Here is a 57,432-nt window from a genome sequence, read left to right on the forward strand (position 1 = left end):
CTCGATCGCGTACTTGCCGACGAGCGCGGCATACGATGCCGTGCCGCACGCCGTGATGATGACACGGGTGATGCCCGTGAACAGCTCGTCCAGGCCGTCCAGCTCCGGGATGATGACCTGGCCGTCCTGGATGCGTCCGAGGATCGTCTTGGCGACGGCCTCGGGCTGCTCGGCGACCTCCTTGGCCATGAACGACGACCAGCCGCCCTTCTCGGCGGCGGCGGCGTCCCAGGACACGTCGAACGGTTCGGCCTCGACGGGCGTGCCTGCGAAGTCCGTCACGGTCACCGCGGAAGGGGTGATCGACACGATCTGGTCCTGACCGATCGCGAGCGCCTTGCGGGTGTGCTCGACGAAGGCCGCCACGTCGGAGCCGAGGAAGTTCTCGCCCTCGCCGAGACCGATGACCAGCGGCGAGTTGCGGCGAGCGCCGACCACGAGGCCGGGCTGGTCCTGGTGCATGGCGAGCAGCGTGAACGCGCCCTCGAGCCGGTTCACGACGCTGCGGAACGCGAGCTGCAGGTCGCCGCCGTTGCCCGCGTACTCGCGACCCAGCAGAGCCGCGGCGACCTCGGTGTCGGTCTCGCTGCGGAAGCTCACGCCGTCGGCGAGCAGTTCGTCGCGCAGCACCGAGAAGTTCTCGATGATGCCGTTGTGGATGACCGCGAGCTTGTCATCGTCGGCGAGATGCGGGTGCGCGTTGACGTCGGTCGGACCGCCGTGCGTCGCCCAGCGGGTGTGGCCGATGCCGGTGGTGCCGTCCGCGAGCGGGCTCTCAGCGAGGGAGTCGCGCAGCATGCCGAGCTTGCCGGCCTTCTTGCGCATGCCGAGTTCGCCGTTCGCATCGATGACGGCGATGCCGGCGGAGTCGTAGCCGCGGTACTCGAGCCGGGCGAGGCCGGCGAGAAGGATGTCCTGGCTGGGCCGTGGGCCCACGTATCCGACGATTCCACACATGCTCACAAGGGTAAGCGGGGATTTTTGCGAGGGTTCCGAACAATATCGGATGCCCCGGAGACTCGCCTGTGCGTCAGAGCTTGCGCAGCAGCACGCTCTCCACGGCGTGATCGGCGCCCTTGTTCAGCACGAGCCTCGCCCGGTGCTTGGTCGGCATGACGTTCTCGACGAGGTTGGGCATGTTGATGTCGTTCCAGTAGCCCATCGCGGTCTGCACCGCCTCCGCATCCGTGAGGTGGGCGAAGACGTTGAAGTAGGACGACGGGTTGCTGAACGCCCCCTGCCGAAGAGCCAGGAACCGTTCGACGTACCAGCTCGCGATGTGCGACGTGTCGGCATCGACGAAGATCGAGAAGTCGAACAGGTCGCTGACGGCCACGTCGTTGGGCGCCGGCGGCGGCTGCAGCACGTTCAGGCCCTCGACGATGACGACGTCGGGGCGACGGACCACGACGTGCGCATCGGGGACGATGTCGTATCGCATGTGCGAGTAGAACGGCGCCCGCACCTCGGCGGCACCGGACTTCACCTCGGTGAGGAACGAGATCAGCGCGCGCCGGTCATACGACTCCGGGAACCCCTTGCGCTCCATGAGTCCGCGGCGTTCGAGCTCGGCATTCGGGTACAGGAACCCGTCCGTCGTCACCAGCTCCACGCGCGGGGTGCCTGGCCACCGGCTCATCAGCTCGCGCAGCAGACGCGCGATCGTGGACTTCCCGACGGCGACGGAGCCCGCGACGCCGACGACGAACGGGGTCGTGGTGTCCTCCTCCTGGAGGAACGCGCTCGTGGCCGCGCCGAGCCGCTTCGTGGACGTGGCGTAGAGGCTCAGGAGGCGGCTGAGCGGCAGGTACACCTCGCGCACCTCGGTGAGGTCGAGCCGGTCGCCGATGCCGCGGATCTCGACGACCTCGGTCTCGCTCAGCGGCTGATCGAGATCCGCCGCGAGGCGCGCCCACTCCGCGCGATCGATCTCCCGGTACGGCGACAGCGGGAGCGTGGGGTCGGCGGTGGTCACGGCATCCATCGTATCCGCGCCGTCGCAGACCTCGCTCCGCGCGTGTTCTGCGCCACTTCTCTGATTCTGCGCCGGATGATTTCTGTCGCAGTCTCACGCATGTGCAGCAAACCCCCACGGGGGCATCAGCGGATGAAGAGCGTCGCACCCGTCCCGAGGGCATCGGCGGACGGCCCGGCGGCGATCCGGTAGCCCCCCGGTTGCACACGGAGAGCACCCTGGTGCAGCCAGTCGTCGACGGCGCCGTCCACTCGGGCATCCGGATCCCACACGCCGAAGCGAGCGAGCTGGAACGAGATCTCCACGTCGCGCGTCTCCCCCGCCGCCAGCCGCACCCGCCGGTAGCCGAGCAGCAGACGTCGGGCCGGCCGGAGCGGCAGCCCTTCCGGTGCGAGCCCGTAGACCTGCACGAGTTCCTCCGCCGCCCGATCGCCCCGGTTCGTCACGCGAACGGTCGCGGTCACCTCGCCCGATTCGCCGAAGGCGGGATGCCGGTGCGACGGCGCGGGAGCCGCCGCGTCCGAGACGGCCACCGACACGCCCTCGTAGGCGACGTCCGCGTAGGTCAGACCGTGTCCGAACGCGAACGCGTAGGGCGCCGGCTGATGCCGGTACGTCGCCTGCTGGCGCTGCGTGTCGTAGTCGAACAGGTCGCCCGCCTGCGCCGGGTCGGCCGGCCAGGACTGCGCCAGGCGACCGGTGGGTTCGCGGTCGCCGCTGAGGACATCCGCGATGCCGTGCCCGAGCTCCTGCCCCGCGTGGCTCGACCAGACGACGGTCGCAGCGTCCGCCGCATCGCCCAGCACGTACGGATAGCTCGACACGATCGTGAGGACCGTCGGCGTGCCGGTCTCATGGGCGGTGCGCCAGATCCCGGTGGCGGCCTCCGGGAGGTACAGGTGCGGCCGGTCCTCGGTCTCGCGCCCGGCGAGGTGCGGATCGTTGCCGACGACCACGACCGCGAGATCGGCGGACGCTGCTGCCTCAGCCACCGCCTGCATGCCCGAGCGCACGGTCCGCACTGCGAACCGCTCGGCGCGATCGAGCGTCACGCCCTCGGCCAGCACGATGCCGACCTCGCGCGAGATGCGCACCCACCGGCCGGAGCCGAGGTGCAGCAGCGACCAGGTCCCGTCCGGGTGCACGTGCTTGCGGAAGCTCTCCTGCACGATCCAGCCGCCGACCCGGTCCGCGTCGGCGCGCATCGGCCAGGCGCCGCCGGTCAGCAGCCGCCCCGAGGCGTGCGACCGGAGGGTCAGGATGCCGTCGCCCCAGTCCATCAGATCCCACAGCGCGTCGGCGGTGGCGGACGGCGCGACCGCCGCGATATGCGCACCTGCCTCGTCGGAGCGCACATAGGCGCCGTTGCTCGTGGACCGCAGCGCGACGGTGTCGGCGCCGGTCTCGACGCGCACCTCGGCATCCGGGTAGCGCTCGGCGAGCCCATGGGCCACGCCGACCGCGTACGGCGGCGTCCCGGAGTACCAGTCCGTCAGGACGAGGTCGGCGAGCTGTCCGACCACGGCGATCGACCGGGGAGCCGTCAGCGGCAGCACGCCGTCGTCGTTGCGCAGCACGACGACACCGGCGCCGGCCGCCTCGCGGGCCAGGTCACGCGCAGCGGGTGCGTCGATCGCGTCCATGCCGATTCCGGCATACGGGTCCGCGTCGCCGTCGAACTCTCCGGTGCGCACTCGCATCTCGAGCAGTCGGAGCGCAGCGCGATCGATGTCCGCTTCATCGAGCAGACCGGCCTCGAGCGCGGCGCGCAGATTCGTCAGGGTCGGCGTCGCGTCGGCGTCGTTGTCGGTGAACGAGTCCATGCCGCCGCGCACCAGAGCGGCGGCGGCGTGCGCCATGTCCGGCTGCGCACCCTGGACGGACACGACGAACGTGGGCGCCCCGGCATCCGACACGATCGCCAGCGACCCTGGGGCCCAGCTGCGCGCTTCATCGGTCAGCTCGGGCTGGGTGTGCGCGGGCGAGCCGTTGACCTGGTTGTACGCGAGCATGATGCTGCCGGCGGCCTCGGCCTCGATCGGCCCGCGGAAGGCGGGCAGCTCCTCCTCGTGCAGCGTCCGCAGCGACATGTTCGACGACGTCGCCGAGCGATCGGTCTCGTTGCTGTAGGCGAGGAAGTGCTTGAGCGCCGGAACCGTCTTCCAGACGCGCTCGTGGCGTCCGCGCAGGCCGCGCGCATACGCCGTGCCGAACGCCGCCGTCAGATGCGGGTCCTCGGAGTACCCCTCCTCGTTGCGCCCCCAGGCCGGGTGACGGAGGGTGTTGACGACGGGCGCCCACACGTTCAGGCTCACGAGCGGGTTCTCGGCGCGCTTCGCGCGCACCTCGGTCGACGCGACATCGCCGACGCGCTCGATCAGGTCGATGTCCCAGGTCGCCGCCAGCCCGACCGGCTGCGGGAAGACGGTCGCGGTGCCGAGCCAGGCGGCGCCGTGCAGCGCCTCGCACCCGGTGCGGTACTCGGGCACCCCCAGTCGTTCGATGGCCGGAGCCGCCTGATGCAGCATCGCGAGTCGTTCGTCGAACGTCAGCCGGGACAGCAGGTCGGCGGCGCGGTCGGCGACCTGCGCGGTCGTGTCGCGGAACAGCATCAGCGGGTCTCCTCGATCGTGATCTGGAGTTCGCCGGCGCCGGCGGTCGTCGCCGACGCCTCGCCGGATGACAAGGACCAGGATGCCGCGGCATCCGTGCTGGAGGCGATGATGCGGTCGCCCTCGCGGCGAACGCGGAACGTCGTCGCGGCCGTGCCGTCGTGACCCGGCACGGTGGTGATCCCGTCGTACCCGTCCGGGAGCGCGAAGCAGCGCAGCGTGACGCCGTCCGCCCACGCATAGTCCGGGCGGTCATCCGTGCCGCCCCAGGGCAGTACCGTGCCGGGGCGCACGCGCAACGGCACCGACAGGTAGTCGTGGGTCTCCTGCACCCAGCGCCGGCCGTCCAGCTCCGAGCCGTCCAGCAGCGACGTCCAGGCACCGGCAGGCAGGTAGTACTCGCTGTGACCGTCGGCGTCGAACACCGGCGCGACGAGCAGCGCGTCACCGAGCATGTACTGGGTGTCGGCGTCGAAGCCGCTGCGGTCGTCGGGGAACTCGAGCACCATCGGCCGCATCATCGGGATGCCGTACGCCGCCGCCTGCTCGGCCGCACCCGCCAGGTACGGCATGAGCCGCATCTTCAGCTTCGTGAACAGGCGCGTGACCTCCACCGCCTCCTCGTCGAACTGCCACGGCACACGGAACGAGCTGGAGCCGTGCAGGCGCGAGTGCGAGGACAGCAGGCCGAAGGCGAGCCAGCGCTTGAAGAGTCCTGCGTCCGGCGTGCCCTCGAACCCGCCGATGTCGTGGCTCCAGTATCCGAACCCGCTCATCGAGAGCGAGAGACCGCCGCGCAGCGACTCCGCCATCGACAGGAAGGTCGAGTCGCTGTCGCCGCCCCAGTGCACCGGGAACTGCTGGGTGCCGGCGGTCGCCGAGCGAGCGAACAGCACGGCCTCGCCTTTGCCGCGGCGCCTCTCGAGCGCGCGGAACACGACCTCGTTGTACAGCCGCGGGTAGTGGTTGTGCATGCGCACGGGGTCGGATCCGTCGGACCAGACGACGCCCTCAGCGGGGATCCGCTCGCCGAAGTCGGTCTTGAACGTGTCGACGCCCTGATCCATCAGGCGCTCGATGTGTCCGACGTACCAGTCGGCGGCCTCCGGGTTCGTGAAGTCCACGATGCCCATGCCGGCCTGCCAGAGGTCCCACTGCCAGACGCCGCCGTCTGCGCGCTTGAGGAGGTACCCCTTCTCGGCCGCCTCGGCGAACAGCGCAGAGCGCTGCGCGATGTAGGGGTTGATCCACGCCGAGATCTTCAGCCCTCGCTCGTGCAGGCGCGCGAGCTGCCCCTCGGGGTCGGGGAACATCCGCGGGTCCCATTCGAAGTCGGTCCACTGGAACTCGCGCATCCAGAAGCAGTCGTAGTGGAACACGCTCAGCGGCAGGTCGCGCTCGGCGAATCCGTCGATGAAGCCGTTCACCGTGGCCTCGTCGTACTCGGCCGTGAACGACGTCGTCAGCCAGAGGCCGAACGACCATGCGGGCACGCGTGCGGGACGCCCCGTGAACGCGGTGTACCTGGCCAGGACGTCCTTCGGCGTGGGCCCGGCGAACAGGTAGTAGTCCAGGGTCTCCCCGGGCACCGAGAACTGCACGCGCGAGTTGACCTCGCTGCCGACCTCGAACGACACCCGGTCGGGGCTGTCGACGAGCACGCCGTAGCCGCGGCTCGTGATGTAGAACGGCACGGACTTGTAGGACTGCTCGCTCGACGTGCCGCCGTCGGCGTTCCACGAGTCGACGACCTGACCGTTCTTCGCGAAGGCGCCGAAGCGCTCGCCGAACCCGAACACGCGCTCGCCCGGCTCGATCGAGAGCTGCTGGTGCACCCACGTGTGGCCGGCCCGCGTCGCGGGTCCGCCGTCCGCGCGGAACGAATCGTCAGCCGTGAAGTGCCCGATCGAGCGGGGCAGCGAACGAGTGAGCACGCGTCCGTCCTGTTCGAAGCGCACATCCCACGCCCCGTCGCGGGACACGACGACGCGCAGATCGCCGGTCTCGAGCACGCCCTGCGCGTCGTCGAGCGACACCGTCGGCACGAAGCCCGCTTCGGGGAACGTCTCGAAGTCGGGCCCGGCGTGGACGCGTCCGGCGTGCCGCTGCACGCGGACCTTCACCACACCGGATGCCGGGGACGAGAAGGTGACCGTCAGCATCGGCCGGTTCAGCGTGTCGCCGCGGTGGCGGATCACGGTCGTCGGAGCGTAGACCGTCATGGTCCCGGCATCCGCATCGATGCGGATGTCGTCGACCTCGGCCGCGTACAGGGGGGCCAGCCCCGGTCGGGTGAGCCAGTAGCCATCGGTGAACTTCACCAGGTGCGCCTTTCTGTCAGTGCTCGCACTTCGCCGGGCGCGATGCCGACGGAGCCGTTCGTCTCTTCTCCGGTGAGCAGGTCGATGCGCGACCCTTCCACCGTGATGTCCAGGGGTGTGTCCGCGTGGTTCAGCAGGAACAGGACGTCCCCGCGGCGGACCGCCTCGAGGCCCTCGGGGAGGACGCCGGCGGAAGCGCCGAATGCGTCGGTGACACCGGCCGCGGCGAGGACATCGCCGATCAGGGCCGACAGCGTCGCGTCGTCGACCACCGCTCCCAGGTACCAGGCCGTTCCGTCGCCGACGTCGTGCCTGGCGAGGGCGGGGACGCCGGCGAGATCTCCGATGGTGTGGCGAGCGAGGACGTCGGCGCCTTCCGAGCGCAGCCGCTCGGCGAGGATGCGCGCCGAGGGCTCGGGAAGGGTGCGACCGGCATCCCACCGCTCGTCGGCGGCCAGCGGGCTGCCCGCGTCCGGAACACCGCCCCACTCCTCGCCGCTCACGCCGACGAGCGCGCGCAGCAGCACGGGCGATCGTCCGGTGAGCACCTGCGCGTTCGCGTCGGCGACCCCGCTGAAAGGGCCGACCACGACATGCGCCCCGGCCTCGACGGCCCGGTGCAGGGCGGCCGCCGTGTGCGGCTCGACGATGTAGGAGTGCGGCACGAGGATGGTCCGGTAGCCGGAGAAGTCGGATGCCGCGGGCACGACGTCGGCGGCGACGCCGCGACGCCACAGCTCGCGGTACCAGCGCGTGATCTCGGCCATCGTGTTCAGCCGCGCGGTCGGCCTGGCCGGCTCCTCCCCCGCCCACCACGACGACCAGTCGAACAGGATCGCCACATCGGCGTCGATCCGCGCGCCCGCGACCGGCGACAGCTTCTTCAGATCGTCGCCCTGGCGGCGCACCCCGCGGAAGACGTCCGAGTCGGCTCCGGCATGCGGAAGCATGGCCGAGTGGAAGCGCTCGGCACCGGCTCTGGCCTGTCGCCACTGGAAGTAGCAGACCGCGTCCGCGCCGCGTGCGACGGCCTGCAGCGAATCGCGCCGCGCGCGCAGCGGTGACTTCGGCAGATTGTGCTCGCGCCACGACGTCGCGCTGATCGCCTGCTCCATGAGCACCCACGACCGCCCGTCGCCGAGCGAGCGCATGAGGTCCTGCACGAGCGCGATGTCGGCGGGGGCGTGCGGTGAAGCAGGGTCGGGATATTGGTCGTCCGAGATGACGTCGATGTCGCCGGCCCAGGCCCAGTAGTCGGTGAGCGCGTGGAAGCCCATGAAGTTCGTCGTGATGGGCTGGGAGGCTCCCGCGTCGCGGATGACGTCCCGCAGTTCGCGGTAGCACTCGAGCAGTTGGTCGGAGCTGTACCGGCGGAAGTCCAGCGACTGGGTCGGGTTCACCAGGTACGGCATGCGCCGCGGCGGCAGGATCTCATCGAAGTCGGCGTAGTGCTGCGACCAGAAGGCCGTGCCCCACGCCTCGTTGAGCGTCTCGATCGTGCCGTAGCGTCGGCGCAGCCAGAGCCGGAACTCCCGCGCCGCCTCGTCGCCGTGGTCGATCTGGCCGTACTCGTTGCCGACGTGCCACATCCGCACAGCGGGGTGGTCGGCGTACCGCTCGGCGAGGTCTCGGGTGATGGCTGCGGCGTGCTGACGGTAGACGCGGGATGCCGGCGAGAACTGATTGCGCGAACCGGGGATCAGGCGGACGCCGTCGCGATCGACAGGGAGGGTCTCCGGGTGACGGATGCCGAGCCATGGTGGCGGCGAGGCCACCGGGGAGGCCAGGTCGACGGCGATGCCGCCGGCGTGCAGCAGGTCGAGCACCTCGTCCAGCCACGCCCACTCGCGGGCACCGGGCGTCGGCTCGATCGTCGCCCAGCTGAACACGCCGACCGTGACGAGGTTGACTCCGGCCTGCTGCATGAGCTCGACGTCCTCGCGCCACACGTCGGGAGCCCACTGCTCGGGGTTGTAGTCACCTCCGAACGCGAGCCCGCGCTCGGTGATGAGCGCGTCGAAGGCGCGGCGTGGTGCGGTCGTCGTTGACATGGATTTCCGGTTCTGGATCGAGTTGTCGAAGCGTTTCAACAACGAGACCATATACTAGCCACGTGCCGATGTCCATCGAGGCCGCAGACGCCCTCGCCCCTTCCCCCCACGACCGCCACGTCGAGGCCGCAGACGCCCTCACCCCTTCCGACCACGACCGCCACGTCGAGGCCGCAGACGCCCTCACCCCTTCCGATCACACCCGCCTCCCCGCCGCTCTCCACGTCCTCCGCCATCACCGGCCCGCCGAGCGCTGGACGGCAGCCTTCCCGGTCGGAGACGGCATCCGCGGGGCCATGTGCGAGGGCCGCATCGGCGGCGAGCGCCTGCACCTCAACGACATCACGGCGTGGTCAGGCATCCCGATCGCCGACCCGCTGTCCGGCGTCGAGGATCGCAGCCCGGCTGTTCAGGACGCGGCGCGCGCCGCGATCGCCCGCGGCGACGGCGACGAGGCCGAACGCCTGGTGCAGCAGCAGCAGACCCCGTGGTCGCAGGCCTACATGCCGCTCGGCCTGGTCGACATCGATCTGGTCGACGTGACGGGCGACGGCGCCACGCTTCGCCGCACCCTGGACCTGCGCACGGCGATCGCCGCGCACGAGTACGCCTCGGAGGCCGGCCTGGTCAGGCACGAGACCTGGGCGGATGCCGAAGCCGGCGCCATCGTGCACCGCATCGTCGCCGAGCAGCCGGTCAGCGTACGGGTCTCGGCCGACAGCCTGCTCCGCCCGCACCGGGTCGAGCACACCGACGGCGTCCTGGGCGTCGAGTGGCATCTCCCGATCGACGTCGCCCCTGGCCACGCGCACGCAGACGACCCCATCCGCTACGACGAGGCCATCGGCCGCACGGCGGCGATCTCGATCCGCTCATCGGTCGAGGCGACGGCGGCCGACGGCATCCTCACCACGGCCCCTGCGCGCGAGCACCTGCTGCTGATCGGAACCGCGACCGCCCCCGGCCTCCCCGACGCCCCAGCGGACACCCGCGACGCGATCGCCGGAGCCGCTGTCAGCACGGCATCCGACGCCGCAGCCCTGCGGGACGAGCACGTCCGCGCGCACCGGGAGCGGTACGCACGGTGCGCGCTCGAGCTGCCCTCGGCAGCAGATGCCGGTGACCTGCCGCTGGACGAGCGGATCGCCCTGGCGCAGGAGCGCCCGGACGAAGGGCTCGCGGCCCTCGCGTTCCACTACGGCCGCTATCTGCTGCTCTCGTCATCGCGACGCGCGTCGATCCCGCTGACGCTGCAGGGCATCTGGAACGCGGAGCTGCCCGCTCCGTGGTCCAGCGCCTACACGTCGAACATCAACCTCGAGATGGCCTACTGGCCGGCCGCCGTGACGGGTCTACCGGAATGCCTAGACCCGCTGCGCGCGTTCGTCGCCCGCGTGGCGGCGACCACCGGTCGCACCGTCGCGCGCGAGCTGCACGGCGCCGACGGCTGGGTGATGCACCACAACTCGGATGCCTGGGGGCACGCCGCCCCTGTCGGCGGCGGCTCGGGCGACCCGTCATGGGCGTTCTGGCCGATGGGCGGTGTCTGGCTCAGCCTGCAGCTGTGGGACGCGTTCGCGTTCGATGACGATGTCGCGCGCCTGCGCTCGGAGATCTGGCCCGTGCTGGAGGGCTCGGCGCGCTTCGCCCTGAGTTGGATCCGCAGCGACGGCGAGCGCGCCTGGACGAGCCCGTCCACCTCGCCAGAGAACCGCTTCCTCGATGAGGCTGGCGAACCGAGAGCACTCGGCGAGTCCACGACGATGGATGTCACCCTCCTGCGCGCACTGTCCGCCGCGTGCGCTGGCGCCGCCGCGGTCCTCGACATCGCCCCCGACTGGCTCGACGAGCTCCGCCGCGTGACCGCGCTGCTGCCCGCGCCGCGCATCCTGCCGGACGGGCGCCTTTCGGAATGGGATCGCGACGTCGCGGATGCCGAGCCGCTGCATCGGCACCTGTCGCATCTGGTCGGACTGTACCCGCTCGACGCGATCACTCCAGACGGCACCCCCGCATTGGCATCCGCCGCCGCGAAGGCCATCCTGGCGCGCGGACCGGAATCCACCGGCTGGGCCCTCGCGTGGCGGATCTCGATGTGGGCCCGCCTGGGCGACGGTGCGCGCGTGCACGACCAGCTCCGGCTGTCGCTGCGCCCCGCCCAGGACGCCCACGGTCAGCGCGGCGGCGTCTACGAGAATCTGTTCAGTGCGCACCCGCCGTTCCAGATCGACGGCAATCTCGGGCTGACCGCCGGTGTCGCCGAGGCGCTCGTGCAGTCGCACGGCACCGACCGTGCGCAGACCCGTATCCGCGTGCTCCCCGCCCTGCCGCCCGCGTGGGCCGACGGCGCCATCGATGGGCTGCGCGCCCGCGGCGGCGTGCGCGTCGACCTCGTCTGGCGGGCCGGCGCCATCGCCCGGGTACGATTGCGCTCTGACACCGCCCGTGCGGTCGTGATCTCGGGCCCCGGGCTCGACGAGACGATGCTCGGGCTACAGCCGGGAGAAGACATGGTCATCGAGCCGAAGGAGTCGAGATGGTGACGATCGCCGAGGTCGCACGCGCCGCCGGCGTGTCGATCTCCACCGTGTCCTATGTCATGAGCGGGAAGCGGACGATCTCGCAGGACACGCGGGACCGCGTCGAGCAGGCCATCGCCGATCTCAAGTACAGCCCGCACGCGAGCGCGCGATCCCTGGCATCCCGTTCGACCAACGTCATCGGGCTGCAGGCTCCGCTGCGCACCGGCGTCGATGTGCATGTGGTGATGGAGATCGTCGCCGGCGTCGTGCGCGAAGCGCGCGCCAACCAGTACGACATCCTGCTGCTGACGAGCGACGATGCCGCCGGTCTCAGCCGGGCGGCCCGTGCCTCCATGGTCGACGCCCTGCTCGTGATGGACATCGAATCCGACGACCCCCGCATCACGACGCTCGAAGAGCTGCCGACGCCGGCCGTGCTGATCGGGCTCCCCGCCGGAGCAGACGGAATCGCCTGCGTGGACTTCGACTTCGAGGCGGCGGGCCGGCTGGCCGCCTCCCGCCTCGCCGAACTCGGCCACACGCACGTCGCGCTCATCGGCGCCCCGGAGGAGGTCATGGCACGGCACACGTCGTACGCCGATCGCCTGGGCCGCGGCTTCCTCGCGGCCGCCGACGAGCTCGGACTGGATGCAGAGGTGCACGCCTGCCCGAGCAGCCAGGAATCCGTCGCCGCCGTCGATGCGATCCTTGCCGCACGCCCGGATGTCACCGGCATCCTGTTCCACAACGAAGGAGCGCTGCCGTACGTCGCGGGCCGCCTCAGCTCCGGAGACGACGGTCGAGAGCTCGACGTGATCGCGCTCTGTCCGGCGAACGTCGCGCGGACAGTGCCGACGCTCACCGACAGCATCGACGTGCCCGCAGAGGAACTCGGCGTCAGCGCGACCCGCGCCCTCCTGCGGCTTCTCGAGGGCCAGGACCTGCCGCCGGTGCAGCTGCTCGCTCCCCGTCTCGAGTCCGCTTCGGATGCCGTCGCATCCGCGACCGCATCATGAAGATCGACCCGGAGAGCCGGTCTCTCCAGGGGATGTCGTCATTCCTCGGGTTCGTCGCGCTGAACGTGATGTATATCGCCACCTGCATCCCGATCCTGACGATCCCGGCGGCGACGAGCGCGCTGTACGAGGTGACGATCCGGTACTCGGACGACGAGAGCGGACGCCCGGTGAAGGACTTCTTCCCCGCGTTCGGGCGCAACGCCGGGCGCGCCACACTGCTCGGCCTGTGCCTCGCGGTGCCGATGCTCCTGCTCGCAGCGAGCGCGGTGTTCTGGGCATCCCATCCGAGCCTGCTGGCAGGGGCCGCGACCATCGTGGCGACCATCGCCGCGATCTACCTGTTCGCCTCTTTCCTGTTCGCGATGGCGCTCACCGCCGCGTTCACCACGCCGTTCCGTCAGGCGCTCAAGAACGCGCTGCTGCTGCCCGCCGCTGAGCCGGTGCGCACGTTCGGCATCCTGCTCATCCCGATCGCTCTGGTGTGCATCACGATCGTGTTCCCGATGTTCGGCGTCGTCCTGGTCACCATCGGCTTCTCGATCGGCGCCTACGCGTCGGCGTTCCTGTTCCGCAGCGTCTTCGCCCGCCGCGGCTGATACCCGAGGCCCGCCGCTCGGGGCCCGCCGCTTCGAGAGCGGCCTCGGATGGCCGCCTCCGCGTTCCCGAGGCGACCGGATGCGTCTTCTGCGCGCGACACCCCGCCGCGCCACCCGCAAGGCGACGCGAGCGTCCGCCTGCGCCGCCCGATGCGACCGAATGCGACCGTTCCCCGCGCCTCCCGCACCCCGCGTGCACGCGAAGGGGCCCGGCGCGCGTGCGCCGGGCCCCTTCTCCTTCGGGCGGAATGCCTACTCCGCGAACTCCTCCGCGACCGCTTCGCGCGCCGCGTTCTGCTCCTCGGCACGGTCGAGGTCGACCTTCAGGACGTCCTCGTAGCCGAGTCCCTTCGCGGTCTCCTGCAGTTCGGACCAGAGCTTGTCGAAGTCCGCCTCGCTCTCGGCGAACGTCGCCTGCCAGGAGTACTGCACCACGAGAGCCTTCACCTGGTTGCGCAGCGCCTCGGTCTGCGAGTCGTCCGCGGGAGCGGTGTAGCTCGCGCCGGGGGCGACCAGGAGCTGGTCGTTCGACTTCAGGAACTCCATGGTGCTCGTCGCGTCGTCCATGTGCGAGGACCAGTCGGCCCGGAGGTCGTTCTGCGTGAGCTCCTGGTAGTGCGGCCAGAACTGGTAGTTGTACTGCAGCCCGGTGTTCTCGTCGATGTCGTTCGGGAGCACGGCGCTGACGTTCAGCGTCGACGTGCCGTCGATGTAGCTGCCGCCGCCCCACTCCTCGGGGACCGTCGCGTCGCCGGTGAGGAAGACCTCCTGGCCGAACTCGGTCAGCTTCGGCTGTCCGTCGTCGCCCATCTCCCACGTGAGCCCCTCAGGGCCTGCCGCACCCTGCGTCTGGCTGTTGTTGGTGTAGGTGCCCTCGGTGGAGTACAGCCAGTCGATGAAGGCCGCGATGCGCTCGGGGTCCTCCGCCTTCGAGCCGATCGAGAAGACCTGCTTGCCGCCGTACGCCTCCGCACCGTACGAGAAGATGGTCTGGTCCTCGATCGGGACGAGCATGAACCCGGTGCCGGCGTTCATGTTGTCCTCGGTGTTGTACGCGGACTGCCCGAGCCACGGCCACCACGAGTAAAGCACCTGACCGTTCTGGAACTTCGACCAGAGCGTGTCGTAGTTCTGGGTCGTCGACTCGGGGTCGACCAGACCCATGCGGTACGCCTCGTTGTAGAACTTCAGCACACGCAGGTACTCGCCGTCATCGTCGAGGATGCCCTGGTAGTCCGAACCGTCGGCCTTGGCCAGAGCGAAGCCGAGCTCGTCGTAGCCGTAGTAGGTGATCGGCTGCTTGGCGTTGTTCATCATGTTGCCGTCCCAGTCCTTGAACAGGGAGAGCGCATAGACCTTCTTGCCGTTCGGCGCGGTGGGCTGCAGATCCTGCATGTCCTTCAGCACGGGCAGCAGATCCTCGAGGGTGTCGACCTCCGGGTAGCCGAGCTGGGAGTACAGGTCCCAGCGCAGGTAGGCGCCGAACGTCGGCTCCAGTCCCTCGCTGGGTTCGGTCGGCAGGATGCTGGAGACGGAGGTCGGGAAGGCGAACGTGCCGTCCTTGCCGTCGTTGAGCTTGTCGACCGCCTTGTCGAACCGCTCGAGGTTGCCCATCGCCGGGTAGTACTTCGACGCGTCGAGCACGAGGCCACCCTCGACGAGTTCGTCGAGCTTCTGCCCCTTGTCCGTGACGATGAGATCGCCCAGGTCGCCGGCCGAGACGCGCGTGTTGTAGAGCGTGTCGCCACCGCCGGCGACGTTGGGGGCGATGATGTTCAGCTTCATGTTGAACTTCTCGTGGACCAGTTCGCCGAACCAGCCCTCCTGCATGCCCATGTAGTTGGCGAGACCGTCGAACACGTCGATCGTGATCTCCTCGTCCCACTTCTCCGGGAACGAGTCGACCTGGGACTCGTCGGTATCGGCAGGCTCGCCGCTGCACGCGGCCAGCGAACCGACCGCGAGGAGTGCGACCACTCCGAGCGCGGCTTTCCTCTTCAGCTTCATTGCTTTCCTTTCTGTGGTGCGTGGTACCGGGACCGTCAGCCCTTGACGGCGCCCAGCATGATGCCCTTCACGAAGAAGCGCTGGAACAGGGGGTAGATGAAGATGATCGGCAGGACGACGATCACCGACACGGTCATGCGGATCGAGGTCGGCGTCTGAGAGGTCGCTGCCGACACGATTCCGGACAGGTCGCCGCCGGCGTTCTGCGCCGCCTGGGCGAGGCTCGATGCCTGGTTGATGAACATGTAGAGCAGGTACTGCAGCGTGTACAGGCTCTGATCCGTGATGTAGATCAGGGTGTCCTGGAAGCTGTTCCACTGCGCCACCGCCGAGAAGATCGCGACCGTCGCGAGGATCGGCGTCATATTGGGCAGGTACACCTTGAAGAAGATCTGGACGATGTTCGCGCCATCCAGCTCGGCCGCCTCCTGCAGCGATTCGGGCATCGACTCGACGAAGGTCTTCACGAGGATGATGAAGAACGGCTGCACGATGAACGGCAGGACGTAAACCCAGAAGTTGTTGGTCAGGCCGAGGTTCTTCATGATGATGAAGACCGGGATGAGGCCGGCGCTGAAGTACATCGTGATGATGATGAACCGGTACCAGAACTGCCGCGCCCACATCTTCTTCTGCGTGAACATGAAGCCGAGGAAGGCCGAGGCGAGAACCGTGAAGACCGTGCCGATCACGGTGCGCGCGATGCTGACGACGGCCGCGAGCGGCAGGCCGTTGAGCTTGAACACTTCCTTGTAGTTGTCGAAGTGCACGTCGATCGGCCACAGCCGGACGTCGCCGAGCGCGGAGACGTCGTTCGCGCTGATCGAGTTGATGATGAGGTAGTAGAACGGGTAGGCGCACAGCACGACGAGAAGCGCGAACACCGTGTAGTTGACGATCGCGAACATCACGTCGCCGCCGTGTCGTTCGGTATCGGGCTTGCGTCTCTTCGGCCCGGTCGGGCGGACGGGGCGCGTGGGGGGTGCGGTCAGAGCGGTCATGGCGCGCCTCTCAGACGATCGATTCGCCGCGCACGCGCTTGGCGATGGCGTTGACGGTGAACAGGAGGATGACCGAGACGATGCTCTTCAGCATCCCGATCGCAGTCGCCATCGACAGGCTGTTGCCCGTCATGCCGATGTTGTAGACGTACAGGTCGAGCACCTGGATCCACTCCTTGTTGAAGGCGTTCTGGAACACGTAGTACTGCTCCATGCCGTTGTTCAGGAGGTTCGCGATGGACAGCAGCAGGAGCACGAGGTAGGTGGGCATCAACTGCGGGATCGTGATGTACCACATCTTCTGGAAGCGACCGGCGCCGTCGATCTCAGCCGATTCGTACAGCGACTGGTCGATGCCGGCGATCGCGGCGAGGTAGATGATCGCTCCCCAGCCGAGCCCCTTCCAGATGCTCCACAGCGTCATGGTGAGCCAGACGTTCTGATCGGTGTCGAGGAACTTGATGGGCGCTGTGATGATGCCCCAGTCGCCCAGGACGTTGTTCACGAGTCCTGAACTGGAGAACAACGAGAACGCGATCATGTAGACGAGCACCCAGGAGATGAAGTTGGGGAGCGTGGTCAGCGTCTGGACGGCGTTGCGGAACCACGGCGCGCGGATCTCGTTGAGGAAGATCGCGAAGCCGAGCGGCAGCACGCTGGTGGCGATGCCGAGGAAGCTGATCGCCAGCGTGTTCATCATGACCTGAGAGATCTGCGCCACCTGCGTCGGCGAGCTCACGAGCATCTGGAACCACTGCAGACCGACGAACTCGCTGCCGGACAGGCCCAGAGCGGGCTTGTAGTCGTACAGCGAGTAGATCCATCCGTACAGCGGGAAGTACGAGAACAGGAACGCCAGCACGATGAACGGCAGGATCACGAGGAACATGCCGTACGACTTGCGTCCGCCGGCCGGACGCTGTGCATCTCGGCGCCGGCGCCGTCTGCGCGACGGATTCTCGACATCGTCGAGTTGCGTGACCATGGTCTCGGTCAGGGTCGTGGTCGTCATCGTGCCATGCCTTGCGCGTCGGGGGCGTCATCGCCCGCAGGTTTGTCGAATCGCTTCGATTGAATTAACCACGTCGATTGCTGTTCGTCAATCCTCGCGGCGTCACACCCGGGTAACGATCGGAGAGCGCTCCCACGCGTGGACAGCATCGAAACGCTTCGACATCAAGATAGGCGCTTCCGGGAGCCAGCGCAACCTCGCGTCTCGCGTTTCGCGAAACACCGAGTCCACCCGCTACCGTGATGCCGTGGCTTTGACTGATCTCTCCCTCGACGAGCTCGAGACCTACCGTCCTGATGTCGCCGAACCCGCGGATTTCGACGCGTTCTGGCAGCGCACGCTGACCGAGGCGCGCACCGCGGCGACGCCGATCGCGCTGACGCCGGCTGACACACCGGTGACCCAGCTGATCGTCGAGGATCTCACGTTCAGCGGCTTCGGCGGCGACCCGATCCGCGCGTGGGTCACCCGCCCGCTGACCGACGAACCTCTGCCCGCGGTCGTCGAGTACATCGGCTATGGCGGTGGCCGCGGCATCCCGGGCGAACGGCTGCAATGGGCATCGGCCGGCTACGTGCACGTGCTCATGGACACCCGCGGTCAGGGGGCGAACTGGGGCACCGGCGGCGACACCCCGGATCCGCACGGATCCGGATCCGCCTCGACCGGCTACATGACGCGCGGGATCGAAGAGCCCGACACGTACTACTACCGGCGGCTCTTCACGGATGCCGTCCGCGCGGTCGACACCGCACGCGAGCTCCCCTTCGTGCGCGCCGACCGGGTCAGCGTGACGGGCGGCAGCCAGGGCGGCGGGATCTCGATCGCAGCGGCGGCTCTGCATCCCGAGGTCTTCGCCGCCATGCCGGACGTGCCTTTCCTGTGCCACTTCCGCAGGTCGGTCGAGCGCACCCCCGACCACCCGTACGCCGAGATCGAACGCTATCTCGCCGTGCACCGCAGCCGGGTCGACCAGGTCTTCGAGACGCTGTCGTACTTCGACGGAGTGAACTTCGCACGCCGCATCCACCAACCGGCCCTGTTCTCCGCCGCGCTCATGGACGGCATCGTGCTTCCCTCCAGCGTCTATGCCGCGTACAACCATCTGGCCTCATCGGATGCCGAGATCGAGGCGTACCCGTTCAACGGTCACGAGGGCGGACAACTCGCGCAGTGGGTGCGCCAGGCGAACTGGCTCGCAGAGCGCATGTGATCACGTCGCCGTCGACCCTGCGCCGGTACGCTTTCCCCGTGCGCCTGGGAGTCATAGACATCGGTTCGAACACCGTCCATCTGCTCGCCGCCGACGTCCGCCCCGGGGGCCGGCCGCTGGCGACGACGAGCGATCGGACCGTCCTGCGCCTCATGCGCTATCTCACTCCGGACGGATCGATCTCGGAGGACGGCGTTCAGGCGCTCGTCGCCGCGGTGACGCGCGCACGGACGGTCGCCGCTTCCGAGAACGTCGGCGCCCTGCTCGCCACCGCCACCAGCGCGGTCCGAGAGGCGACGAACGGCGCCGATGTGATCGCGCGCATCGAGGCGGCGCTCGGCCAGCCGCTGCAGGTGCTCGACGGCGAGACCGAAGCGGAGCTGACGTTCCTCGCGGTCCGTCGCTGGTTCGGCTGGTCGGCAGGTCACCTGCTGCTACTGGACATCGGCGGCGGGTCGCTCGAGATCGCGGCCGGGTCGAACGAGATCCCGGATGCCGCGGCATCCGTCCCGCTCGGAGCGGGGCGTACGACCGTGGAGTTCCTGCCGGAGGATCCTCCCGGCGAGCAGGCCGTCGAGCGCCTGCGCGCCCACTCCGTCTCGGTGCTGTCGCACGTGACGCCGACCTTCGACGCGCTCCCCCGGCCGGACCACGTGGTCGGGTCGTCGAAGGCGATCCGGTCACTCGCCCGCCTGGTCGGCTATCCGGTACCGGGCTGGTCCGGCATCGACCGAATGCTGCTGCCCCGCGAGGAGCTCGGATCGTGGATCCCGCGGCTCGCGCGCCTGCCCGCGTCCGCACGGCAGGAGCTGCCGGGCATCACGCCGGATCGCACGTTCCAGATCGTCGCGGCAGCCGTCGCGCTGCACACCGCGATGCGCATGCTGAACGTGAAGGAGCTCGAGGTGTCGCCGTGGGCGCTGCGCGAAGGCGTGCTGCTGCGCTACATCGAGTCGATGAGCTGGAGCGGCGCCGGCATCTGAGCCGGCGCCGCTCTGCTGCTCAGAGCGCCAGGCGCTCCTTGACGACGTCGGCGAGCTGCTGCGCGTAGCCCTGCGCCGACTCGGCATCCGCGGCTTCGACCATGACGCGGACGAGCGGCTCCGTGCCGGACTTGCGGAGCAGGACGCGGCCGGTGTCGCCGAGCGCCTGCTCGACGGTGCGGACGGCTTCCTGTACGCCGTGGTCGTCCGCGACGCGGTCCTTGTCGACGCCGGGGACGTTGGTGAGCACCTGCGGGTACACCGTCATGACGCTCGCGAGCTCCGCGAGCGTCTTCTTCTGATGCGCCATCTCCGCGACCAGATGCAGGCCGGTGAGCAGGCCGTCGCCGGTGGTGGCGAACTCGCTCATGATGACGTGACCGGACTGCTCGCCACCGAGGGCGTAGCCGTTCGCATTCATGTCCTCGAGGACGTAGCGGTCACCCACCGCGGTCTGACGGACGGTGATGCCGTGCTCGCGCATGGCGACATGAAGCCCGAGGTTGCTCATGACGGTCGCGACGAGCGTGTCGTCCGTGAGGTGCCCGCGCTCCTTCATCGCGATCGCGAGGATCGCCATGATCTGGTCGCCGTCGATCGCCTTGCCGTCGGCATCGACCGCGAGGCAGCGGTCCGCGTCGCCGTCGTGGGCGATGCCCACATCGGCGCCGAGGCGGATGACCGCTTCGGCCAGCTGATCGAGATGCGTCGATCCCACACCGTCGTTGATGTTCATGCCATCGGGGTCGGCACCGATGACGGTGACCTCTGCCCCGGCATCCCGGAAGGTCTCCGGTGAGACGCCGGAGGCGGCGCCGTTCGCGCAATCGAGCACGACGTGCAGGCCGTCCAATTGATTCGGCAGCGAGCCGAGCAGGTGCACGACGTAACGGTCCTCAGCATCCGAGAAGCGCTGGATGCGGCCGACGGATGCACCGGTGGGCAGCAGCTTCTCGCCGGACATCGCGGCCTCGATGCGCTGCTCGACGACGTCGGGCAGCTTCACGCCGCCGCGGGCGAAGATCTTGATGCCGTTGTCGGGCGCCGGGTTGTGCGACGCCGAGACCATGACACCGAAGTCGGCGTCGCGGTCGGCGACGAGGAACGCCAGAGCCGGGGTCGGGATCACTCCGGCGTCGAGGACATCGACACCGGAGGAAGCGAGGCCGGCCGAAACGGCTGCGGCCAGGAACTCACCGGAGACGCGCGGATCGCGGGCGACGACGGCTGTGAGCCGCTTGCCCTGCGCCTTGCGCGCCTCGGCAGTACGGCCCTGGCCCAGGACGACTGCAGTCGCCTGGGCCAGGGAGAGCGCCAGGTCGGCGGTGAGGATGCCGTTGGCAAGACCTCGCACGCCGTCCGTGCCGAACAGTGCCATGAAGGACTGTCGGGCTTAACGCTTCGAGTACTGAGGCGCCTTGCGGGCCTTCTTGAGACCAGCCTTCTTGCGCTCCTTGACGCGAGCGTCACGGGAGAGGAAGCCGGCCTTCTTCAGGGTGGCGCGGTTGTTCTCGAGGTCGATGCCGTTCAGCGCACGGGCGATGCCGAGGCGCAGCGCACCGGCCTGGCCCGAGGGGCCACCGCCGGAGATGCGGGCGATCACGTCGTAGGAACCGGCGAGGTTCAGCACCGTGAACGGGTCGTTGATCAGCTGCTGGTGCAGCTTGTTCGGGAAGTAGTCCTCGATCGTGCGGCCGTTGACCGTGATCGTGCCCGAGCCGGGGACGAGACGCACGCGGGCGATGGCCTGCTTGCGACGGCCGACAGCGGCGCCGGGGACGCTCAGCACGGGACGGGGAGCCGTCTCCGCTGCTGCTTCGGTCTCAGGCGTAGCGGTCGAGAAGTTCTGGGGGAATTCGGTGGAGTCCTGGATGTCAGCCACGAGTATGTCCTTAGTCGTTACGGCGCTTACTGGGCGACCTGGTCGAGGGTGTACGTCTGGGGCTGCTGAGCGGCGTGCGGGTGCTCGGAACCCACGTAGACCTTGAGCTTGCCCAGCTGCTGGCGGCCGAGGCTGTTCTTCGGGAGCATGCCCCGGACGGCCTTCTCGACGGCGCGGACGGGGTTCTTCTCCATCAGCTCTTCGTAGGAGACCTTCTTCAGGCCGCCCGGGTAGCCGGAGTGACGGTAGGCCATCTTCTTCTGAAGCTTCTGACCGGTGAGCGCGATCTTGTCGGCGTTCACGATGATGACGAAGTCACCCGAGTCGAGGTGGTTGGCGAAGGTCGGCTTGTGCTTGCCGCGCAGGAGCGCTGCGGCGTGCGAGGCGAGGCGACCGAGAACGACGTCAGTGGCGTCGATGACGACCCAGTCACGCTGGATCTGCCCGGCCTTCGGGGTGTAAGTGCGCGTCACGATAGTGCTGCTTTCTTGTTCGAACGGAGGAGTTCGTGAATCCCACTCCGGGGTGGTTCTCACCGAAATCGGTGGGAACACGCCAGTGGAGGGCTCACGTTCGCGGTGCCGCAGTATGGCACCAAAGGGTTAGCTTACGGCATCCGGGCCGGAATCCCCAAACCGCGCGCGCCTACTCGAGGCGTGCGGTGATGAGGATGGGGCGGTGATCGCTCGCACGCTGCGGCAGCGTGCGGATGCTGTCGATGTCGAAGCCCTCGGACGTGGCGAAGTCGTAGTGCCCCTTGAACACGCGGTAGCGCGTGTAGGTGCGCTCATCCGACAGGGTGAGCGTGTACCCGTGGTCGCGGACCGTCTGGCCGAGGTTCTCCTTGAAGACGGGATAGTTGTAGTCGCCGACCATGAGGATGGGAACGCCGGGCCCGAGCTTCTCGAGCTCGGTCAGGGCGTTGCGGATCTGATTGCGACGGAGCGAGTTGAGAGCCGTGAGCGGGGCGGCGTGGAACGATGCCACGATCATCTCGCGCCCATCGTCGATGTCGTACAGTCTCACGCCGAGGACCCGCTCGTGCGCCGGACGCAGCACCCGGTCGTGCAGGGACTTCTTCAGCTCGATCGCGCGGATCGAGTGCAGACGGAACGTGTTCTCGCGGTAGAAGACGGCGAGCCCCAGGCGATTGCCCTGCGTCGCCTGAGCGAGCACGAGGTCTCCGACGCGCTCCGGCAGCGCCGCCACGTCGCACTCCTGCAGGCACAGCACATCGGCGCCGTGCTCGTCGACGAGTGCATCGAGCTCACCGGCCGCCCGGTGCTTGCGCAGGTTGTAGGAGATGACCTTCATCGTCTCTCACGCTAGACCCTGCGGCTGTGCCTCAGGTAGCGAGCCGTCCCTGTCCCGTCGCGCCCTGGTCTGCTCGGCGCGGGTCGCGAGCAGATCATCCGCCGGATATCCGACCTCGGTGAGCGTGAGGCCGCGGGCGGCGAGCACCTTGAACTCGCTCGTGCGCGCCAGCCCGTCGCGCAGCGTCACGAGGTCCTCGGCATCCAGACGCCCCTCCCCCACGGCGGCGCACGCACCGACGAGCGCGCGCACCATGCTGTGGCAGAAGGCGTCCGCCTTGACCTCCGCCACGAGGACGCCGTCGTCGTCCCGATGCCACCGGTAGTCCAGCAGCGTGCGGATCGTCGTCGCCTCCTCGCGCGCCTTGCAGTACGCGGCGAAGTCGTGCAGCCCGATGAGGGTCTGCGCCGCGGCATCCATCGCGCCAGCATCCAGACGGGACCGGATGCTGGTGGTGTCATGCCTGCGCATCGGATCGAAGCCGGAGATCTGGTCGGCGATCCGATAGCGATAGCGGCGCCAGACGGCGGAGAATCGGGCGTCGAAGCCCTCGGGTGCGAGCGAAGACCTGGTCACCGTGGCGTCGGGGTAGGCGCCGAGAACGCCGTGCATGCGACCGGCGATGGATCCGGCCGGGTCGTGTGCGGCCCGGCCGTGGCGCGCTTCGATGCGCGCCCACTGCTGCTCGTCCAGGTCGACGTGCGCGACCTGGCCGCTCGCGTGCACCCCGGCATCCGTGCGCCCGGCGACGACGAACTGCACGTCGGAACCGACGATGCGCGCGAGCGCCGCTTCGAGTGTCCCCTGGACGGTGCGCAGCCCCGGCTGCTTCGCCCAGCCCCGGAAGTGGGTGCCGTCGTAGGCGATGTCGAGGCGGATTCTCACGCGCCCAGCCTAGCCCGGGGCCCGGTCCGCACCGGGTCCCGGAGCGTCCGCTGCTATCGCCGCAGTACCCGCTGAGCCAACCAGTTGCCGAACAGCTGGCCGACCTGCACGATGACGATGATGATCGCGACCGTGACCCAGGTGGCCTCCTGGTTGAACTGCTGGTACCCGTAGATGATCGCGAAATTGCCGAGGCCTCCTCCGCCGATGTACCCGGCCATCGCCGACATGTCCACCACAGCGATGAACATGAACGTGTAGCCGAGGATCAGCGGCGCGAGCGCCTCGGGGATCACGAGCCCGAACAGGATCACGAACCGCTTGGCCCCGATCGCCAGTGCCGCTTCGACGACGCCGGGGTCGACCGCGACGAGGTTCTGCTCCACGACGCGGCCGATCACGACCGCGGCCATGATCGTCATCGGGACGATCGCCGCCTCTGTGCCCAGCGTGGTGCCGGCGACGAGCTTGGTGAGGGGCCCGACGGCGGTGAGGAAGATGATGAACGGAATCGGACGGATGACGTTGATCACGAAGTTGAGAACCGTGAAGACCGCGCGGTTGGCGAACAGGTTCCCCGGCCTCGTCGCGTACAGCAGCGCGCCGATGAGGAGTCCGGCCGCACCGCCGATCAGCATCGTCACGACGACCATGTAGACCGTCTCCTGGATCGACTGCAGGAGCACAGGAGTCAGGCTCGTCCAGTCGGTCGCCGTGCGGATGCCGATCATGAGGCGGCCTCGGTTCCCGTCACGGGCGCGCCGGGCAGCAGTTCCGCCCGAGTCAGGTGGGCGAGTTCGGATGCTGCAGCGGCCACCGCCACGGCATCCCCCTGCAGGCGGTAGGTGAGCGTGCCCAGCTGGTGCCCCTGAATATCGGTGACGCCGCCGAAGACGACGGTGTGCCGCACCCCGTGCTTCTCGAAGACGGCGGCGATGTCCTCGCTCGTGAACTCGTTGACGTCGACGCTGATGAGGCGTCCGCCACCGGCGCTCAGCGCGGCGAGCGTGTCGCCGGACGGCACCCCCTGCGTGACGGCGGCCACGAATCGCTCGGTGAGTGCCGCTCTCGGATGCGCGAACACCCGGTAGGTGTCACCGCTGTCGACGACCCTGCCGCCGTCCATCACGATGACCTGGTCGCACAGCTCGTGCACGACGGAGATCTGGTGCGTGATGACGACGATCGTGATCCCGAGGCGGCGATTGATCTCCTTGAGCAGCGCGAGCACCTCGCCCGTCGTCTGCGGATCCAGCGCGCTCGTCGCCTCATCCGCCAGCAGGAGCTCCGGATTCGCGGCGATCGCCCTGGCGATGCCGACTCGCTGCTTCTGCCCCCCGGACAGGGCGCGCGGGTACCGGTCGGCCTTGTCGCCGATGCCGACGAAATCCAGCAGTTCGGTCACCCGTGGGCCGATGTCCGCCTTCTTCCATCCGGCGACCTTGAGCGGATACGCCACGTTGCCGCGAACGGTGCGCGAGGTGAAGAGATTGAACTGCTGGAAGATCATCCCGATCCTTCCCCGCAGCGAACGCAGCTCGCTAGACGAGGCGGTTCCGACATCGGTGCCCAGCACGGTCACCGCGCCGGAGGATGGTTTCTCCAGCCCGTTGATCAACCGGACGAGCGTGGATTTGCCTGCACCGGAGTACCCGATGACGCCGACGATGGATCCGGGCTGGATCTCGAGGTCGACGTCATCGAGCGCGGCGACGTCCGCCCCCTTGCGCGTTCCGGGGAACGCCTTGGAGACGTGATCGAACGTGATGATGCTCATCGGATGCTGCTGCTCTTCCGCTCTTCCCGCTCGAAGACGCCGGTCGGCGACGTCACTCCTGGGTCGCCCGCAGCTGGTCCTCGAGCGAGGTCAGTTCGGCCTGCAGGTCCTCGGCGGTCCAGTCGGCCTTGAACTGCAGGTTGCCCTGGTTCAGCTCGGTCACGGCTTCTTCGACCTCGGTGCTGTGGTACGCCTCCACGAGCTTCGCCCAGCGGGGGTCGTCCGCCTGGTCCGCGCGGACGACGAAGGCGTTGATGTAGGGCGCGAGCTCCGGGTCGTCCAGGTCTTCCTTGAAGATGATCAGGTCGTCGCCCAGGCCGCCCTTCTGCGCCTGGGTGTTGTTCACGACGGCGGCCTGCGCGCTGCCGTCCTTGAGGGCGGCGACCGTCTGGTTCGTGTCGACGGGAAGCACCTCGACGGTGCCGGAGACGATGTCCTCGGGTCCGGAGAGGCTGTTGCCGCCGTCCTTCAGCTCGAGCAGGCCGGCCTTCTGCAGGTTCAGCAGGGCACGAGCGAGGTTGGTCGGGTTGTTCGGCACGGCGACCTTCGCGCCGTCTGGGAGGTCTTCGGTGCTGGCGTACTCCTCGGAGTAGAGCGCCAGCGGATAGAGAGCGGTCGCACCGACCGGCACGAGCGTTCCCTCGTTGTTGACGTTGAACTCGGACAGGAAGATCAGATGCTGGAAGAGGTTGACGTCCAGTTCGCCATCCTGCACGCCCTGGTTGAGCTGCACGCCGTCGTTGATGGTGCGCACCTCGAGGGTGATCCCCTCATCCGCCAGCTTGTCCTTGAGGATCGTCCAGTGCACCTCGGTGCCGTCGTCCGCACCGATCACGATCGTGCTGCTGTCCGCTCCCTCGCCGCCGGCGGAATCGGATGAGCCGGCGCACGCCGACATCGACAGCGTCAGCACGCCGGCTGCCAGGATGCCGAGGGCGGACAGGAATTTGCTCTTCGCACGGGAATCAATCACGAGAGCGAGTGAACCACGCATCGATTCCGAAGCCGATTCGTGAGGTAATGACGCGTAACGCGGTCGACGGCGTGCCCGAGCGACGACATACGGTGAACGGGTGAGCCACAGCATCCTCGAGACCGAGGCGGTCGAGTTCGTCCGCGACCTGATCCGCATCGAGAGCGTCAACACCGCAGTCGCGGAGACGATCGGCGACGGTGAGACGCGGGCCGCGCGCTACGTCCAGGAGCGCCTGCACGAGGTCGGCATCTCGACCGAGTTCGTCGAGCCCGTACCCGGCCGGGGCAGCCTCGTGGCGCGCATCGCCGGAACCGATCCCGATGCGGCGGCCCTCGTCGTCCACGCGCACCTCGATGTGGTGCCCGTGGACTCGGCGGAGTGGGTCCATCCGCCGTTCGGCGCGGTCATCGAGGACGGCCTTCTCTACGGCCGCGGCGCGGTCGACATGAAGAACTTCGCCGGGGTGATCCTGGCGGTCGCGCGCCACCTCGCCCGCTCCGGCACCCGTCCGCGACGGGATCTGATCTTCGCGTTCCTCGCCGACGAGGAGAGCGGCGGCGTGTGGGGCGCCGGCTGGCTCGTCGACAACCGGCCGGACCTCTTCCACGGTGCGAGCGAGGCGGTCAGCGAGGTCGGCGGATTCTCGGTACCGCTCGCAGGCGACGGCCGCGCCTATCTGCTGGCGACGGCGGAGAAGGGCGTCGGCGGCGTGCGCCTCACCGCCCGGGGCGAGGCAGGGCATGCGTCGCGACCGCAGCCGGACGATGCCGTCGTCCGTCTCGCGGGCGCGGTCGCCCGTATCGGGACGCACCGATTCCCCGTCGTGCGCACCCCGGCGCTGCAGCGGTTCCTCGATGTGTTCGGTGCGGCCGCCGACGTGACGTTCGATGACGACGAGCTGGATGCGCAGCTCGAGCAGCTGGGGTTCGTCGGGAAGCTCGCCACGGCGTCCGCGAGGAACACGGCCGCGCCCACGGTTCTGCGCGCCGGATCCAAGAGCAACGTCATCCCGGGCTGTGCCGAGGCGACCGTGGATGTGCGTGCGCTTCCGGACGGCGAGGCCGACCTCCTCGCCGAGCTGCGCCGGCTGGCCGGGGACGGCGTCGACGTCGAACCGCTGGCGTCGATGGCACCGATCTCCGCTCCGATCGAGGGGCCCCTCATCGCCGCGATCACGGCCGCGATCGGCGCGGAGGACGATGGCGGCGTCGTGGTGCCGTACCTCCTGCCTGCGTCGACCGACAACAAGCACTTCGCCCGTCTCGGCATCCACGGGTACGGCTTCGTCCCGTTGCGCGTTCCGGACGGCTTCGACGTGTACGGGCAGTTCCATTCCGCAGAAGAATGCGTGCCGGTCGACAGCCTGCGCTTCAGCGCGCGGACGACCGCGCGGATCCTGGCGACGGCCTGATCAGGGTCGCCCCAGCATCCGATCGGAGTTGTCCGCGACCCACTCGACGAGCGGGAGCATGCGCTCCATCAGGTCTCTGCCGAGCGGCGTGAGGCTGTAGTCGACGTGGGGCGGCACGGTGGGCAGCGATTCGCGATGCACGAGGCCGTCGTCCGCGAGGGTCCGAAGCGTCGAGGCGAGCATCTTCTCGCTGATGCCCGTGATCGTGCGCTTCAGCTCGCCCCACCGCAGCGTGCCCTCCGAGAGAGCGGACAGCACGAGGACGCCCCATTTGCTCATCACGTGGTCGAGGACCACCCGCGTGCTGCAGCCTTCTTCGAAAACACCCGGCGTGGAGGCCTTGATCTGCGCAAAACTCACCGTCATGTGGGTACCTTACCTCAAAGTGGGTACCCGCTCGCCGGAATGTACGTCAAGGCCGTGCGCGTTGTCACGGAGGTCACCACGAAAGGACACCCCATGACCATCCTCGTCACCGCCGCAACCGGAAACCTCGGACGCCTCGTCGTCGACAGCCTGATCGCGCGCGGCGCGGACCCGGCATCGATCGTCGCCGGCGCCCGCGACACCGCGAAGGCCACTGATCTCGCAGGCCGCGGCGTCCGCGTCGCCGAACTCGACTACGACCGCCCGGAGACGGTCGCCGCCGCCGTCGATGGCGTCGACGCCGTGCTCCTCATCTCGGGTTCCGAGGTCGGCCGGCGCGTGGACCAGCACAAGGCCGTCATCGATGCGGCGAAGGATGCCGGTGTCTCGAAGTTCGTCTACACGAGCGCCCCGAAGGCGACGACCAGCGCTCTCGTCCTCGCTCCGGAGCACAAGGCCACCGAGGAGCTCATCGCCGCCGCGGGGCTTCCCGCCGTGATCCTGCGCAACAACTGGTACACCGAGAACTACGCCGGGAACGTGGCGCAGGCCTCGGCGACCGGCGTTCTCGCGGCGAGCGTCGGCGACGGCCGGGTCGCGTCTGCGAGCCGTGCGGACTTCGCCGATGCCGCGGCCGTCGTACTGCTCGAGGACGGTCACACGGGTGAGGTGTACGAACTCGGCGGCGACGTCGCGTGGACGTTCTCCGACCTCGCAGCCGCCCTCGCGGAGCTCACCGGCCGCCCGGTCGAGTACACCGCGCTGTCGACCGAGGAGCACGCGGCTGCTCTCGAAGAGGCCGGGCTGGACTCCGGAACGATCGGGTTCGTCACCGCATTGGATGCCGGAATCCGCGACGGCGCCCTGGCCGACACCGATGGCACGCTCGCGCGCCTGATCGGCCGCCCGACGACGCCGCTGCTCGAAGGCCTGCGCGCCATCGCGTGATGCGTCCCCTCGTTCGCCGAACGGACCGCCGGCGAACGAGGGAGCGCGCCTCAGCGAGCCTGTGATCGAATCGAGCACACCTCTCGCATTGCCCCGAGCGGGCACGAGACCCTACCGTTGCCATGGGAGCACCACGAGGCGGCTCCGTTCGAGCCGAGGAGCAACCATGACCGCTACCGCATCCGTCTCGCCGTGGCGAGCCTTCTGGGAGAAGGGCGGATGGTGGCGCGCACTCATCCTCGCCGCGGGATACTTCGTGCTCTATGAGCTCTTCTCGCTCGCATTCCTCCCGCTGGTCCCGTTCATCGGCGACCCGGAGAGCGCGACCGGCGTTCTCGTGTTCTACGTGCTTCCGATCCTGCTCGGCGGGATCATCCTCGTGATCTTCGCCGCCTCCGTCGGATGGCTGCGCGAGCTCTTCGGCCCGCAGCCGATCCGCGGGGCCGCGTGGATGTGGATCGCCGTGGTCGTCGTGCTGCTGTTCAACGTGCTGCGGTTCGCGACGATCGACTATTCGAAGGCCGGGTTCGGCGTGGTCGCGATGTGGCTGCTCGCCGGACTGTGCATCGGCTTCGCCGAGGAGCTGCTGACCCGAGGGCTGGTGGTGAATCTGCTGCGGAAGGCTGGTTACCGCGAGATCGTCGTCGCCGTGATCTCCGCCGCTGTGTTCGCCGGTCTCCACTCCGGCAATCTGCTGACCGGACAGGCCCTGGTCCCCACTCTGATTCAGCTCGTCTACACATTCGCGTTCGGCATCTGCATGTACCTCGCGCTGCGCGTGACCGGCAGCATCATCTGGCCCATGCTTCTGCACGCGACGACCGATCCCAGCATCTTCCTGCTCGCGACGTACCCGTCGGACGGCGCCCTCACCGCGTTCGCGGGCCTCGGAAACACCGCCGTGGTCATCGTCGGTCTGATCCTGCTCATGTTCGTCCGCGGCCGAGTGCAGGAGCCGACCGCGGTCGGCTAGGCCCTGTCCCGCTGTACGAGCTCGAGTCCTGCACCGGCGAACTGGCGCAGCGTCGCATCCGGAAGGAATGCCCGGGTCAGCGCTGCACCGATCCGCGGGAGATCGGCTTCGTCTCGGAACAGCAGGTGCAGCGTCTCGTACCGCGGGTGGAACTTCTCCTTGAACCGGTGCAGCGAGCGGAAGCCGTAGACCGGCTCGAGAGCATCGGCGAGCTTCGTGCTGAGTTCGGCGATCAGCCTGGCATCCGGCGGGTAGTCGTGCGCCAGTGGCGCGCCGGACAGCGACAGGATCTGCGCGCCCTCATCGCGGAAGTGCGCCGCGGACATCCCGATGAGGAACTCCATGACCGGCCCGAAACCGCCATCTCGACGTCGCATGAGGTCGAGCGTCCACCCGTGGAGCTCGCCCTCCGCGTACACGGGCAACCAGGAGAGGAAGCCGTCCACGTCGCCCTGCGGCGAGATCGCCAGTGCGACGCGCACCTCGGCATCCTCAGCCTCGTCGAGCGTCCCCAGGGTGAAGCCCATCTCGGGCAGCCCCTTGTCCCCGACCCAGGACGATGAGATCGCCTGAAGCTGAGCCCGCACTCCCCATGGCTCGTCCTTCAGCCGGCTCATGCGGAAGGTCATCTGCTCTCGCCCGGCTCGGTTCAACGACGTCCGCACCGCACCCCACCTCTTGCCCGTGAACTCCAGCCCGGGAAGATCGACGATCGTGTCGTCGGCGACCACGAGGCTGCGCCAGGTGTCGGGGACGACATCACGTGTCGCATCGGCAGCGCTGAAGAAGCACGGAGTCAGCCCGGCGCGCTCTGCCTGCTCGATGAACTCGTCGACCGAGCGCCCACGTCCGAAAGCAGGACCGAGCGGATCGGCGAGCGCGATCGCGACGCCGGCGTGGCGCTGATAGGCGATGATCCCGGACGACGTGCGCGTGTACTCGTTGCCCTCCCACGTGGTCATCCAGGACAGCGTGCCACCGCCATGCCGACGAAGCGACGCCTTGACCTCGTCGACGGCAACCGGATCGCCATCGCCGAGGAGCCCCCTCCGCTTCCACCGGAACGCCCGCCGCACCCACACGAGGTAGATCAGGAACACGAACGCGAGCGCGCCGGCGGCGACATCGATCGTCATGTCGCCGCTGATCGCCACCTCGACGCCGGCGGCGCGTCCCCACCCGATCAGGGCGACCAGCAGCACCGCCAGCAGTACGTTCATCGCGAGCAGGATGATCGCGATGACCCACGCCCATCGCCGGGCGCTCCGCAGGCCGTTCGCGATGATCAGCACGACGGCCACGTCGAGCACGGTCGTCCACGGGGACCCGGACAGCGGCTCCGAGGCGCCGAATGGACCGTCGGTCGGGACGATCGCGAAGATGACCTCGATCGCGGCGAACGCCAGCATCCCGACGAACGCGATCATCCGCTGCTCGCGCACGGTGGCCCGCTGCACCCGCAGCGAGCGGTCCACGAACAGAACGAGCAGCAGTGCGGCCATGTGCTCCAAATCGGCGACGGTACCCACGAACAGCAGTGCCACCGTCGCCATCGCGAGCAGCACCAGCCAGACCCGAACCCGCCAGGGCGAGACGAACAGGCCGGCCGCCGCGCCCATGCATGCGAAGGCACCGGCGCTCGCGCCGACATCGAGCGAAGCCGCCTGGGCCTGCGCCCACTGCCAGTGCGGTAGGAACGCGCAGAGCCAGAGCACCAGCGCCGAGGCGAACACGGCGAACAGCTGACCGATCCAGAAATACAGCAGGGCGACCCGCCACCCGCGCAGATACTCGAGCACCGCGAGCCCCCAGAGCCCCAGGAGCGTCGGCGCGTACACCCAGGGCTGCACGACGAAGAACGTCCCGGTGAAGGCCGTCCACCATCGGCCGGCCTCGAACGCGGGGAGGCCGTATGCCACCGCGTCGAAGGCGTCGCTCTGCTCGAACGGCGTCCACAACCCCTGCCAGATGACGCCGCACGCGAGGATCAGAGCCGTGAGCGCGAGAGTCGCCGGAAGCCGGCGCACCACGCGCAGCACGGGTGCCTGCCGACCGCGGGTGCTCGTCATGCGATCAGCGTAGCGGCGACACCTCTCGGCACCGCAGGCCTATGACCGAACGGTCCGCACCCCGAACACCCCGCCCACGGGCGTCTCTCCGGCGCTCTGGAACCGCACGGTGACGGCCGGGATCCGCTGCCCCGCGGCATCCAGCGCGAAGCCGCCGTGCTGGTCGCGCTTGAAGCCGTGCGACGCGAGGATATGGTGCGGAATCTCGTCCACGCGCTCGCAGAGCGAGCCGTCGCCGTGCGGGTCCTCGATGCTCTCGCGCCGGAGCAGCACCCCGTTCAGCAGCACGTCGAAGGTGCGCCCGGCATCCTGTCCGCTGTATCGGATGCCGAGCAGATTGACCTCTGCGCGGGGATCGACGATCAGGTCGTATTCGAAGTAGGCGTCCGGATCCGCCGATGCTTCCCGGTACTGCGCGCCGTCCCGCACGCCGACCGTCGAGGCATGGAAGCGGTGGTTCTTGTCGGCCTCGGAGTTGTTGTTGTCGAATGAGGTCAGGGCGTCGATGACGTCTGGGCCGGTGACCACGGCATCCGATCCGGCCCCGTGCGTCACGAGCGTGACGTAGGTGGCGTAGCGGACGCCGTACAGGCTGAAGTACGGCTCCCAGACGAGCGCGGCCGACCTGTCGTCGACGTTGCGCATCCCGAAGCGCAGGCGCCCGTCCTGGCCATCCGGCAGACGGACCAGATTGTCGGCGATCGACTGCTTCCACACGGCCGGATCATCGACGACGATGTCACCGGTGAGCGATCGGTCGGCGACGCCCATCTGCACGAGGACGCCGGCGGTGTACGTGGCGTCGACGTTCTCACGGCTGAGTTCCGCCGCGAGCAGGACAGGGCCGAACGTGAACGCGACCCAGTTCTCGTTCTCGGTGCCATCCGAGATCCGGACCTCCGCGGGCAGCGTGTAGGTCACGTCCTGTCCGGTGGAGACGTCGACGGCAAGATAGCCGCCGTCCGCGGCGGCCGCGATCGGACGGCCGTCGATGGCGAGCGTCGGAGCGGCCGCAGCCCACGACGGAACGCGCAGGCGCAGCGTGACCGCCACAGGGCTGCCGTCGAGGCTCTCGACGCGGAAGCGCACGGTCTCGTCGTGCGGAACGTCGGCCACCTGGATCAGGCGCAGATTCCACTCCGGCAGCCGCAACTCGCTGGAGACGAATCTGTTCACGACGACGGTGTCGTCGTCCAGTACGTAGATGCCGTCGGCGAGCTTGGTGAAGCTCTCGATCCCGGTACCGTGGTCGCACCAGAACTGGTCGTAGGGCTGGCCGAACACCTTCGCGTAGCCGGCCCGCTGCGGCTGGAAGTACGTCACCATGCCCGTCTCGGGGTTCTGGGACGCCAGGATGCTGTTGATGAACGCCTGCTCGTCGTAGTCCGCGTAGCGGACGTCGCCGGTCAGCGCGAAGAGCGCCCGGCTGAGCTTGAGCATGTTGTACTCGTTGCAGCCCTCGGCCGTGGAGTTCTCGCCGTAGCCCGTGACGGCGCCGTTGTTCGCGCGCTCGAACAGCGTGCCGGGCGCATGGAAGTGCTCGGACTGGCTGTTCGCGCCGTTCGCGTAGGTGTGATCGGCGACGACGATGCGCCAGAAATTCTCGGCGGCAGCACGGTGCATGTCGAGCTCAGCGTCGGCTTCGGCGCGCTCCGCCAGCACCGTGTACCGCTTCAACGCGCCGACGAGCTTCGGGATCGTCGTGTTGGCGTGCCGACCGGCCAGGATGTCGTCGCCCGCCGCCAGGCTCTGGAACAGGTCGGTCTCATCGAACCGCTCGGCCGCTCGGCGATGCACCGGGTCGCCCGTGACCGCGTACAGCCGGTAGAGCGCTTCGTTCATGCCGCCGTACTCGGTATCGAGGATGACCGCGGGGTCGTTCAGCGCGCCGGCGTACGTCTCGATCCAGGTGCCGAAGCCGCTCGCCACACGCAGGGCGATCCCGCCGATCTCCGCCGGCGCATAGCGGTGCGCATCAAGGAGTCCGGCCAGCACCTTGTGCAGGTTGTAGAACGGCACGAGCAGGCCGTCGCCGCCGCTGGGCAGCAGGTCGGGTGAGAACGGCGAGACGCAGCCCGCGGCATCCGGGTGCGCCACGGCGTACGCCTGCTGGCAGCGGTCGAGGCCTCGGACGGCGGCGGACAGGCGTTCGAGGATGACGTCACGGATCGCGGCGTCGCGGTTCGACGCGTACGCCTGCGACAGCGCGGAGATCACGTGGCCGAAGAAGTGCCCCTGGAACCGTGTGCCCTCTTCGCGCTCCCAGCCGCCGTAGCCGTCCGCCGTCGTCGGCGGAAGACCGGCGACCCGATAGAAGGAAAACAGCAGCCGTTCCGGGTCCAGGCCAAGGACGTAGTCGAGCGTCTTCTCGGCGGCGTTGCGGAGGTACGGATCCTGAACGGTCACGTCTTCGAGGCGAGCAGGTGCAAGAGGCATGGCTTCGATCCTGCCATGTCAGTGACCGGTCACGGACGTCCGACGGCCATCAGGTTCGACGGTTTCTGATGCGGACAATATCTGTCCGCAATGTTCGAGAAGCTGAGCTCACAACCGACGAAGGGACCTTCTCATGACGATTCTGGTGACCGGCGCGACCGGCAACGTGGGACGACACATCGTGGCGCAACTGGCCGAGCGGGGTGAGAGCGTTCGTGCGCTCACGCGCCACCCCGAGCGGGCGCAGTTCCCGGATGGCGTGGTCGCGGTGCAGGGCGATCTGACCGATCTCGACAGCATGCGCGCCGCCATGGCCGGGTGCGAAGCGGTGCACTTCATCACGTTCGACGGTGCGACCGGCGCGCCGCTGCAGAACGGAGCGGAGCTCGTGACGCTGGCCGAGGCATCCGGGGTCCGACGCATCAGCGTGCTGGGCGGCTGGTTCGAGAGCACTCTCGAGCCGGCGTTGCGCGCGGGGAGCATCCCGTGGGCGCAGCTCGCACCGGTCGAGTACATGACGAACGCTCTGGAGTGGGCGCCCGAGGTCGCGCAGCATCGGCGCGTCCGCACGCTCGCCGACTGGCCGAGCGCGATGATCCATGCCGGCGACATCGCCGCTGTCGCGGTCGTGCTGCTGACCGAAGACGGACACGATGGCCAGGTCTACTTTCTGACCGGTCCCGAAGCGCTGACGCCGGCCGAGCGCGCGGCGCGCATCGGCGAGGCCCTGGGCGAAGATGTCGAGTGGATCCACCTCGATGAGGACGAGGAGGTCGAACGACTGCGGGCGTTCGGCTACGACGAGACGTATGTCGCGTTCGGGCTCGATCTGGCGAAGAACCCGCCCGAGGTCGGGCAGATCGTGCAGGACACCGTCACGCGCCTGACTGGCCGGCCCGGGCGCACGTTCGCGCAGTGGGCACGCGAGAACGTCGAGGCATTCCGGGGCTGACGATGGCAGGCGGGCCCGGGCTGCATGGTCCGGGCCCGCCGGGCATCGGTCAGGCTTTGGTGGAGAAGGCGGCGTCGAAGGCGGCAGCGGGTGGCGTGATCGCGTTCAACTCGCGCACGAACGCGAGTGCTTCCGGAGCACCCTGGAGGCGATCCATCCCGGCATCCTCCCACTCCACCGAAGTGGGCCCCTCGTACCCGATCGCGTTCAACGCACGGAACAACGCATTCCACGGCACCTCACCATGCCCCGTCGACACGAACGTCCACCCGCGCCGCGGATTCGCCCACGGCAGATGCGAACCCAGCACCCCATTACGGCCGTCGAAATTCGTCACCGACTCCTTCACATGCACGTGGAAGATGTGCGGTGCGAAGTCCAGGACGAACGCGATCGGATCCAACTGCTGCCACATGAAATGCGACGGATCGAAATTGATCCCGAAACTCTCCCGATGCCCGATCGCCTCCAACGTCCGCTTCGCCGTCCAATAGTCGTACGCGATCTCCGACGGGTGCACCTCGAGCGCGAACCGCACCCCGACCTCCTCGAACACATCCAGAATCGGGTGGAACCGGTCCGCGAAGTCCCGATACCCCGCCTCGACCCACTCATCCGACGCCGGCGGGAACATCGCCACACCCTTCCAGACCGACGACCCCGAGAACCCCACGACCGTCCTCACACCCAAAGCCGCAGCCATCCGCGCCGTCGACTTCAACTCCTCCGCCGCCCGCTGACGCACACCCTCCGGCTCGCCATCGCCCCACACCCGGTCATTCAGGATGTCGCGATGGCGCTGATCGATCGGGTCGTCGCACACCGCCTGACCCGCCAGATGATTCGAGATCGTCCACACCTTCAGGCCGTTGCGGGCCAGGATGTCCAACCGGGACTGCACATACTCCGCGTCATCCCACCGGGACACATCCAGATGATCGCCCCAGCAGGCGATCTCGAGGCCGTCATAACCCCACTCCCCCGCGAGACGAGCCACCTCCTCGAACGGCAGATCGGCCCACTGCCCCGTGAACAACGTGATCGGACGCGTCATATCCAGCTCCTTCGCTCGATTCGTGTACAGCTTCTTCTCATGCCGTCGGCGGTGCCGTCGACTCCCGGACGATCAGCTCGGTTCCGAGCTCCACCTTCTGCGACGCCAACGGCTGTCCGTCGGACAGCGTCATGAGCATCTGGGTCGCGAGCGCCGCCATCTCGGACAGCGGCTGGCGCACAGTGGTGAGGGACGGAGCGAGCCAGGACGCCAGCGGGAGGTCGTCGTAGCCGACCACCGAGACATCGGCCGGCACCCGCAGACCGAGCTCGTGCGCGGCGCGGATGAGTCCGAGCGCCTGCGAGTCGGAGCCGGCGAACACTGCCGTCGGACGGTCGGGGCGGCTCAGGAGGTCGAGCCCGTGCTCGTAGCCGGCGGCGACCTCGAAAGTGCCCCATTTCACCAGGGACGGGTCGACCTCGAGACCGGCCTCCCCGTGCGCGCTGCGGAACCCGTCGACGCGGGCACGGCTGCACAGCACGGCCTGCGGGCCCGAGATCACGGCGATGCGCCGGTGCCCGAGTTCGAGCAGGTGGCGGGTCGCGGAGAGCGCGCCGTTCCAGTTGTTCGAGCCGACCGTCGGTACACCGGCCGGAGTCTCGCCGTCGGTATCGAGCACGACGAACGGGATGGATCGCGCCGTCAGCTGACGCTGCTGCGTGTCGTCCAGCCGCGAGAGGACGAGCAGCACGCCGCGCGTACCGCGGGAGGTGATGCTGTCGATCCACTCCTGCGGCGGACGGTGCGAGCCGCCGAGCTCACTGAGCACGACACCGACGCCGCGCGGCGCGGCCGCCTTCTCGACGCCGACGATGATCTCCTGCGCCCAGGCGCTGCCGAATTCGTGGAAGACGAGATCGAGCAGGCCGTCGGCCTTCGTGGGCGATGCCGCCCCGACCGGCTTGCGGTACTCGTGGCGCGCGAGTGCCTCTTCAACGCGTCGACGCGTCGCGGGAGCGACGTCGCTTCGCCCGTTGAGAACGCGGGAGACAGTGGGTACGGAGACGCCGACCTCTTTCGCGATCGTGGCGATCGTCGCGCCGCCTCGTGCCATTCTGTTTCTCTCCCCGCCGGAACGTGCGTCCCATCCTACGCGCGAAACACCGGTCGGCTCCGGCATCCTCACCCGTCCAGAACGGCCTGCACGGACGAGGTCCCGGTGCCGATCGAGACGGTGCAGCGGCGGCCGTCCGCCGCTACTTCGAAATCGCCGGCGAACGCGCGCAGAGGCATGCGTCCGTCGGCATCCGTGCGGGTCGCGACCTCGTCGAGCCACCACTCGCCGCGCACGAGTTCGCGGAGCGCGTCGTACGCCGGCTTCGCCGAGCCGTCGCGTCGGATGAGTCCGCTCGGAGCGTTCAACCAGGCGGTGGCGTCGTCGAAGCCCCAGTACGTGATCGCCGCGACCGCCGGGTGCTCGACGAGGGTGCGGTAGTGCCGCACGATCTCGTCGGCCTGGCGCTGCTCCCCCTCCGCCGTCGACGGCCATTCTTCGACCACGTAGTCGTTGAGGTCCTCGATGTGCCGCGGCATGAGGTCGCCGGACAGCAGCGACGTCTCGGTCCAGTGCAGCGGCAGGCCGAAGCGCGCGAAGCGTTCGCAGATCTCCTGCACCTGCTCCTCGCCGCGGTATCCCTTGTGCATGTGCGACTGCAGGCCGATCGCGTCGACGCGGACCCCGGCATCCAGCACGTCGCCGATCAGCCGCTCGTAGCCGGGCCCGAGGTCGAAGTCGTTGAGGACCAGCGTGGCGTCCGGATTCACCGCGCGCGCCTCGTCGACGGCCATGCGGATGAACTCCACCTGACCGTACTTCTCACAGAGCCGCGTGATGGCGTTGCGGATGCCGTCCGGTTCGTTCGCGAAGTGCGGCATGATGACGGCCTCGTTGACGATGTCCCAGGTGTCGACGAGCCCGGCGAAGTCACCGACCTCGCGACGGATCCGGCCGCGCAGCGCCCGCTCGGCCTCGTCGAGCGGGAGTCGATCCACCCACGGCGCCTTGACGGTGTGCCAGACGAGCGGATGCCCCTTGAGCCGCACCCCGTGCTCGGCGAGTCCGCGGGCGCGGCGGGTCAGCGCGATGACGTCCGGCTGCCCCTGCTCCGGCTCGTAGCGTCCCCAGTAGAACTGCAGTGTCGCCGTGTCGAACAGGTCGAGCCACTGCGCGAGCGGGCCATCGCCGGGGACGCCAGGAGCCGTGCAGCCGAACCCGAACTCGTGCCGCACCTGCGCGACGGTCACGTCGCGATCGCGCAGCGGCTGCCCGTCGGCGCCGAGCACGAGGATGCTGGCCTCGGCCTCGCGGTGACGGTACCTGGTGGAGGTCTGGGCATCCGTCATCGGGTGAACCTCGATTTCACATCGGTCTCGACGGGGCGCGAGATCACGCGCAGGACGAGCGCGAACGCCCAGGCGCAGAGCAGCAGGACCGCTTCGGAGGCCATGGCTACGACGGCCGCCGCCACGAAGGCGAGGCACGCGAATGCCAGCGTCGTCCGCCACTGGGTGAACAGCTCGGCCGCGGCGATGCGCATCGCGTCGCGCGTGCGGAACGAGAAGTAACTCGTGACGACCAGCAGGTGCCCCGACCACAGCGCGAGAACGACGAGCAGGACGATGGCGATCGGCTGCAGGATCGCCCCACCGGGGGCCGCAGCGCCGGAGATCGCGTTCACGACGAGGACGCCGGCGATCACCAGCACCGGCACCCACCAGGCGAGCACGTCCTTCAGGTTGCGCACGAGTCCGCGCCACAACGGGCGGGCAGGACGCAGATCCGGCTCCTCCTCCCACGCGCGCTGCGCATACAGTGCGGCCGACAGCGCGGGCGCGATCGGGAGAAGCGCCGCGACGTAGAAGATCGACGACGCCCCCTCGGTCAGCCCCAGGGCCATCCACACCAGCACGGTCGGTGCACCGCACAGCGCGAGGAAGGCGGCGAGCACCATCCAGCGATACATGGTCGCGGCAGCCCGGGACACGTACCCCGTGCCCACCTCGGCGACGAGCCTGTCCGCCACGATCAGCCCTTCACCGAGCCGAGCATCACGCCCGAGACGAAGTAGCGCTGCACGAACGGGTAGATGCACAGGATCGGGATGACCGTCAGGATCATCGTCACCGACTGGATGTTCGGGTTCAGGTCGGCGGCGCTGCCGCCGGCCGCCGCGCTCTCCGTCGCCGCCGTCGACGCTCCGGCGATGATGTTGCGCAGGAACAGCGTCACGGGGAACAGCTCGTTCTTGTCGAGATACAAGAAGGCGCCGAACCAGTCGTTCCAGAACGCCACCGAGTAGAAGAGGATCATCGTGGCGATCACCGCCTTCGACAGCGGCAGCACGATGCGGGTGAAGATCCCGAACCAGCCGAGGCCGTCGATCTGCGCGGCCTCCTCGAGCTCATGCGGGAGGTTCTCGAAGAACGACTTCATGACGAGCAGGTTGAACACCGAGATCGCACCGGGCAGCACGATCGCCCACATGGTGTTCTTCATGCCCAGCGACGAGATCAGCACGTAGTTCGGCACGAGTCCGCCGTTGAAGAACATCGTGAACACGGCGATGCCGATGAGGACCCCGCGTCCGCGCAGGTGGTGCTTGGAGAGGACGTACGCGTAGGTCGTGGTGAGAGTCATGGCGATGGCGGTGCCGACGACCGTGTACAGCACCGTGTTGCCGTAGTTGCGCCAGAACATGCCGTTGCCCATGACGGCCGCGTAGGTGTCGACGTTGAACTCGACCGGCCAGAAACTCACCTGGCCGGCCTTGATCGCACCCGGCGAGCTGAACGACTGCGCAAGCACCGTGACGAACGGGTACAGCATCGCGACGCACACCAGGACGAGCAGCGTCATGTTGATGATCGTGAAGGCGCGGTATCCGACCGAGTCCCTCACGCCGACGGTTCGTGGCGGCGCCGGCATCCGCTCTGTCATGGTCACCACAGGCTCGTTCCCACCATCTTCTTGGACAGAAAGTTCGCGCCGAGGACCATGACGAGGCCGATGAGTGCCTGGAAGAGTCCGATCGCGGCGGCGTAACTGAGGTTGTTCGACACGAGGCCGACCCGGTAGAGGTACGTCGAGATGACGTCGGCCGTCTCGTACGTGAGCGGGTTGTACAGCAGCAGCACCTTCTCGAAGCCGACGTTGAGGAAGGCTCCGATGTTCAGGATCAGCAGCGTGATCATGGTCGGCCGGATGCCGGGCAGTGTCACGTGCCAGGTCTGCTGCAGGCGATTGGCGCCGTCGATGCGCGCCGCCTCGTACAGCGATTCGTCGATCGTCGTGAGAGCGGCGAGATACAGGATCGTGCCCCAGCCGACGGTCTGCCAGACCTCGGATCCGACATAGATCGCACGGAACCACTCGGGGCGCTGGAGGAACGGGATCGCCTCGCCGCCCATCGCCTCGATGACCTGGTTGACGGTGCCCTGCAGCGACAGCAGCTGCATGACCATGCCGACGATGATCACCACGGAGAGGAAGTGCGGCAGGTAGGAGATCGACTGCACGATGCGCTTGAACGAGCGCTTTCGCACCTCGTTGAGCAGCAGAGCGAGAAGGATCGGCAGCGGGAACGTCACGAGCAGCGTCAATCCGCCCAGGATGACGGTGTTCCAGAACACGTGCCAGAACGCGGGGTCGTTGATGAACATCTGCACGTAGCGCAGCCCGACCCATTCCTCACCGAAGATGCTGCCGCCCGGGCGGAACTTGCGGAAGGCGATGACGTTGCCGAGCATCGGGATGTAACGGAAGATCAGCAGGAAGATCACCGGCAGCAGCGCCAGCGCGTACAGCTGCCAGTCACGACGCAGCGCCTTGCGCCACGGCGTGCGGGCCTGCCGTCGTGATCGGCGCGACGGCTTTCCTGCGGTCGTGATGACGCGGGTGGTGGTCGCACCCGGTGGGGAGTCGTTCTGCGGCTGCGCGGGGGCTGCCGCATCCGTCGTGGTCGCGGTCATGATCGTCGTCCTTCGACTGTTCCGGGCCGCCGACGCGAGGTCGGCGGCCCGGAAGCGTCTCAGCCGTTCTCCTCCGCGAACCGCTCGCGGGCACCGTTCACGAGGTCGAGGTAGCTCTGCACTCCGGCGGCCTCGATCTCGGAGACGTAGGCATCCCACTCGGAGAGGTCGCGGTCGCCGAGGATGAACTGCAGGGTGGCGGTGCGCACGGCATCCGACAGCGGGGTCGACATCAGCGACGCCTGCTCGAGCTCGGCCTCGTCGAGCGGAGCCGGCGGGTTCGGGTCGCGAGGCGTGCGGCTGGAGAGCACCGTGTCGATGTAGTCGACGAACTGCGGTGCGTTGTACGACTCCTTCAGCTCCCGCGACTCGGTGGAACCGGCGAGCACATCGTTCGACCAGCCGAGGTCCGTCTTGATGTCGGTCGGCGCGCCGGGGTTGATGCTGAACGCGTCGAGCGAGAACTCCGGGTTCAGGGTGATCGTGCCGTCCTCGGCCTTTTCATACGTCTCGCCCTCGACACCCCAGCGGATCATCTCGTTCGCGTCGGGGTTGTAGTACAGCCAGTCGAGGAACTGCAGCGTCGCGAGGAAGTTCGGCGAGTCCTTGACCTCCGAGCTCAGCATGAAGCCGTTCCAGAAGTTGCGCGGCTCGACGATCATGCCGGCCTCGCCGCCCGGAGGAGCGATCTGCACGAGCTCGTAGTTGCCCTCGCCGGCGGTCGCGTTCAGCGCGGTCGCGAACTCGTTGACCGTCCCGCTCGCTCCGGAGGCTGCGAACACCTGGTCGTTGGCCATCTTCTCCGACACGTTCGCCGCTCCCCCACCCGCATCGGATGCCGTGAACGACTCGGTGTCGAGCAGACCGTCCTCGACGAGACCGTGGAAGAACTCGACCATGTCGCGGTAGCCCTCGTTGGTGCCCGCGTACTCGAGTTCGCCCTTCTCCTCGTTCCAGATCGTGCCCTCACCGAAGCCCCATCCGGCCTGCGTGCCGAACGCGTGCGCGGCGTAGTTGAGCATGGACTGGCCCTCGAACCCGTCGGCCAGCGGCTTGGAGTCCGGGTACTTCGCCTTGATCAGCTCCAGGCCCTCGCGCAGGTGCTCCCAGGTGTCCGGCTCCGGGGCGCCGACCTCGTCGAAGACGTCCTTGCGGATGATGAGTGAGAAGGTCGGAACCGAGACCTCTTGAAGGCCGGGGAGCATGTAGTACTTGCCGTCGGCCTGCTTGAGACGCTCCATCATGTCGCCGAGATCCCACTCCTCGACGTACTTCTGGAAGTTCGGCATGTACTCGACGTAGTCGCTCATCGGCAGCACGGCGCCGGAGGAGACGAAGGGCGCTTCCTCCCCGGTGTAGACGAGGGGGATCACGGTCGGTGCGTCACCGGCCGAGATGAGCAGGCTCCGCTTCTCGGTGGCATCGCTGAACGGGATGTGGGTCAGATCGATCGAGACGCCCGTGCGCTCCTCGATCTCGTCGAAGATCTGCCAGTCATCGGTGACGGGCACCTCGGGCCAGTCGGTCCAGAGCATCGAGACGTCGATCGGCTCGGTGGCCTCGAACTGCTCATCCGCGGCGAAATCCTCCATCGCGCCGACCGACTGCGCGTCGAGGTCGACCTCGGTCGACGCGTCGCCGCTGTCGGATGTGCACGCGCTCGTCGCGAGGAGCGCCGCCACCGCCCCTGCTGCCGCTGCCGCCCGGACCCACGTTGTCCTGCGCATGGAATGAACCATGATTCTCCTCTTCGAGATGTTGGCTGTGTTGCCCGAGTGCTCCAAAAGTTTCGGAACGGTGCTCGAGACTTTCTGAAGCGTAGAGCCGAGGAGAATAAGTTGTCAAGAGCGACAATTAAGAGGGTGCGACGGCATGCGCCTGGCCGGCGTTCCCTCGGACGTGACCGCGTCCATCCCGGCCGAGCGCCGGGAGGAGGACTGGCGGGTGATGAACCTGCCGGGACGGATGGAGACCCAACGGGCGTTGGTCACCGACTACGCGACCTACGTGACTCGCTGGGCCGAGATCGCCGAGTACCTCGCCCGGAGGCGACCGCCCGGTCTGCTGGAATGGGGGCGGCACGACGTCTTCTTCGATCTCGCCGAGACCGTGTCATGGATGCACGACCTGCCGAGAATGGAGGCCCACATCCTCGATGCCGGGCATCTGCTGCTCGAGACGCATTCGGCCGTGGCGGCGCCGCTGATGCTGGACTTCATCGAGCGGAGTGGAGAGCGGCCTGAGCAGGCGGCGCCGTCGAAAGCCCGTCTGCTATGCGAGCAAGCTCTCGAACAGCGCGTCCATCCCCGGATCGACCCGCTGCAGTTCGGGATGAGCGTCGTGCCAGTCGATGATCTCGCCCGCCGCCTGATGCAGCGCGGTGGTCGGATTGAAGTCGGGCACGACGCTGCGGATCTTCGTGTTGTCGAACACGACCGAGTGCGCCATGTCGCCGGTCAGCTGCCCGGCGCGCTCGGGAGCTGCCTGCTCGATCGCGGCGCTGGTCGCGTACCGGATCTTCGGCTCGGCGCCGGCCGCGCGTCCGAGGATCCCGTAGATCTCGTTCCAGGTGTAGACGAAGTCGCTCGTGATCTGGAACGTGTCGCCGAAGGCGAGAGAGTTGCCGAGCAGCCCGACGAATCCGACGGCGAAGTCGCGCGAGTGGGTCAGAGTCCACAGGGATGTGCCGTCGCCGTGCACGATGATCTCCTCGCCCCGGCGGATGCGGTCGATAGCCGTCCAGCCGCCGAAAGCGGGGATCGTCCACCTGTCGTACGTGTGGGACGGACGCAGCACCGTCACGGGGAATCCGCGGTCTCGATAGGCCGCGGACAGCAGATCCTCGCAGGCGATCTTGTCGCGCGAGTACTGCCAGTAGGGGTTGCGCAGTGGTGTCGACTCCGTGATCGGGAGGCGTGCGACCGGCTTCTGGTAGGCCGACGCCGAGCTGATGAAGACGTACTGCCCCGTGCGTCCCTCGAACCGTTCGATGTCGCGCTGCACCTGTTCGGGTGTGAAGGCGATCATGTCGGCGACGACGTCGAACTCGCGGCCGGCGAGAGCGGCGTCGACGGCCGCGGCATCCGAGATGTCGGCCGTGAGCACTTCCACGCCCTCGGCGGGCGCGCGGCGCGACTGCCCGCGGTTCAGCAGCGTCACCTCCATGCCGCGCTGCGCCGCGAGAGCGCTCGCCGCCGAGGAGATGATCCCCGTTCCACCGATGAACAACACCTTCGTCGCAGACATGCTCAGCACTCTACCGAGTGGCGGGCGGGGCGAGGCGCGAGGGCGAGCATCCCCTGTCGCCCGTCCCTGTTCCGGAGTAGCGTCGGCAGCGGAGGCATCATGCCCAGCGCCCGCGACCTCGCAGCCGTCGCCGAAGCTCACGACGACCTCCTTCCCGGCGCCTCCGAGAGGTTCTCCGGCTACGCGCTCATGAGCCTGCCGTTCGCCTCGGGACACGTGCTCGGCCTGCGCCGGTTCCCGGTGACCTCCGTCGGCCCCGGCTACACCTCCGTGTGGCTGCGCACGCCGGACGGCGCCTGGACGATCTACACGACGATCGACGCTGCGCTTTCGTGTCCCCGATACTTCGGAAGCGCGCTCGAATCCACCTCTGTCCACTCGATCTGGGTGGGATGGACGGACGATGCGAGCTTCACGGTGCTCATCGACGACGACATCGGGCTGCACTGGGATGTCACCCTCGGCGAGACCGGGATGACACGAATGATGTCGGGCATGGCCGGCGCCCTCCCGGAGAGCTTCTGGCGCAGCGACGGGTTCCTCACGGCACTCGGCGGCGTCTCCGGTCCGTCCCTGCGCGCAGGCCGCATCGGCATGACCGGCCGCACGCCCAATCACCAGCGTTTCCGGGCGAGAGTGCGCCGGATGTGGGTGGTGACGGACTCCACCGCTTCGCTCGACGGCGAGGATCTCGGCCCCGTCGCGCCGTTGCGAGAACAGACTCGCCTCGGCGACTTCTGGATGCCCCAGCGCGGGATCTTCATGCTCGGAGGGGCAGAGTTCGACCCGCAGGATGCCGGGGAGCACCCGCCGATCACCAAGGCGGCGGCCGCGGTGTGATCGGTCGGCTCGACGATCGACGTACCGCTCGGCATCAGCGGCGCGGGCGGAGCAGCGTCCGCCGAAGATGGAGAACCGGAACGGATCGAGCAAGGGGTGATGCTTTCACAGAACCAGGCGTATCGTTCGCATTAGAGCGCGACGCCGGGACTCTGGGGGACCCGCCGATGTCGCTCTACGCGGGGGGCTCTTGCCTCGCGGCTCCATTGATGCGCTAAGTGAGAGCCCTTCAGCCGTTCGTTTTGCATGTAGGTGCGTCCGTCGTTCCACGGGACCCCCAGCCCTCGGCGGGCGCACCGCTGATATCACAGCCCATGCAGACGAACTCGACGACCCAGAGCGCCATCGTGTGCGACGCGCACGGGTGCGTCAGAACACACGCCGTATCCATACGTCACCAGCCCACCCCCGCCACCGAGGAGCTCCGATGACCGCCTCCCCCGCCGCCGTATCCCGCAGTTCTCGTGGACAGGCCATGGCACCGCCGACCGTGCCCATCCCTGCGAGCGCATTCGAGCCGACCGATGGCACGGTGCTGCGTTGGCTCGGCATGGCCGGGTTCCTCATCAACGCCCGCGGCACTCTCCTGGCGGTCGATCCCCTGCTCGAGGGCTTCGACATGCCGGTGCTGATCGATTTCCCGATCGAGGCCGCCGATATCCCGCGCCTCGACGCGGTGCTCGTCTCGCACTCGGACAACGACCACTACAGCGTGCCGACCTGCACGGCACTCGCCCCGGTCACGCGGAGATTCCACTCCACCCGGTATGTCGGCGAGCTCATGACCGAGGCGGGCATGCCGGCGGAGGGTCACGACATCGGCGACGTGATCGACATCGGAGACGTCCGGATCACGGTCACGCCCGCGGACCACTCCTGGCAGAACGCCTTCCCCGAACCCGGGCAGCGCGTGTTCCGCGACGAGGACTGCTGCGGATTCCGGATCGACACCCCGGATGGGACGATCTGGGCGCCGGGCGACTCACGCCTGATCCGCGATCACCACCTCACGATGCCCTCCCCCGACGCACTGCTATTCGACTTCTCCGACAGCGAATGGCACTTCGGCTTCGACGGGGCGGTCGAGATGGCCAATGCCTACCCGGACGCAGACCTCCTCCTGCACCATTGGGGGTCCGTGGACTCCCCCGATTTCGCCCCGTTCAACGCCGACCCGGACACGTTGTGGGCCGTGGTCGCGAACCCGCAGCGCATCCACGTGCTCGCACCGGGAGAACCGTTCCGCCTCGGAGGATGAACCGTCCTCCGACGTGCACGTCGGAGGACGCAGCCGAGGGGCCCTCTGCCCGTACATCCCCCAGCAGGGTCTCCCTCTCGGGCATGATGTCTGATTCCATGGAGCTGACATCGGCAGATCGACCGACGGAGTCTACGAGGAGAGGAACGACCATGGTCGAAGAACAGAGCACCGGCTGGACCGGAGGACGCGACGCTTTCGGCGACTTCGCCCCCGGAATGGTCCACTACACCGACAAGGTCCTCTTCGACGAGGTCTGGGAGCGCGATGGATTGTCCAAGCGCGACAGATCTCTCGCAACGGTCGCGGCGCTCACCGCACTCGGCAAGACGGACCAGCTCCGATTCCACCTCGCCTTCGCCCGCCAGAACGGCGTCACCGACGACGAGCTGAAGGAGACGCTGCTGCACCTGGCGTTCTATGCCGGCTGGCCGAACGGCATGGCCGCGACGACGGTTCTCAAAGGCGTCATCGAGAACGAGGACTGACCGCGGAAACTCGGGCGCACCTGGCCATCTCCACCTCTCGCGGATACGACAAAACCCCCGGAAATCCGGGGGTTTTCGTCTGTAGCAGGAGCGGGGCTTGAACCCGCGACCTCACGATTATGAGTCGTGCGCTCTCACCAACTGAGCTACCCTGCCGCACGGCATTGCTCTCGACGAGAGAATGCTGCGAGCCCCGAGTCAGGATTGAACTGACGACCCCTTCCTTACCATGGAAGTGCTCTGCCACTGAGCTATCGGGGCGTTGTCACCTTGTTCAGGCAACCACACGAGAATACCAGATCCCCGTGCTTCTCACGAAACCGGGGTGACCCCGTCATGGCGTCCGGCGTTCTCCTGCATCCAGGGCAACGGGTCGATCGTGGAGCCGTTGATGATGATCTCGAAGTGCAGGTGCGCACCGTAGGAATGACCGGTGTTCCCGACCAGCCCGATGATGTCGCCGACCTTGATCTTGTCGCCGGCCTTGACGCGCAGCGAGCCGTACTGCATGTGCGAATAGTGGCTCGTCACGACCTTGCCGTCGATGACGTGGTCCACGTACGCGGTCACGCCGTATCCGCCACCGGACTCCGTGGCGATGCGGACGGTGCCGTCCGCGATCGCCTGGATCGGCGCACCGTTTCCGGGCACGAGGTCGATACCGGCGTGCAGGCGACCCCAGCGCGGCCCGTATCCCGAGCTCATCGCCACGCCGACCTTGAACGGCCACTGGATGGCCGCTTCGGGGTCGTTCGTGTACAGCGAGTCGGAGTACTGGATGCCCTCTTCGGCCGCGACGTCGATCAGTGAGACCGTCGAGTAGTCCTCGCTGCGCTCGAGGTTCGGGTCCGCGACATCCGACGACGCGACGAAGGCCTGGATTTCCTCATCGGAGGCATCGGCACCGGGAACATCGGTTCCGGTGGCCACGAGCGACATCGCCGATGTCGCCTGAGCACCCTGTGCCGCGGCGACGGCTTCCGCGGGAAGCGTCATGGATACTGCGAGCAGCCCGGCGATCCCCATGACCCCGATCGTCGCACCGGCGGTAACGAACTTGCGCGTCCTCGAGCGGCGCACGCGCCGCGGAGCGACATGCTCGGTTGTCGCGGGCTCTGCTTCCGCAGGCTGGGGCTCCGTCTCGACGGCCGGCGCTGCGGCCGCCTGGGAGCGGAAGGTCTGGGATGCCGCGGTGAAGAGATCTTCATCCACGAGCGGCGCCGTCGGAATCCGAGGGGCATCGGCCCGCGCGTCAGCGGCAGTCACGGTCTCTTCGACAGCCGTCGGCACGTCGACGGGTCCGGTCTGGGACGTCACGATCACGACGGACTCGGCCAGAATCGCCTCGACGGGCACGTCGGGCACGGGGATGGCGGGGGCTTCCCCGCGCTGAGCCGCGCCGCTCGTCGCGGGCATCGGTGAGAGATCGACCGCAGGTGTCGGAATCGGCTGCGTCGCGCGCTGGCGTGCAGCTCGTCGCGACAGGGGCGCGGCAGCACCGGACGCGGCCGACGTCTCGTGGATCTCACCGGTGGTCACTTCGTCCACCGGGGCCGGGGAAGCCGCGATGCGGGGGCGACTCGAGCGGCGCGTGGGCACACTCTCAGCCTCGGATGTGTCGAAGGGCAAAACGGGAATCTTTCGGTCAAGCTCGGGGGCGCTTACTCACCTGCGTCTTCGGGTGACGAAGGTAACGAATGGATAAACACTACAGGGCGGACGCTGAGAATGCCATGAACGAATCGGCAGCGTCAGGCGAGGATCGCACTCAGGCGATCGTGGGCTTCGATGCCGCCGGCGATCAGCATGGGGCGCGATGAGAATGTGTCCAGACGACTGACGCGGCCGCCGGCCTCCTCTACGAGCAGCGCTCCGGCCGCGTGATCCCAGGGTTTGAGGCCGCGTTCGAAGTAGCCGTCGAGCCGACCGGCCGCGACATAGGCGAGATCGAGCGCGGCGGAGCCGCCGCGGCGCAGATCACGTGCGATCGGCATGACCGAGCGCACCGTCTGCAGATCCCCGTCGTGCGTGGCCGGGTCGTATCCGAACCCGGTGGCGAGCAGAGCGCCGGCCGGGATCTCGGTCGTCACGTGAAGCGACCGTTCGTCCTGCCGGGCGCCACCGCCGCGCCAGGCCGAGAACAGTTCGCCGAGGGCCGGCGCGTAGACGGCGGCGGCCAACGACACCCACTCATCGGGTAGCGCTGGGCCCTGCACCGCGGCGATGCTCACGCTGTACGACGGGATGCCGTAGGCATAGTTCACAGTGCCGTCGATCGGGTCGACGACCCAGGTCACGCCGGTGACGCTGGCATCCGCTTCGGATTCCTCGCCGAGGAACCCGTCGCCGGGGCGTTCGGCGGTGAGGCGGGCACGGATGAGGTCCTCGACCTCGCGATCTGCTTCGGTGACGATGTCCGCCAGGGTCGACTTGGTCGCGGCCAGCGAGACTCCGACGGATCGGCGCAGCTTCGCCAGGTCGCCGGCTTCGCGCGCGATGTCGACCGCGAGCGCGTGCAGATGCGCCGCGTCGGCCTGTCCCCCGCTCACTGCTGCGGGGCCGCAGGCGGGACGATCGGTGGCGCGGGCGGCGCCGGTGGCGGCGGCGCGAATGCGGTCGGCTGCTGCGGCGCGGCGGGTTGGACAGGCTCCGCGGGCGTCGCGGACTCGGGCTGCTCCGGCGTCTCCGGCTGTGCTGCGGCCGGTTCCGCATCCGGAGCGACGGGCTCGGGCGCCGGCCACTGCGGGGCGGCCGCGGCATCCGACGTCGGCCACTGCTGCGCGGCATCCTGAACCGGCCATGCCTGCGCGGCATCCTGAACCGGCCATGCCTGCGCGGCATCCTGAACCGGCCATGCCTGCGCGACATCCTGAACCGGCCATGCCTGGGCCTGATCCTGAGCGGGCCAGACCGGGGCCTGCTGCACCCCGGGGTAGGCCTGCGCGACCGGGGCTGCACCGTACCCGTCAGCGACGGGGTAGCCGACCGGGAGCGCCGCCTGGGTCTGCACCGTCGGGTGCCCGGTGTAGTAGGCGTTCCAGTCCGGCGTCCCGTCGGCAAGAGCCGGCAGCGGCGTCGCGCCATCGGTGTACGTCGGCCACTGCTGAGCCGCGACCGGGGCCTGCGACTTCTGCTTCTTCGGCGCGAAGAGCGCGTTCAGCAGCGGGATCAGCGTGGTGCCGACGGCGGCGAGGATCGCGAGCGCCACCACGATCCGCCAGTACAGGTCGTTGTAGGTGAACGTGTGCGGGAACGTGAGGAAGAACACCAGCATGGCCGCGAGCGCGACGAGGAAGACCAGCGTCAAGTAGTAGATGACGCGCGTGAAGACGGTCACGTAACGGTCAGCCGCCGGCTTGAACAGCCGCACGTGCAGCAGCGCGAGCTGCAGGATGCCGACCACGAGCAGCAACTGGAAGAACCTCTCGGCACCGCCGCCGAAATAGCCGGTGTCCTCAGGCAGCCAGATCTTCACCGCCCCGACGAGAAGCGCGACGATCCACGTGATCATGCTCGTCAGCGCCAGCCAATCCGGACGATTCGGGGCCAGCCCCGCCTCCAGGATCGCGATCCCGGCGAAACCCGCGAGCAGCAGGATCGTGAGGAAGGCTCGGCCGATCAGGCCGTCCTGATCGCCGATCAGGACCCAGATGACGCACACCAGCGCAGCGGCGATCAGCGCTCCGATGGCGATCCAGATGGCCCCTCTGATCAGCAGCGATGCGTTCGGCTTCGCGACTGCGACTTCCTCCGGTTGCGACATGGCGATCCTCTCGTCGGCCTGCGTGCTCTCATCCTGCCATGTCCCCCCGACGCGCGGGAGAAGCCGTTCGGCGCCGTGGAGAACGGACGCGTCAGGCGCGCCGAGCGGATGCCGCAGCGAACCCGGCGACCCGCGCCTTCGCATCCGCTGTGTCGAAGGAGGCGCCGATCGAACGCGCTTCCTCGCTGAGTTGTTCGGCGAACGTCCGAGACGGCTGCGAACGGACGAGCCGCTTGGCCTGACCGTAGGCGGCCGCGGCACCGGAGAGCCAGAACCGGGCGACCTCCTCGGCCCGCGTCCGGACCCGCTCGGCCTCGTCCGCGGCATCCGCCCCCTCGACGATCTCGGCGACCAGCCCCCAGTCCAGCGCCTCCTGCGCCGAGAGCAGGCGGTCCTGCAGGACCAGCTGCAGAGCCCGCCGCTCGCCGACGGCCCTGGCGAGCTGGGCCGAGACCGACAGGTCGGGGGTGAGTCCGATGTTCGCGTACAGGCTGCCGAGTTTCGAGCGGCTGCCGATGACGGCGTAGTCGCCGCTGAGCAGGATGCCGAGGCCGCCTCCCGCGGTCGTTCCATGTGCGGCCGTCACGACCGGCACGGCGGACTCGACGAGCGCCCGGATGCCGGAGTTGATGACCTCGGCGAGCGCAGCGATCTCCGCACCGGACCCCATCGTGCTCGCCATGTCGAGGACGTCGCCGCCGGCGCAGAACGCCGGACCGGCCGCGTCGATCACGATCGCACGCACATCATCGCGGGTCGTCGCCTCGATGGTCGCGTCGCGCCAGGCGTGCGCCAGATCGGCGTTGAAGGCGTTGAGCCGGCTCGGACGGTTCAACGTCAGGCGGGCCATCCCCTCGGACACGGACAGCAGAATGGCGTCGCTCACGGCGTCTCCTTCGATGCGCAGGACTGGTTCGTCCAGCGTAACCGCGAGAACGCGGTCAGGACTCCTCGAGAGTGCGCGCGACGAACCCCTCCATGCGGCGACGCGTGCCGTCCAGCCGCATGTCGACCTGGCCGGACGCCCGGATCTCGTTCGGCGCGAGCGGATGCGCCAGCCGCACATTCTCATGGCAGGACAGGTCGGCGCAGATGTACGTGCCGATGCTGTCGCCGCGGCTTCCTGCCGCACCGGCACGACGTGCGGAGAACAGCACCACCTGGTTGCCGGGCTGCAGCGTGTGGCAGATGTTGCACAGTCCGTTGCGCGCGCGGCCCGGATCCGTCGCACGCAGCACGATGCCGACGATGCCGCTGTCGAGCTGAGCGAGGATGTACCCGCGCCGGGCGACGGACGGGTCACGCCAGGCGAAGAAGTCGAGGTAGTCCCAGTCCGTCAGCACGAAATCGTGCGGCATCTCCATGACGCGCAGTTCATCCGGCTCGGCGTTGACGAAACTGGCGCGGACGTCTGCTTCGGTGAGCGCTCGCATTGCTCCAGTCTATGAAGAGTGAGGCTTGTCGGGCCTCGCGAACAGTACAGCGTTGGATGTACTATCGGCGCATGCTCACTCCCGACTCCGCGACGGACGTCATGACGCGCATCGGGCGCGCCATGTCTGACCGCACGCGGGCACGGATCCTCTCGCGCCTCCTCGACGGCGGCATGCACCCGGCCGACCTCGCGCGCGAACTGGGCCTCACGAAGCAGAACGTCTCGAACCATCTCGCCTGCCTTCGCGGATGCGGACTCGTCGTCGCCGAGCCGCAGGGCAGGCAGACTCGCTACGACATCGTCGATCCGCACCTCGTCGCGGCGATCCGCGAGTTGCTTCGTGTGACCCTGGCCGTCGCCGAGAACGAGCCGTGCTGCGATGCGTCGTGCACGGTGCCCGGCTGCTGCGAGCAGACGGCATGAACGCGCTCACCGACAGCCGACGGACCGTGCTGCACCGCCGCATCCGCCTCATCGTCGCCCTCACGATCGGCTACAACCTGGTCGAGGCGGTCGTGGCTCTGACAGCAGGAGCCGCCGCTTCGTCTGCGGCGCTGCTCGGCTTCGGCCTCGACTCCACGATCGAGGTGCTCTCCGCCGCCGCCGTGGCCTGGCAGTTCACACGACGGGAGCCCGAGCGCTGGGAGAAGCCGACCCTGCGAGTCATCGCCGTCGCGTTCTTCGCTCTCGCGGCCTGGGTCGCCACCAGTGCGGGTCTCACGCTCATCGGCATCTGGGAGGAGCCCTCGCACTCCCCGCTCGGCATCGGAGTCGCTGCCGTGAGCGTCATCGTGATGCCCTTCCTGTCGTTGTGGGAACGACGCACGGGGTACGAGCTCGGTTCGGCGAGCGCCGTCGCGGACTCCAAGCAGACTCTGATCTGCACGTACCTCAGTGCCGCGGTGCTCGTCGGCCTGCTGCTCAACGCATGGTTCGGATGGTGGTGGGCGGACGCACTCGCGGCTCTCGTCATCGCAGGCTTCGCCATCAGGGAGGGCATCGAGGCCTGGCGAGGAGACGCATGCGCGACGTCCGTCGGGATGCTGCTCGAGGACGACGAGGACGACGAGCACGACGACTAGGTCGAACTCACGATGCTCGGGTCGAGCGCCTCGACGATGACCGGAGCATCCTCCTCGGCCGACGAGCCGATCTGCCAGATGCGCACGCGGGAGCCGAGCGCCGGAACCTGGGTCTGCAGCAACGTGACGTCTCCGGCATCCGGAGTGCTGCGGAACCAGCGCGCGCGGATGACGGATCCGGCCGGGTCCGTCACCGTCAGCGTGAACGCCGACACTCCCCCGTGCTCGGTGAGGCTCACCTGCCGGTCGACGACCCGGCCGTCTCCTGACCGCGCCATCCCCCGCGCCTCGGCCCATCGCAGGGCCAGCACTTCCTCCGTGCGCGCACGCCGGGTCGAGTCCGCGAACGCCACGGCAAAGCCGACGACGAACCCGGGCATGAACGTGAAGATCAGGTTGAACCACCACGGCGAATCCCCGGTCCACAGGAGGAGCAGCAGGATGCCGGTGCCGACCGCCCCCACTCCGACGAGCAGCCAGACGACGATCCGGCCCCCAGTACCCATGCGGGTCGGGAGTCCGATCCGCTCGGGCGCCGTCGAATCGTCGAGCGTTCGGACCAGATGTACGACGTGCCCGATCGGCGCTTCCCCCTGCTCGACCATTCGACCCCCTCCCACGGGGATCAATCTACTCACAGCCCATGCGGCCGAAGATGAACGACTAGGGTCCGATCGGCGAGCAGTCGCGCGGTCGCGACGCGAGCGCATACGTTGGATGGGGATGACCTGTCGGACAGAAACCCGACGGTCGACCGTCGAACGGGAAGAAGGAGCTCATGGCACGTTTCACCGACAAGGTCGTTCTGATCACGGGAGGGGGCTCCGGACTCGGCCGGGCCACTGCCGTCCGCCTGGCGGAAGAAGGCGCGAGGCTTGCGCTCGTCGACGTCTCTGAAGCGGGACTCGCGGATACGCTCGCTGCTCTCCCCGGCGGCACGGAAGCGCACACCGTGGTCGCCGATGTATCGAAGGATGAGGACGTCGACCGCTACGTCACGGAGACCGTGGCGAAGTTCGGCCGTATCGACGGGTTCTTCAACAACGCCGGCATCGAGGGAAAGCAGAACCTCACCGAGGACTTCACGAGCGCGGAGTTCGACCGGGTCGTCGCCATCAACCTCCGCGGCGTCTTCCTCGGCTTGGAGAGGGTCCTGAAGGTCATGCGCGAACAGGGGTCGGGCTATGTCGTGAACACGGCCAGCGTGGGCGGGATCCGCGGTATCGGGAATCAGTCCGGCTATGCCGCGGCCAAGCACGGCGTGGTCGGACTGACCCGCAACTCCGCGATCGAGTACGGGCAGTACGGGATCCGTGTCAATGCGATCGCACCCGGTGCCATCTGGACGCCCATGGTCGAGAACTCGATGAAACAGCTCGACCCGGAGAACCCGCGCAAGGCCGCGGAGGAGTTCATCCAGGTCAATCCGACCAAGCGCTACGGCGAAGCGCACGAGATCGCCGCCGTCGTCGCGTTCCTGCTCAGCGACGACGCCAGCTACATCAATGCCACCGTCGTTCCGATCGACGGCGGGCAGTCGGCCAAGTACTGACGCCTGTCGAAACGAGAAGAGCGCCGCCCCTCGGGACGGCGCTCTTCGAGCTCATGGTGGCGAGTGAGGGATTCGAACCCCCGAATGCAGAGCAGTCTGATTTACAGTTTCACACCCGGCGCGATGCCTTTCGACGGGTGCCGATAGATCGCCGTGTTTCCGGTGGTGAGCACCGAGGACACCTACCTCCGATGATGGGTGTCCTCGGTGCTCGATATGCCTTGTGTGATCACAAGGTGCTCACATCGGCCTATCCGCCGGCCCGACGAATCTGCGCCGCGATGACCTCGCCAAGCTGGTCCTTGTTCTCCAAGGCAGCGTTCTCGAGGTACTTGCCCTGCGCGTTGGGGTTGGCGTCGGTTGCGAAGTCGTACTCGGGGTGCTCGTGCAAGCGGGCGGCGTAGGGAACATTGAAAACGACGTCCGCTTCGGGCTCCCCACCGCGCGCGGCAAGGGACATGGAGACGCCGCCCGAGTTCCGCAGGTCACCCTGGTTCATCGGAGCACGCAGCACTGCTTGCTTGAGCAGCTCCTCGGCGGCGAGATTCACGCCGTGCTGTGCAGCTGCCAGCACCTCGGCCGTCACCTCCCCGAGCCGCGAGGTGAACTGAACGGATGCGCGAACGCCCATCAGGCGGCCAGCTTGATCTTCTGAATCGCGGCCGCGTGCGGGAAGGCGAACGTGACTCGCATCGTCGCGCGGATCGCAGTGCGGTCGCTCGTGAAGTACGCGGACTTGTCCGTCTGCAGGTCGACGTCGTTGCGCCGGACGATGATCGAGCGCACCTTCGGGATGCCCCAGACCGTGCCGGCCGTGACGCCCTCCGAAACGAGCAGTCGGACGCCCTGCAGCGTGCGCTTCGTCGGGTTGGCCGGGTCGGCTCCGAGCAGCGGGAGGTTCGAGCCCGTAGCGGCCTTCAGCTGCGCCAGGATCAGCGCGTCAGCCGGGTTGGCGACGAACGTGTTCACGTCCAGCCCCAGCCCCTCCGCGTTGTAGATGGCCTCCGCGAACGGGTCGAGGTTCGCCCATGCTGCCGGCGCGACGACGTCGGTGACGCCGGTGAGGTCTTCGAGTCCGGCCGGCTTGACGGTGTCCGCGCCCTTCGAGCCGAAGAAGGCCAGGTCGATCTTCTTCGCGATGTCGCGCGCCAGGCCGTCGCCCACGATCTGCGCGGCCTGCGGGGAGGTGTCCGCGGCGAGCTCGTTGGTGATGATGCTGAGGCCGGCGATCTTCGCAGGGACGGCCACGACGTCATCGATCGACGGGTCGGACTCTCCGATCTCGGCGCCTTCCGCGACCCACGCTGCCGACGGGTCTCCGGTCACGAGCGGGATGTGTGTGCGCGTCGCGTCCGTGGGGATGAGCGTCGATGCCTGAATGGCGATCGATGCGGCCTCCACGGGGAGCACGAGCAGCTGCGAGATGACGTCCGGCGAGATGCCCTTGACGTTGGTGGTGGTGGTGAACGTAGTCATAGCAATGCCCCTTCCGGGCAGACAGAAACGATGGAGTGTTTCGATCCGCCCGCAAGGGGCTGAACGTGAGCGGCGCAAGGCCTACTGCCAGGGTATCGCGGGCCCCCGACATTCGCCGGCAACCCGGTCGAGAATGACCGCATTGCTTTCGCCAGAACTGGCGAAAAGGGGGTCGGATCTGAAATCCGGCCCCCTCCCCGCGCGGTTCACCCGTTGATCACGTCTCCCCAACTTGCGCCGCCGCTGTACGTCGGGCCCGTGTGGTTCTGTCCTCCCGACGACCGGGGAAGCATCTGCGTCGGCCAGTAGAACGGCTTCTGCTCCCGGAGAGTGGTGAGCGCCGTCGTCAGCTTCTCATCGTCCACCGTCCCATCCTCTGCGAGCAGATCCTCGAGCGGAACCGCCGACACGACATCATCGAGAGCCGTATCGAGCGCGCCGGCCTTCTCGGCTGCCGCGCGAACCTGTCGGGCACGGAATCCCGTCACCGCCGTCTCGAGCGTCGCGTGAGATGCCTCCACGTCGCGCAGCTTCTGACGCACCGACGCCTCCGCCTTCCGCTTGTCACGCAGCATCTGCGCCAGACGTTCCTGCGGGATCGTCGCGAGGTCGTCGGTGCCGTCCGGGTCGGTGCCTTCGGCCGGGTCGATGCCCTCATTTGAACTGAGGTCATCGGGGGTGTCGGTGTTAACACCCTTCTCCCCGGTCTGGGGGGAAAGTGGGGTCACTGCATCCATGGCGTCTCCTTTCCGAGACTGTCGTTGTTCTCGACCACATCGGGCCGACGAACGGTGTTCTTCTGGAACAGCGCCAGAGCGAGAGCGATCACAAGATCACCGTGCCCCTCCCCTGCGCGGCGCTGCACGTCATACGACTCCCGGCCGGACTGAGAGATCGTCTGCCGGAAGCTGGTCAACTCCTTCTCGAGCGTCGGCCCCAGCGCCATATCCCCGGCGATCTTCAACGTCC

The 57,432-nt window shown here is 68.2% G+C and carries 52 protein-coding genes and 3 tRNA genes (2 of these 55 cut by a window edge); 15 read left to right on the forward strand and 40 right to left on the reverse strand.

Annotated features, from left to right (window positions below):
• The 5 genes from glmS to M2317_RS14370 form a co-directional block, all read right to left on the reverse strand.
• On the reverse strand, positions 1–957 hold the 5' portion of the coding sequence (gene glmS / locus M2317_RS14350; RefSeq protein ID WP_429461258.1) for a glutamine--fructose-6-phosphate transaminase (isomerizing). 891 nt of this gene lie to the left of the window's left edge; only the first 957 of its 1,848 coding nucleotides appear in the window; it begins with the start codon at positions 955–957; the stop codon falls past the left edge of the window.
• A 73-nt stretch (positions 958–1,030) separates the two neighbouring features.
• Positions 1,031–1,984, reverse strand: a complete 954-nt coding sequence (gene coaA, locus M2317_RS14355; protein ID WP_429461259.1) for a type I pantothenate kinase — start codon at positions 1,982–1,984, stop codon at positions 1,031–1,033.
• 116 nt (positions 1,985–2,100) lie between these two features.
• A complete protein-coding gene (locus tag M2317_RS14360) occupies positions 2,101–4,587 on the reverse strand; it encodes a glycoside hydrolase family 3 C-terminal domain-containing protein (RefSeq protein WP_429461261.1) in 2,487 nt (828 codons plus the stop codon).
• Positions 4,587–6,908 carry an alpha-xylosidase gene (gene yicI, locus M2317_RS14365; RefSeq protein ID WP_429461263.1) on the reverse strand — a complete coding sequence of 774 codons (2,322 nt, stop codon included), beginning with the start codon at positions 6,906–6,908 and terminating at the stop codon, positions 4,587–4,589. The genes M2317_RS14360 and yicI overlap by 1 nt, the downstream gene beginning before the upstream one ends.
• Positions 6,905–8,959 (reverse strand): beta-galactosidase, encoded by a 2,055-nt coding sequence (locus tag M2317_RS14370; protein WP_429461265.1) that lies wholly within the window; start codon positions 8,957–8,959, stop codon positions 6,905–6,907. The genes yicI and M2317_RS14370 overlap by 4 nt, the downstream gene beginning before the upstream one ends.
• A 68-nt stretch (positions 8,960–9,027) precedes the next feature.
• Here M2317_RS14370 and M2317_RS14375 point away from each other — a divergent pair, with 68 nt between their 5' ends.
• From M2317_RS14375 to M2317_RS14385, 3 genes are read left to right on the forward strand one after another with little or no spacing between them, the layout of a single operon-like run.
• A complete protein-coding gene (locus tag M2317_RS14375) occupies positions 9,028–11,502 on the forward strand; it encodes a glycosyl hydrolase family 95 catalytic domain-containing protein (protein ID WP_429461597.1) in 2,475 nt (824 codons plus the stop codon).
• A complete protein-coding gene (locus tag M2317_RS14380) occupies positions 11,496–12,497 on the forward strand; it encodes a LacI family DNA-binding transcriptional regulator (RefSeq protein ID WP_429461266.1) in 1,002 nt (333 codons plus the stop codon). Before M2317_RS14375 ends, M2317_RS14380 begins: the two co-directional genes overlap by 7 nt.
• Complete coding sequence (locus M2317_RS14385; RefSeq protein ID WP_429461268.1) at positions 12,494–13,096, forward strand: YesL family protein; 603 nt, start codon at positions 12,494–12,496, stop codon at positions 13,094–13,096. Before M2317_RS14380 ends, M2317_RS14385 begins: the two co-directional genes overlap by 4 nt.
• Before the next feature lie 252 nt (positions 13,097–13,348).
• On the opposite strand, the gene M2317_RS14390 is transcribed toward M2317_RS14385, so the two are convergent.
• The 3 genes from M2317_RS14390 to M2317_RS14400 are packed head-to-tail and all read right to left on the reverse strand — an operon-like array spanning position 13,349 to position 17,116.
• Positions 13,349–15,103, reverse strand: a complete 1,755-nt coding sequence (locus tag M2317_RS14390; protein WP_429461269.1) for an ABC transporter substrate-binding protein — start codon at positions 15,101–15,103, stop codon at positions 13,349–13,351.
• Between the two features lie 35 nt (positions 15,104–15,138).
• Positions 15,139–16,104: a carbohydrate ABC transporter permease gene (locus M2317_RS14395; RefSeq protein ID WP_429461270.1), complete on the reverse strand. Its 966-nt coding sequence runs from the start codon at positions 16,102–16,104 to the stop codon at positions 15,139–15,141.
• A 10-nt stretch (positions 16,105–16,114) separates the two neighbouring features.
• Positions 16,115–17,116, reverse strand: a complete 1,002-nt coding sequence (locus tag M2317_RS14400; RefSeq protein ID WP_429461272.1) for an ABC transporter permease — start codon at positions 17,114–17,116, stop codon at positions 16,115–16,117.
• Between the two features lie 247 nt (positions 17,117–17,363).
• On the opposite strand from M2317_RS14400, the gene M2317_RS14405 reads away from it, so the two are divergent.
• Both M2317_RS14405 and M2317_RS14410 read left to right on the forward strand, forming a co-directional pair.
• The gene (locus tag M2317_RS14405) at positions 17,364–18,329 is read left to right on the forward strand and encodes an acetylxylan esterase (RefSeq protein ID WP_429461274.1); all 966 of its coding nucleotides are present in this window, start codon (positions 17,364–17,366) and stop codon (positions 18,327–18,329) included.
• A gap of 38 nt (positions 18,330–18,367) precedes the next feature.
• Entirely contained in the window at positions 18,368–19,312 is a 945-nt protein-coding gene (locus M2317_RS14410) for a Ppx/GppA phosphatase family protein (RefSeq protein WP_429461276.1), read from the forward strand.
• Positions 19,313–19,331: 19 nt separating this feature from the next.
• Here the strand turns inward: M2317_RS14410 and glmM are convergent, their stop codons facing one another.
• The 8 genes from glmM to M2317_RS14450 all read right to left on the reverse strand — a co-directional run bounded on the left by glmM (position 19,332) and on the right by M2317_RS14450 (position 26,143).
• Positions 19,332–20,690: a phosphoglucosamine mutase gene (gene glmM, locus M2317_RS14415; protein ID WP_429461277.1), complete on the reverse strand. Its 1,359-nt coding sequence runs from the start codon at positions 20,688–20,690 to the stop codon at positions 19,332–19,334.
• A 15-nt stretch (positions 20,691–20,705) separates the two neighbouring features.
• Positions 20,706–21,194, reverse strand: coding sequence for a 30S ribosomal protein S9 (rpsI, locus tag M2317_RS14420; protein ID WP_429461279.1), 489 nt, complete (start codon positions 21,192–21,194; stop codon positions 20,706–20,708).
• Between the two features lie 26 nt (positions 21,195–21,220).
• Positions 21,221–21,667, reverse strand: a complete 447-nt coding sequence (gene rplM, locus M2317_RS14425; RefSeq protein WP_429461281.1) for a 50S ribosomal protein L13 — start codon at positions 21,665–21,667, stop codon at positions 21,221–21,223.
• Positions 21,668–21,839: 172 nt separating this feature from the next.
• On the reverse strand, positions 21,840–22,508 hold the full coding sequence (locus M2317_RS14430) for an endonuclease/exonuclease/phosphatase family protein (protein WP_429461283.1): 669 nt from the start codon (positions 22,506–22,508) through the stop codon (positions 21,840–21,842).
• Between the two features lie 6 nt (positions 22,509–22,514).
• The gene (gene truA, locus M2317_RS14435; RefSeq protein WP_429461285.1) at positions 22,515–23,393 is read right to left on the reverse strand and encodes a tRNA pseudouridine(38-40) synthase TruA; all 879 of its coding nucleotides are present in this window, start codon (positions 23,391–23,393) and stop codon (positions 22,515–22,517) included.
• A gap of 53 nt (positions 23,394–23,446) precedes the next feature.
• The gene (locus M2317_RS14440) at positions 23,447–24,124 is read right to left on the reverse strand and encodes a methionine ABC transporter permease (RefSeq protein WP_429461287.1); all 678 of its coding nucleotides are present in this window, start codon (positions 24,122–24,124) and stop codon (positions 23,447–23,449) included.
• Positions 24,121–25,170, reverse strand: a complete 1,050-nt coding sequence (locus M2317_RS14445) for a methionine ABC transporter ATP-binding protein (RefSeq protein WP_429461289.1) — start codon at positions 25,168–25,170, stop codon at positions 24,121–24,123. Before M2317_RS14445 ends, M2317_RS14440 begins: the two co-directional genes overlap by 4 nt.
• A 52-nt stretch (positions 25,171–25,222) precedes the next feature.
• Complete coding sequence (locus M2317_RS14450) at positions 25,223–26,143, reverse strand: MetQ/NlpA family ABC transporter substrate-binding protein (protein ID WP_429461291.1); 921 nt, start codon at positions 26,141–26,143, stop codon at positions 25,223–25,225.
• 100 nt (positions 26,144–26,243) lie between these two features.
• Between M2317_RS14450 and M2317_RS14455 the strand changes: the two genes are divergently transcribed.
• Positions 26,244–27,557 (forward strand): M20/M25/M40 family metallo-hydrolase, encoded by a 1,314-nt coding sequence (locus M2317_RS14455; RefSeq protein ID WP_429461293.1) that lies wholly within the window; start codon positions 26,244–26,246, stop codon positions 27,555–27,557.
• Here the strand turns inward: M2317_RS14455 and M2317_RS14460 are convergent, their stop codons facing one another.
• Positions 27,558–27,923, reverse strand: a complete 366-nt coding sequence (locus M2317_RS14460; RefSeq protein ID WP_429461295.1) for a winged helix-turn-helix transcriptional regulator — start codon at positions 27,921–27,923, stop codon at positions 27,558–27,560. It lies immediately after the preceding gene.
• Positions 27,924–28,016: 93 nt separating this feature from the next.
• Between M2317_RS14460 and M2317_RS14465 the strand changes: the two genes are divergently transcribed.
• Both M2317_RS14465 and M2317_RS14470 read left to right on the forward strand, forming a co-directional pair.
• Entirely contained in the window at positions 28,017–28,871 is an 855-nt protein-coding gene (locus tag M2317_RS14465) for an SDR family oxidoreductase (protein WP_429461297.1), read from the forward strand.
• Between the two features lie 166 nt (positions 28,872–29,037).
• Positions 29,038–29,844 (forward strand): CPBP family intramembrane glutamic endopeptidase, encoded by an 807-nt coding sequence (locus M2317_RS14470; protein WP_429461299.1) that lies wholly within the window; start codon positions 29,038–29,040, stop codon positions 29,842–29,844.
• Here the strand turns inward: M2317_RS14470 and M2317_RS14475 are convergent.
• Together M2317_RS14475 and M2317_RS14480 are read right to left on the reverse strand one after the other, a co-directional pair.
• Positions 29,841–31,913, reverse strand: coding sequence for a bifunctional lysylphosphatidylglycerol flippase/synthetase MprF (locus M2317_RS14475; RefSeq protein WP_429461301.1), 2,073 nt, complete (start codon positions 31,911–31,913; stop codon positions 29,841–29,843). The two genes, M2317_RS14470 and M2317_RS14475, sit on opposite strands and share 4 nt — an antisense overlap.
• A 39-nt stretch (positions 31,914–31,952) precedes the next feature.
• Positions 31,953–34,349 (reverse strand): beta-L-arabinofuranosidase domain-containing protein, encoded by a 2,397-nt coding sequence (locus M2317_RS14480; protein WP_429461303.1) that lies wholly within the window; start codon positions 34,347–34,349, stop codon positions 31,953–31,955.
• 133 nt (positions 34,350–34,482) lie between these two features.
• Between M2317_RS14480 and M2317_RS14485 the strand changes: the two genes are divergently transcribed.
• Complete coding sequence (locus M2317_RS14485; protein WP_429461305.1) at positions 34,483–35,301, forward strand: SDR family oxidoreductase; 819 nt, start codon at positions 34,483–34,485, stop codon at positions 35,299–35,301.
• 49 nt (positions 35,302–35,350) lie between these two features.
• On the opposite strand, the gene M2317_RS14490 is transcribed toward M2317_RS14485, so the two are convergent.
• From M2317_RS14490 to M2317_RS14525, 8 genes are all read right to left on the reverse strand, one after another.
• The gene (locus M2317_RS14490) at positions 35,351–36,355 is read right to left on the reverse strand and encodes a sugar phosphate isomerase/epimerase family protein (protein ID WP_429461307.1); all 1,005 of its coding nucleotides are present in this window, start codon (positions 36,353–36,355) and stop codon (positions 35,351–35,353) included.
• A gap of 37 nt (positions 36,356–36,392) precedes the next feature.
• Complete coding sequence (locus tag M2317_RS14495) at positions 36,393–37,409, reverse strand: LacI family DNA-binding transcriptional regulator (protein ID WP_429461308.1); 1,017 nt, start codon at positions 37,407–37,409, stop codon at positions 36,393–36,395.
• Between the two features lie 68 nt (positions 37,410–37,477).
• The gene (locus tag M2317_RS14500) at positions 37,478–38,698 is read right to left on the reverse strand and encodes an endo-1,4-beta-xylanase (protein WP_429461310.1); all 1,221 of its coding nucleotides are present in this window, start codon (positions 38,696–38,698) and stop codon (positions 37,478–37,480) included.
• Complete coding sequence (locus M2317_RS14505) at positions 38,695–39,378, reverse strand: hypothetical protein (RefSeq protein WP_429461312.1); 684 nt, start codon at positions 39,376–39,378, stop codon at positions 38,695–38,697. Before M2317_RS14505 ends, M2317_RS14500 begins: the two co-directional genes overlap by 4 nt.
• A gap of 2 nt (positions 39,379–39,380) precedes the next feature.
• Complete coding sequence (locus M2317_RS14510; protein ID WP_429461599.1) at positions 39,381–40,292, reverse strand: carbohydrate ABC transporter permease; 912 nt, start codon at positions 40,290–40,292, stop codon at positions 39,381–39,383.
• Positions 40,293–40,294: 2 nt separating this feature from the next.
• On the reverse strand, positions 40,295–41,323 hold the full coding sequence (locus tag M2317_RS14515) for an ABC transporter permease (protein ID WP_429461314.1): 1,029 nt from the start codon (positions 41,321–41,323) through the stop codon (positions 40,295–40,297).
• A 59-nt stretch (positions 41,324–41,382) separates the two neighbouring features.
• On the reverse strand, positions 41,383–43,050 hold the full coding sequence (locus M2317_RS14520; RefSeq protein ID WP_429461316.1) for an extracellular solute-binding protein: 1,668 nt from the start codon (positions 43,048–43,050) through the stop codon (positions 41,383–41,385).
• Positions 43,051–43,594: 544 nt separating this feature from the next.
• A complete protein-coding gene (locus M2317_RS14525) occupies positions 43,595–44,569 on the reverse strand; it encodes an NAD-dependent epimerase/dehydratase family protein (protein WP_429461318.1) in 975 nt (324 codons plus the stop codon).
• Between the two features lie 99 nt (positions 44,570–44,668).
• Here M2317_RS14525 and M2317_RS14530 point away from each other — a divergent pair, with 99 nt between their 5' ends.
• The 3 genes from M2317_RS14530 (at position 44,669) to M2317_RS14540 (ending at position 47,155) form a co-directional block, all read left to right on the forward strand.
• Complete coding sequence (locus tag M2317_RS14530) at positions 44,669–45,409, forward strand: hypothetical protein (protein ID WP_429461320.1); 741 nt, start codon at positions 44,669–44,671, stop codon at positions 45,407–45,409.
• Between the two features lie 427 nt (positions 45,410–45,836).
• The gene (locus M2317_RS14535) at positions 45,837–46,667 is read left to right on the forward strand and encodes an MBL fold metallo-hydrolase (protein WP_429461322.1); all 831 of its coding nucleotides are present in this window, start codon (positions 45,837–45,839) and stop codon (positions 46,665–46,667) included.
• Positions 46,668–46,819: 152 nt separating this feature from the next.
• Positions 46,820–47,155 (forward strand): carboxymuconolactone decarboxylase family protein, encoded by a 336-nt coding sequence (locus tag M2317_RS14540; protein ID WP_429461324.1) that lies wholly within the window; start codon positions 46,820–46,822, stop codon positions 47,153–47,155.
• A gap of 82 nt (positions 47,156–47,237) precedes the next feature.
• On the opposite strand, the gene M2317_RS14545 is transcribed toward M2317_RS14540, so the two are convergent.
• From M2317_RS14545 to M2317_RS14575, 7 genes are all read right to left on the reverse strand, one after another.
• A tRNA-Met gene (locus M2317_RS14545) sits at positions 47,238–47,311 on the reverse strand.
• 33 nt (positions 47,312–47,344) lie between these two features.
• Positions 47,345–47,416: transfer RNA gene (locus tag M2317_RS14550), tRNA-Thr, on the reverse strand.
• A gap of 51 nt (positions 47,417–47,467) precedes the next feature.
• Entirely contained in the window at positions 47,468–48,754 is a 1,287-nt protein-coding gene (locus M2317_RS14555; protein WP_429461327.1) for a peptidoglycan DD-metalloendopeptidase family protein, read from the reverse strand.
• A 152-nt stretch (positions 48,755–48,906) separates the two neighbouring features.
• Positions 48,907–49,704: an inositol monophosphatase family protein gene (locus M2317_RS14560; protein ID WP_429461329.1), complete on the reverse strand. Its 798-nt coding sequence runs from the start codon at positions 49,702–49,704 to the stop codon at positions 48,907–48,909.
• Positions 49,701–50,918: a hypothetical protein gene (locus M2317_RS14565; RefSeq protein ID WP_429461331.1), complete on the reverse strand. Its 1,218-nt coding sequence runs from the start codon at positions 50,916–50,918 to the stop codon at positions 49,701–49,703. The genes M2317_RS14560 and M2317_RS14565 overlap by 4 nt, the downstream gene beginning before the upstream one ends.
• Before the next feature lie 91 nt (positions 50,919–51,009).
• Positions 51,010–51,804: an enoyl-CoA hydratase/isomerase family protein gene (locus M2317_RS14570; RefSeq protein WP_429461333.1), complete on the reverse strand. Its 795-nt coding sequence runs from the start codon at positions 51,802–51,804 to the stop codon at positions 51,010–51,012.
• A 55-nt stretch (positions 51,805–51,859) separates the two neighbouring features.
• Positions 51,860–52,351: an FBP domain-containing protein gene (locus M2317_RS14575; RefSeq protein ID WP_429461335.1), complete on the reverse strand. Its 492-nt coding sequence runs from the start codon at positions 52,349–52,351 to the stop codon at positions 51,860–51,862.
• Between the two features lie 71 nt (positions 52,352–52,422).
• On the opposite strand from M2317_RS14575, the gene cmtR reads away from it, so the two are divergent.
• Together cmtR and M2317_RS14585 are read left to right on the forward strand one after the other, a co-directional pair.
• A complete protein-coding gene (gene cmtR, locus M2317_RS14580; protein WP_429461337.1) occupies positions 52,423–52,776 on the forward strand; it encodes a Cd(II)/Pb(II)-sensing metalloregulatory transcriptional regulator CmtR in 354 nt (117 codons plus the stop codon).
• A complete protein-coding gene (locus M2317_RS14585) occupies positions 52,773–53,435 on the forward strand; it encodes a cation transporter (protein ID WP_429461339.1) in 663 nt (220 codons plus the stop codon). Before cmtR ends, M2317_RS14585 begins: the two co-directional genes overlap by 4 nt.
• On the opposite strand, the gene M2317_RS14590 is transcribed toward M2317_RS14585, so the two are convergent.
• Positions 53,432–54,040 (reverse strand): hypothetical protein, encoded by a 609-nt coding sequence (locus tag M2317_RS14590; RefSeq protein WP_429461341.1) that lies wholly within the window; start codon positions 54,038–54,040, stop codon positions 53,432–53,434. The genes M2317_RS14585 and M2317_RS14590 overlap by 4 nt on opposite strands.
• A 173-nt stretch (positions 54,041–54,213) precedes the next feature.
• On the opposite strand from M2317_RS14590, the gene M2317_RS14595 reads away from it, so the two are divergent.
• Positions 54,214–54,987, forward strand: coding sequence for a glucose 1-dehydrogenase (locus M2317_RS14595; RefSeq protein ID WP_429461343.1), 774 nt, complete (start codon positions 54,214–54,216; stop codon positions 54,985–54,987).
• 54 nt (positions 54,988–55,041) lie between these two features.
• On the opposite strand, the gene M2317_RS14600 is transcribed toward M2317_RS14595, so the two are convergent.
• The 5 genes from M2317_RS14600 to M2317_RS14620 form a co-directional block, all read right to left on the reverse strand.
• A tRNA-Ser gene (locus M2317_RS14600) sits at positions 55,042–55,103 on the reverse strand.
• 134 nt (positions 55,104–55,237) lie between these two features.
• The gene (locus M2317_RS14605; protein WP_429461345.1) at positions 55,238–55,618 is read right to left on the reverse strand and encodes an HK97 gp10 family phage protein; all 381 of its coding nucleotides are present in this window, start codon (positions 55,616–55,618) and stop codon (positions 55,238–55,240) included.
• Complete coding sequence (locus M2317_RS14610; protein WP_429461347.1) at positions 55,618–56,463, reverse strand: phage major capsid protein; 846 nt, start codon at positions 56,461–56,463, stop codon at positions 55,618–55,620. Before M2317_RS14610 ends, M2317_RS14605 begins: the two co-directional genes overlap by 1 nt.
• 206 nt (positions 56,464–56,669) lie before the next feature.
• Positions 56,670–57,200 (reverse strand): hypothetical protein, encoded by a 531-nt coding sequence (locus M2317_RS14615; RefSeq protein ID WP_429461349.1) that lies wholly within the window; start codon positions 57,198–57,200, stop codon positions 56,670–56,672.
• Positions 57,188–57,432: the final stretch of a hypothetical protein gene (locus tag M2317_RS14620; RefSeq protein WP_429461351.1), read on the reverse strand. The gene runs 445 nt beyond the window's last position; only the last 245 of its 690 coding nucleotides appear in the window; its start codon lies beyond the right edge, outside the window — the gene reads right to left on this strand; it ends in the stop codon at positions 57,188–57,190. The genes M2317_RS14615 and M2317_RS14620 overlap by 13 nt, the downstream gene beginning before the upstream one ends.

It is taken from the genome of Microbacterium sp. ZKA21 (assembly GCF_050434165.1).
Classification (GTDB): Bacteria; Actinomycetota; Actinomycetes; order Actinomycetales; family Microbacteriaceae; genus Microbacterium.

Coding starts and splice junctions, on each gene's coding strand:
- coaA (WP_429461259.1), bottom strand. CDS start 1,984: ATGGATGCCGTGACCACCGCCGACCCCACGCTCCCGCTGTCGCCGTAC.
- M2317_RS14360 (WP_429461261.1), bottom strand. CDS start 4,587: ATGCTGTTCCGCGACACGACCGCGCAGGTCGCCGACCGCGCCGCCGAC.
- M2317_RS14370 (WP_429461265.1), bottom strand. CDS start 8,959: ATGTCAACGACGACCGCACCACGCCGCGCCTTCGACGCGCTCATCACC.
- M2317_RS14375 (WP_429461597.1), top strand. CDS start 9,028: ATGTCCATCGAGGCCGCAGACGCCCTCGCCCCTTCCCCCCACGACCGC.
- M2317_RS14380 (WP_429461266.1), top strand. CDS start 11,496: ATGGTGACGATCGCCGAGGTCGCACGCGCCGCCGGCGTGTCGATCTCC.
- M2317_RS14385 (WP_429461268.1), top strand. CDS start 12,494: ATGAAGATCGACCCGGAGAGCCGGTCTCTCCAGGGGATGTCGTCATTC.
- M2317_RS14390 (WP_429461269.1), bottom strand. CDS start 15,103: ATGAAGCTGAAGAGGAAAGCCGCGCTCGGAGTGGTCGCACTCCTCGCG.
- M2317_RS14395 (WP_429461270.1), bottom strand. CDS start 16,104: ATGACCGCTCTGACCGCACCCCCCACGCGCCCCGTCCGCCCGACCGGG.
- M2317_RS14400 (WP_429461272.1), bottom strand. CDS start 17,116: ATGACGACCACGACCCTGACCGAGACCATGGTCACGCAACTCGACGAT.
- glmM (WP_429461277.1), bottom strand. CDS start 20,690: ATGGCACTGTTCGGCACGGACGGCGTGCGAGGTCTTGCCAACGGCATC.
- M2317_RS14430 (WP_429461283.1), bottom strand. CDS start 22,508: ATGAAGGTCATCTCCTACAACCTGCGCAAGCACCGGGCGGCCGGTGAG.
- M2317_RS14440 (WP_429461287.1), bottom strand. CDS start 24,124: ATGATCGGCATCCGCACGGCGACCGACTGGACGAGCCTGACTCCTGTG.
- M2317_RS14445 (WP_429461289.1), bottom strand. CDS start 25,170: ATGAGCATCATCACGTTCGATCACGTCTCCAAGGCGTTCCCCGGAACG.
- M2317_RS14460 (WP_429461295.1), bottom strand. CDS start 27,923: ATGACGGTGAGTTTTGCGCAGATCAAGGCCTCCACGCCGGGTGTTTTC.
- M2317_RS14465 (WP_429461297.1), top strand. CDS start 28,017: ATGACCATCCTCGTCACCGCCGCAACCGGAAACCTCGGACGCCTCGTC.
- M2317_RS14470 (WP_429461299.1), top strand. CDS start 29,038: ATGACCGCTACCGCATCCGTCTCGCCGTGGCGAGCCTTCTGGGAGAAG.
- M2317_RS14475 (WP_429461301.1), bottom strand. CDS start 31,913: ATGACGAGCACCCGCGGTCGGCAGGCACCCGTGCTGCGCGTGGTGCGC.
- M2317_RS14480 (WP_429461303.1), bottom strand. CDS start 34,349: ATGCCTCTTGCACCTGCTCGCCTCGAAGACGTGACCGTTCAGGATCCG.
- M2317_RS14485 (WP_429461305.1), top strand. CDS start 34,483: ATGACGATTCTGGTGACCGGCGCGACCGGCAACGTGGGACGACACATC.
- M2317_RS14490 (WP_429461307.1), bottom strand. CDS start 36,355: ATGACGCGTCCGATCACGTTGTTCACGGGGCAGTGGGCCGATCTGCCG.
- M2317_RS14495 (WP_429461308.1), bottom strand. CDS start 37,409: ATGGCACGAGGCGGCGCGACGATCGCCACGATCGCGAAAGAGGTCGGC.
- M2317_RS14500 (WP_429461310.1), bottom strand. CDS start 38,698: ATGACGGATGCCCAGACCTCCACCAGGTACCGTCACCGCGAGGCCGAG.
- M2317_RS14510 (WP_429461599.1), bottom strand. CDS start 40,292: ATGACAGAGCGGATGCCGGCGCCGCCACGAACCGTCGGCGTGAGGGAC.
- M2317_RS14515 (WP_429461314.1), bottom strand. CDS start 41,323: ATGACCGCGACCACGACGGATGCGGCAGCCCCCGCGCAGCCGCAGAAC.
- M2317_RS14520 (WP_429461316.1), bottom strand. CDS start 43,050: ATGCGCAGGACAACGTGGGTCCGGGCGGCAGCGGCAGCAGGGGCGGTG.
- M2317_RS14525 (WP_429461318.1), bottom strand. CDS start 44,569: ATGTCTGCGACGAAGGTGTTGTTCATCGGTGGAACGGGGATCATCTCC.
- M2317_RS14530 (WP_429461320.1), top strand. CDS start 44,669: ATGCCCAGCGCCCGCGACCTCGCAGCCGTCGCCGAAGCTCACGACGAC.
- M2317_RS14535 (WP_429461322.1), top strand. CDS start 45,837: ATGACCGCCTCCCCCGCCGCCGTATCCCGCAGTTCTCGTGGACAGGCC.
- M2317_RS14540 (WP_429461324.1), top strand. CDS start 46,820: ATGGTCGAAGAACAGAGCACCGGCTGGACCGGAGGACGCGACGCTTTC.
- M2317_RS14565 (WP_429461331.1), bottom strand. CDS start 50,918: ATGTCGCAACCGGAGGAAGTCGCAGTCGCGAAGCCGAACGCATCGCTG.
- M2317_RS14575 (WP_429461335.1), bottom strand. CDS start 52,351: ATGCGAGCGCTCACCGAAGCAGACGTCCGCGCCAGTTTCGTCAACGCC.
- cmtR (WP_429461337.1), top strand. CDS start 52,423: ATGCTCACTCCCGACTCCGCGACGGACGTCATGACGCGCATCGGGCGC.
- M2317_RS14585 (WP_429461339.1), top strand. CDS start 52,773: ATGAACGCGCTCACCGACAGCCGACGGACCGTGCTGCACCGCCGCATC.
- M2317_RS14590 (WP_429461341.1), bottom strand. CDS start 54,040: ATGGTCGAGCAGGGGGAAGCGCCGATCGGGCACGTCGTACATCTGGTC.
- M2317_RS14595 (WP_429461343.1), top strand. CDS start 54,214: ATGGCACGTTTCACCGACAAGGTCGTTCTGATCACGGGAGGGGGCTCC.
- M2317_RS14605 (WP_429461345.1), bottom strand. CDS start 55,618: ATGGGCGTTCGCGCATCCGTTCAGTTCACCTCGCGGCTCGGGGAGGTG.
- M2317_RS14610 (WP_429461347.1), bottom strand. CDS start 56,463: ATGACTACGTTCACCACCACCACCAACGTCAAGGGCATCTCGCCGGAC.
- M2317_RS14615 (WP_429461349.1), bottom strand. CDS start 57,200: ATGGATGCAGTGACCCCACTTTCCCCCCAGACCGGGGAGAAGGGTGTT.